Genomic DNA, 44,321 nt, shown 5'->3' with positions numbered 1-44,321 from the left:
ACTCAGGCTTATGCTACTTTCAGCAATCCAAGTTTGCTCTTATCAAATTTGTGCATTGCATAGTCGAGTGTAAGATGAAATTGTTTTTCATCGCTGCCCGGCAGATCAAACATAGCATCAGTTAAAATACTTTCGCAGATACTGCGTAAACCTCTTGCACCAAGTTTGTATTCCATTGCTTTGCTCACCATGAAATCGTACACATCATTATCAATGATGAGTTCAATACCTTCCAGTTCAAATAATTTGTGGTATTGTTTGATGAGCGCATTCTTTGGTGTAACAAGTATCTCACGAAGTGTTTCCACATCCAATGGATTGAGATATGTAACAATTGGTAAACGTCCGAGTAGTTCAGGGATCAAACCAAAACTTTTCAGATCCTGTGCATTTACATACTGCAGCAGGTTCTTCTTCATGCTTTCCTGTTCTTCTTTGTTGACGTTAAAACCAATGGCATTGGTGTTTACCCTGCGGGCAATCACTTTATCAATACCATCAAATGCACCGCCGCAAATGAAGAGAATATTTTGTGTATTGATCTTAATGAGTTTTTGTTCAGGATGTTTGCGGCCGCCTTGTGGAGGAACCAATACTTCAGTTCCTTCCAGCAGCTTCAACATACCTTGCTGTACACCTTCACCGCTTACATCACGTGTTATAGATGGGTTGTCACCTTTACGTGCAATCTTATCGATCTCATCAATATACACAATACCTTTTTCAGCAGCAGCTACATCGTAGTTACAAACCTGTAACAAACGGGTGAGAATACTTTCCACATCTTCACCTACATAACCGGCTTCAGTAAATACGGTAGCATCTACAATAGCAAACGGAACATTCAGCAAACGTGCAATGGTTTTGGCAAGCAGGGTTTTACCGGTACCGGTTTCACCCACCATTACAATATTGCTCTTTTCAATTTCAATTTCGCTTTCTGCTTTTTGTTTTAAACGTTTGTAGTGATTGTAAACAGCAACAGCCAATACTTTTTTGGCTTCATCCTGCCCAATAATGTATTCATCTAAAAACCGTTTGATCTCAACCGGTTTTTTTACGTTCAGTTTAAAGTTGGAGGTAGTTGCTTCATTGCGTAGTAATAATTCCTGGGCAATGATTTCCTGGGCGTGTTCTACACAGTTTTCGCAAATATGTCCTTCCTGTCCTGCTATTAAGATCTTTACTTCGTCTCTGCTTCTGCCACAAAACGAACAGTGCAACATGTTGTTTTTCGCCATTTGAAATGGATTTTTCAGGTTGGTTTGATTATACAAACCAACTCAAAGATAATAATGCTTTTTAATTACGCTAGTATATTGATAAAAAAGGGATGGAATACTACAGATTCCATCCCTTTATATGCTGTAAATGAGCGATCAGAGCTTGTCGAGAATACCATCCACAATACCATATTGTACCGCTTCTTTGGCATCCATCCAGTAATCACGGTCAAAATCTTTCAATACCTGTTCAATGGTTTTGCCGCAGTTTTCTGCCAGGATTTTAGCACCCATCTCCTTTGTCTTCGCAATTTGGTTGGCAATGATCTCAAGATCTGCACTTGTGCCCTGTGCACCTCCAATACTTGGCTGGTGGATCATTACTTCACCACTCGGGAAAATGTAACGTTTACCTTTTGTGCCACCGCTTAACAGGATGGAACCCATTGATGCAGCCATACCCATACAAATTGTACTTACAGGTGAGCTGATCAATTTCATGGTATCATAAATAACCATGCCGCTTGTAACTACGCCACCGGGACTGTTGATATATAGTTTAATTTCTTCGCCGGGTTTAACTGCATCGAGATACAATAATTTGTTGACGATCTCTTTTGCAGAATTATCGTGCACAACGCCCCAGAAAAATATCTTGCGTTGCTCTAAGAATTTTTTGTTGTAAGGACCAAACGCCGCAGCAGTAAAATTTTCTAACGGATTTTCTTTTGGTTCATCTTCTTCTTCGTCTTCGAAACGAACGGGAAATTTTAAATTATGCTGATACATAGTTTACTTGATTTTTGAGGTTTAGCTTTCTTTTGATTTACGGGGATTCATCACTAATACTTCATCCACCAATCCATAGTCTTTTGCTTCGCTGGCTTTCATCCAGAAATCACGGTCGCTGTCTTCTTTTACTTTTTCAATTGTTTGACCGCTGTGATAAGCAATAATCTCATAGAGTTCTTCTTTGAGTTTCTTTACTTCATTCACCATGATCTGGATATCGGTAGCCTGGCCACCTGCACCACCATACGGTTGGTGTAACATGATCCGTGAATGTTTTAATGCAGTACGTTTTCCTTTTGTACCTGCACACATTAATACTGCACCCATACTGGCAGCAATACCAATGGTTATGGTACTTACATCAGGTGTGATATATTGCATGGTATCATAAATACCAAGACCTGCATAGATACTGCCGCCGGGGCTGTTGATGTACATCTGTATATCACGTGTGCGATCTGTACTTTCCAAAAACAACATCTGTGCAGTTACAATGTTGGCAACATAATCATTGATCGGCTCACCCAGGAAAATGATACGATCCATCATGAGGCGTGAGAACACATCCATGCTGGCTACGTTCAACGGACGCTCTTCAATAATGTAAGGCGTAAGATTAGTCGGGTTATTTAATGCTGATTGATAATTATGCAGTGTGGCGCCGGAGATACCACGATGTTTCACGGCGTATTTTTCAAATTCTTTATTCAAATCCATAATCGTTTTTTTTCCGGTTTGAAGTTAAGGGAAATCGTTTGGAATAATCTATTTTCAAATACCATGCGAGGCAGAAAATCAGGACATTAAGGCAGAAGACAAGGTTTGAGGTTTAATGTTTGAGGTTTAAGGTTGTTGAAGTTCGGCTATAATGACGGGGTTGGGTTGATTTTAGATTTCAGATTGACGATTGCAGATTGGCTGAAGGTTATTCAGTTCATTTTTTTAGCTGCAGATATAAAAAGAAACCCCGATGTATTGCTGCATCGGGGTTTTGTATAAATCTGAAATCTAAAATCGCAAATCAGAAATCTTAATGGTGGTGGTGCTGGTGCTCTTCATTCATCTTTGCAAACTCTTCAGCACTTACTTCTTTCTCTTCTTTTTGCACCTGGCCTTCAGCCCAGATAAACACTTTTTCAGTTACCAGTCTGCGGTATGTTTGATCAACCTGTTGTTCGTCTTTCAATAAACCATCAACGTATTGATCTAACCACTCAAGGTTGCCATCGCCCAGGTTCATGCTGCCAAAGTAACCTAATACCTGCTGGCGCATGCTTTCTTTTAATTCTTCCTGTGTAACTTCTAATTTATTTTCAGTAATCACTTTATCGGTGATCAACGTCCAACGCAATTGATTGTTGAATGTTGGATATTCTTCTTCAACCTGCTCAGGTGATTTTGGCTTTTCACCGGAAGTAGCCAACCATTTTTTCAGGAAGCTTTCAGGTAATTCCATTTTTGTGTCATCCAATAACACATGGTAGAGATGGTGCTGGAGCTGGTTACTGCTTTGACGATCCCAATAGGTTTGGATATCGGCTTCAATAGCAGCACGGAAATCAGCTTCAGTTGCAATGTCTTTACCGGGCAAAGCTTCTTTAAAGAATTCTTCGTTCAGCTCACGTTTTTCAATAAAGCCAACTTTTGTAATGGTGAGTTTGAAATTTTTTCCTTCTGCTTCGGCAGCATCTTTCAAACCGAGATCGCTGATCACCCAGTTGCGTTCTTTTTCTTCAAACGCATCCTGCAATGTGATTACGATGGTATCATCTTTCTTCTTGCCCTGCAACTGTGTGCGGTAAGCAGGAGTGAAATATTTAACCAATAATGAATTATCTTTTTTAATGCCGCCTTCAACTACATTACCGGCTGCATCGCTTTCTTCGAATGTAAGATTGAGGACATTGTCATCGCTGTTTACAGTTTCAGGCTCGGTCATTTTGCCGAAACGTGTTTGCAGACGCTCAATTTCTTCATTCACCATTTCAGGTGTTGCCTTCACTCTGTAGTAAGGAGCTTTTACGCTGCCGAGGTTGAGCTCAAATGGAGGTTTCAAACCAATTTCGAAATCAAAGCTGTAATCAGCCGGTTGTTCCATATTTGGTTTGAAATCGAGATTGCTGAGCGGAAGAGGCTGAGCAAAAATGTCCAGCTTCTCATTTACCAGGTAATCATTCAATCCTTTTTCGATATTACGGATCACTTCTTCAGTAAAAATGCCGGGACCGTACATCTTCTTCACCATTCCTGCAGGCACCATGCCTTTACGGAAACCGGGAATATTTGCCTGCTTGCTGTACGTTTTCAATGTTTTTTCAAACGCAGGGAAATATTCTTCCTTGGTGATCTTAACAGTCAGTTTGTCGGTTAACAAACCAATGTTTTCTCTTGTTACTGTTGCCATGTTTGTAGCTTTTTGCTATCGGCTGATAGCGTTGTTTTAAGTCCGGATGGAGGGACTCGAACCCCCACACCTTACGGCATCAGATCCTAAGTCTGACGTGTCTACCAATTTCACCACATCCGGAAGAGCGAAAACCCAATGTTCAAAATCCAAAGTCCAAGTTGCTCAGAAACCTATTGGCATTTGGGTTTTGGTTATTGGAATTTTTTTTTAATGGGTTGCAAAGGTAGGGGGTTTCAGTTATTCATTCGCTTTCGCAAACGCCTTTTTCGTAAATTCGCATTTACTGGAAACAATTACCACTATACCGGCCTATACCCTTACCCCCGATCAGGAGAAAAAGGAAATCCTTCGTCATTACCGCAGTTTGTTGCGTTCGCTCAAGACAAAACTCAAAAAAGGCGATAAGGAATTGGTGCGTACTGCCTTTGAAATGGCGGCTGATGCGCATAAAACCATGCGCAGGAAAAGCGGGGAGCCTTATATATTACATCCGTTGGCGGTAGCCCAGATTTGTGTGGAAGAGATCGGACTTGGGGTGCGATCAACGATTTGTGCTTTGTTGCATGATACCGTGGAAGATACCGATGTAACACTGGAAGACGTGGCCCGTGAATTTGGAAATGAGATTGCACGCATCATTGACGGGCTCACCAAGATATCAACCGTAGTTGATGCCAACTCAACACAGCAGGCAGAGAATTTCAAGAAAATATTACTTACGCTGACGGATGATCCGAGAGTGATCCTGATTAAACTTGCCGATCGCTTGCACAATATGCGTACGCTGGATAGTATGAAGCGTGAGAAGCAATTAAAGATCTCCAGCGAAACGGTTTATGTGTATGCACCACTTGCACATCGTCTCGGTTTGTACAATATTAAAACGGAGATGGAAGATCTTTCCATGAAATACCTGGAGCCGGATGTGTACAAAGAAATTGCCCGCAAATTATCAGAAACAAAACGGGAACGCAGCAGGTATATCAACGAGTTTGTAAAACCCATCAAGGAAAAACTAGAGCGTGCCGGGTTTACAAATTATGAATTATATGGCCGGCCCAAATCCATCCACTCCATTTCCAACAAGATCAAAAAGAAGGGAGTGAGTTTTGAAGAAGTGTATGATTTGTTTGCTATTCGTATCATCATCGATTCACCAAGTGAACGGGAGAAAGAAGATTGCTGGAAAGCTTATTCCATTGTTACAGATATGTACACACCATCACCTGAACGTTTGCGTGACTGGTTGAGTAATCCAAAGAGCAATGGTTATGAGGCCTTGCATACAACAGTAATGGGGCCACAAGGTAAATGGGTGGAAGTACAGATACGTACCAAGCGTATGAATGAAATTGCAGAGAAAGGTTTGGCCGCTCACTGGAAATATAAAGAGGGCAGTGGTGACGAAGACAGGTTTGATAAATGGTTCCATAATATTCGTGAAGCATTAAGTAACCAGGATAGCAGTTCACTTGATTTTCTGCAGGATTTTAAAAGTTCTTTCCTGGCAGAAGAAATTTATGTGTACACACCAAAGGGTGATGTAAAAATGCTTCCTGTTGGTGCAACGGCCTTAGACTTTGCATTTAGTGTGCATAGTGATGTGGGCAGCAGATGTATTGGTGCAAAAGTGAATCATAAACTGGTACCTATTGCGCATAAGTTGCGTAGTGGCGACCAGATCGAGATCATCACCAGCAGCAAACAAAAACCAAGTGAAGACTGGTTGAATTTTGTTGTAACGGCAAAAGCAAAAAGCAAGATCAAAGATGCCCTGAAAGAAGAAAAACGTAAAGTGGCCGATGAAGGTAAGTATGTGCTGCAACGCAAACTGGAACAAATGGGCGCCAGCTTTGATGTGAATAATGTAGAAACGCTCACACTTTTTTATAAACTGCCTTCGCAGTTAGAACTCTTTTACAAAATTGCCACCAAGGCCATTGATCTCAAGGAAATAAAAGAGCTGCATATTCATGGCGATAAACTGGAACTCCCGAAACCGGTGAAGCCGGTCATGGAACCTAAGCCAGAGTATGATCCTAACCGCACCGGATCACACAAAGATTCTGAACTCATCATTTTTGGGGAGAGCAGCGACAGGATCGTCTATACATTAGCCAATTGTTGCAAACCCATTCCCGGTGATGATGTGTTCGGGTTTGTATCAACCGGCAAGGGGTTGATTATTCATCGCACTACTTGTCCTAATGCTTCAAGATTGCTTGCAAATTTTGGTCACCGTGTGGTGAAAACAAAATGGGCCAAGAACAAAGAGATCTCTTTCCTCACCGGTATCAAGATCATTGGGGTTGATGATGTGGGCGTGGTGAGTAAGATCACCAATCTCATCAGTGGTGAAATGCGGCTTAACATCAGCGCCATCACCATTGAAGCGAAAGAAGGTGTGTTTGAGGGCAACATCAAAATATTTGTACACGATAAAGACGAACTGGACGAACTGGTTTCACGCCTGTATAAACTAACGGGCATTCAGAATGTTGAACGTTACGATACCGAACAATAATTTTCTTTCCCCAACTGCATTTTTATTTCTTCTTCCCCTTTCGATTCACTTATTTTTGCGGCTTCAAATTATCCACTCAAATTATTTTATGGTTGATGTAATTCTGGGCCTCCAATGGGGCGACGAAGGAAAAGGAAAGATCGTTGATTTTTTTGCACCTAATTATGATGTGATTGCCCGTTTCCAGGGTGGTCCCAACGCAGGACACACACTGTATGTGAATGGTGAAAAAGTAGTGCTCCATCAAATCCCCAGCGGTATTTTTCATAAAGGCATCGTTAACCTCATTGGTAACGGTGTGGTGCTCGACCCTGTTACCTTAAAAAGAGAGTGTGAAAAAGTAGCCTCCATGGGTGTTAATGTAAAAGAGAATCTTTTCATTGCACAACGCACCAACATTATCATCCCAACACACAGAGCTTTAGATAAAGCTGCTGAGTTGGCAAAAGGCGATGAGAAGATCGGATCAACCTTAAAGGGTATCGGTCCGGCTTATATGGATAAAACAGGACGTAATGCTTTGCGTGTTGGCGATCTGCTCGATCCTGAATTTAATAAACTGTACAACAAGCTGAAGGCAAAACATCAGCAGTTACTCGATAATTACAATTTCACAGAAGATATCAGTGCATGGGAAGCCGAATTCTTTGAAGCGGTTGAATTCCTGAAAACATTAAACATTGTAAATGGTGAATATTTCATCAATGCAAAAATCGCCGAAGGCAAAAAAGTATTGGCTGAGGGTGCACAGGGCAGCATGCTCGATGTTGATTTCGGAACTTTTCCGTTTGTAACTTCTTCAAACACTATTTCGGCTGGTGTAAGCACAGGACTTGGTGTGGCACCAAATAAGATCAGGGAAGTGATCGGTATCACCAAAGCCTATTGCACCAGAGTAGGTAGCGGACCTTTCCCAACTGAGTTGTTTGATGCTACAGGCGATGAGTTACGTAAGATCGGTAATGAGTTTGGTGCAACAACCGGACGCCCCCGCCGTTGCGGCTGGATCGACTTAGTAGCGCTGAAATTTGCCTGTATGATCAATGGCATTACACAAATTGTAATGACCAAATCAGACGTGCTTGATAGTTTTGCGGAACTCCAGGTGTGCACATCTTACAATGTAAATGGAAAAGAAACACAGGAAATTCCTTTTGAGATCAGTAAGGTAAAAATTGATCCGGTTTACAAAGCATTCAAAGGCTGGAGTAAACCCGCAGCTGACTGCAGAGTTGCAGCTGATTTTCCTGAACAAATGAATACTTATCTTGCATTTATTAATGAGTACCTTGGTGTGGAAGTGAAGTACGTTTCCAACGGACCGGGCAGAGATCAGATCGTAACCTTATAAGACAAACGCCTTACAAAAATAATTTTAAAAAAAAGTTTGGCTAATTCAAAAACCCGTTGAAATTTTACAGCATAATCGTTGTTACAAATGGCAAAGTCAATAAAGAAAACAGGAGACTCATCTACTCCAAAACCGGAGAATACTAAGAAGGCTGATACCAAGCCAAAAAAGAATCATGAAGATGATGAAGACGAAGAGGATGATCTGGAATTTGAGGATGATGAACCCGTTGTGAAAAAGGGTGCAAAAGCATCTGCATCAAAATCGAAAGGTAAAGATGATGATGACGATGAAGACGAAGTGGATGAAGAAGATGATGATTGGAACAAAGGCGAAGAAGATGATGATTACGATCCCGACTTTGAAGAGTTTGATATTCCAAAATCAAAAGGCAAAGCTGCAGGCAAGAAGAAAGGCGCTGAAGAAGAGGATGACTTTAAAGTTGATGACGACTTTAAAGAGTTTGATATGATGGGTGGCGGCGCAGATGATTTTGATGACGACGATGATGATTTTTAACTCAATTTGTGAAGCATAACTTCCGGTCTTTTTTAATAACAGATTTTTCTGTAACCAAACGTCAAATGTTGAGCTGGTGTAACCGGTTCAACATTTGTTCTTTTTTGGATAACCATCATTACCGTTTACCCGGCCATAGTTATGAATGTTTAATTGGCTGTGGTGTTGCATCTTCGGTAACTGCCAATGCAGGCACTGCATTAACGCAATTGCAGCAATGGCTCCATCTTCAACAAGGCAACTGGTGCTTTGGTCATTTAGCGTATAATCTTAAAGAAGAAACGGAACAACTTCCTACAACACATAGTGATAAGATTGGCTTTGCTGATCTTTTGTTCTTTGTTCCGCAATATGTTTTTCAACTCAATGAACAGGAGTTGCGGATAGGGTCATTAACAGATGATCACGAAACTGTATGGAGTGAAATCGGTGCTGTAGAAACAAATTCAACTGTTGCAGCAAATGAATTGCAGATCAGTGAGCGTGTTTCAAAAGAAAAGTACATTGAAGCAATTGAAACCATTCGAAAGCATATCCTTCGTGGTGATTGTTATGAATTGAATTACTGCATGGAATTTTTTGCTGAAGAAGCCATCATTGATCCATTGCAGAGTTATGCAGCACTTACAAGCATTTCACCCAATCCTTTCTCTGCTTTTTATAAAGCCGGCAACAGTTACTTACTATGTGCAAGTCCTGAACGTTTTTTAAGGAAGCAGGGATCAACACTTATTTCACAACCCATCAAAGGAACATTGAAGCGCAACACAACAGATGTTGTTACAGATGAAGAATTGAAAGAACAATTACGTAACAGCAAGAAAGACCAGAGTGAAAATGTAATGGTGGTTGATTTGGTGCGGAATGATCTGAGCCGTGTATGCAAAGAAGGAACGGTGAAGGTTGATGAACTGTTTGGTATTTATTCGTTCCCGCAATTATACCAGATGATCTCCACCATCAGCGGTGAAGTGAATGATGCATTAAACTTTACCGATATCCTCCGTGCAACTTTCCCGATGGGCAGTATGACGGGTGCACCCAAACGAAAAGTAATGCAGTTAACTGAACAGTACGAGCAATCAAGAAGAGGTTTGTTCTCCGGTGCGGTTGGCTATATAGCACCTAATGGTGATTTTGATTTTAATGTAGTGATCAGAAGTATTTTTTATAATGCTTCCACTAAATATCTTTCTTATATGGTGGGCAGTGGCATTACCTTTTACAGCGATGCAGAAAAAGAATATGAAGAATGTTTGCTGAAGGCGGATGCGATAAGGAAGGTGTTGGGGTAAAATACTAGGTGCAATTGTTGGCTGCCTGACCACAATGAATCTTAAGTATCAAATCATATTTATTGTGCTTTTTGAAAGCTATCTTTCGATGGTCATGAGACCAACAATGGCAAGAGTACATTAATTTATCAATGAACTTTTTGGTACGCAACACCCTCCGCCAACATTTGTAACAAACTTCAACAATTTGCATGGAGAGACATTACTAAGAAAAAAGGGCTTGAGAATAAGTCCGGTTGACACTAATTCATTAAATCTAAATCAAACGCAAAGTTTGCAATTACCACAAGTAAGGCAATTGTTCCTAAAATTGGCCCTGCAAAACACCAAATCGGTGTTTTGATTTTACTATTAAGCTCAGCTACCTTTTCTTGAAGTTCCGGAGTATTAGGAATCTCAAACTTTCCTCCTTTCTTTTGTCTTAAAACAACTTTTCTTTGTGTAGGGAACCAAGGTACTCCCAACATAAAATAATATTGGTCAACTTGAACATAATAATCTTCATTGTATTTTTCATCAAACCCAATTACAGTGGGAAGTACTTTATAGATGCTAGCGACCCTAATGCCAATTATCATAATGCGATTTAAGTTTAATGATTAGTAAATATAAATATAGTTAAATATGGGTTGTATTTTTTGCCTTTGTTGGTAGTTTTAAAAAACACATCAGTACAAAAAGTCAATTTAATCAATATTGTTTTTATTTTTCCTCAAATTCGTACTCTTCCAGCCAAACAACATGCGTGCCTCCGGAATTAGTTTGTATTACTTTTCTCTTTATAGGGTAACCGCTTGCGTTATAGATCAATTCTTCTTTCATATTTGACCATTCGCCATTAGTCGTGCCCGTAGTTCTCGACCATAATTCCTTATATTCTATTGCGTTATTTTCAAAAAAATCAAAAGCGTATTTGTGCCCATACACAAGGAAATAATGGCGTAATTCCTTACAATCGCCCAGCCAGCTTTTTTTATTATCAAATATGCTGTATATCGTTTTGGCCAATTCCGGCTGCCCCTGCGATTTTATATATGACTTAGTAGGGTTTTTACTAGCTCCATACTCATATCTGATGACGGTTTCATTTTGATGTTTTACAGTCAATAATCTTCCATCACTATCATAGGAATAAGAATTATCCCAATACCAGGTTTTCCGTCCCTGCACATCAAACGCAGTGTCTCCAATACAATAACCATTAGCATCGTAATAATATTTCCGAATTTCGCTTACGGTGCTTCCATTATTGGCATAAACCTTTGTTTCGCTTAACCTGTTTTGGCCATTGTAATAAAACTCAGTATTTAATATTCCGGGTTTGCCTACAGAATCCCAGAAATATTTTACAATCTTCCCGTTTGAATCATACTGAAAGAGGCTAAAATATTTTGTTGATGAATCGCCGTAAATTATTCGTTTGAGATATGTTTTTCTGCTGGTTTGTTGCGATCCATCATCCTTTCCTTTTTGACAAGCCCAACCAATACCGCAAAAGGCTATGAATAAAAGGCATCGGATTGTTTTCATTAGTGGTATTTTTTGGCAAACTTAATCATTATTTGTAAAAAGTGCAGTTTCCACTGCCTTGGTTCGTGTCCCACGAACCATACACTTTCCATCTAAGAATACTTATATTAGTTATTACATTTCAACTAAACTATGGACTACTTTAAGCAGCACCGAAAATCCTATATGGAAGTTGGCGAAATCTTCTTTTTTACTTCAACAATAAATAACTGGAAGCCGCTTTTGAAGAACGACAGTTATAAACAAATTATTATTGATTCGCTTGAATGGTTAGCAAATGCAGGCAAGCTGGATGTATTTGCATTTGTCATTATGCCAAACCATTTTCATGTGATCTGGAGAACAAATGACATCAATGGGAAAGAAACTGTGCAAGGTTCATTTCTTAAATACACGGCACATCAATTCAGAAGGAAATTGTTGAACGACAATCCTTCTTCACTAGCTGAATACGCTGTTCGGGCTTCAAATAAGGAATATGAATTCTGGCAAAGAGATCCTGTCGCAATATATCTGTATTCACCGCCTGTGGCTTGGCAAAAACTGGAATATATTCATCTGAACCCTTTAGGAGAGCATTGGAACCTTGTTACTGATCCTTGTGAGTACTATTATTCCAGTGCATCTTTTTACGAGAAGGATATTGTTCACTTTCCTTTTTTGAAAGATTTGAGAAATGAGTTTTAAATTGTAAGTAAATGGTTCGTGGGACACGAACCAAGACGGAAGCCTGAAAATATATTTAATTAACTAACCTTTTTGCTATGCGAAAAAAAATGCTTTACCTTTTTTTATCCTTTTTTTCTTGTACCTACAGCTATTCACAACAACATTTTAGTTTTACAGTTATTGATTCGGCTAATACTAATTCAACCTTAACAATTGGTGAGTCGTATTTTCAGCAAGAATTTGGAATGAAAGTGAACTCAAATTCTGTTGACTGTAAAAATAACAGGTATTACTTTGAGGGCACATTAGAGCACCCTACTGCAGTAAGGATATATTTTTCAGGTGCAAAAAGTTATATGAAGTTCAATCAGTTTTTCTTTATTGAACCGGGCAGTCAGGAAATAGTTATTAAGAACGGTGATAGCGGTCTGTATGTAGCCAAGAGACCAGCTACAAAAATTGAAAGCGAGTTTCAGTCATTTTTACATTTTGTCAATTCGGAAAATATTGACAGCATTCTGGAACCTGGAATACTTGTCAGCTATATTAAAAAAAATCCCTCTTCTTTTATTGGGCTATTTAAATTAATCGACCAGTCTTTCATGAATGATTTTTCATACGAGTTTAATGCTGTTCAATCACTTTTTGATAGTAGCATCACTAATACAAAGGAATATAAATACTTTGAAAACAGATATTTGAAGCAGCTGAATCTGCCCTCTATCGAAGTAACAAATGACAAAAAAAAGAAAATCAGAATAGATTTAAGTAACAGTGGAAAGTATACATTACTTGTAATTTGGTTTAATGATTGTTTGCCATGTATTCGTGAAATGAAACAACTTGTGCAATTAAACAAGGATCCGGAGTTTAGCAGTAGAATCAAAATAGTGCATGTAAGTACTGACTCTTTGAAATTTATTAATGAAAATAAGGCAACGTTAAAGAAACATGGAGTTACATGGGAAAATTATTGGGACGTGCAGGGGCAACAGTTAAAAAAACATATTATTTTAGACCGATATCCCAGTTCATTACTGATTGATGACCGGGCAAATGTAATTGCTAAAAATATTGAGGTTGACAAAATTCTTAATTACATCATGTCTAAGTAAAATCTATTTACTTGCTTACAATAGTAGTATCGAAAATAACACGCCGTGGTTGTGTCTCCCGACCAACCACATTCATGTATTCCCGCCTGCTTTCCTCTATTTCAACAACTTAAACAAGTATTTACAATGTATAAATCGACAGTTACATTAAAAAAATGCTTCTGTACACAGACTTAATTGCATGTTACAACGTCTTAATAACAGCGTGCAGTAGCTTAATGAGCAGGTACAGATACTTAATTGAAGTGTACAGTAAAAAAATTGGGAGTTACACTGTCTTAACTGCATATTGCAGTGTCTTAATTTCAGTGTGCAGCAGCTTAATTGAAGTGTACAGTAAAATAATCAGAAACGTCTTACCCTTTTTTCTTCGGCACCGGTTTCTTCTTCACCTCCGGCAGATCAGATACTTTGGGATACATATCTTTCATGCCATCTTCACCATAAAAACGCATCAGCAACTGTACGCTTTCATTAAGAATAGCATAGCGGTTGGCGTTAAACGCCTGCATTTTATCTTTCGGCAAACGAAGATTGAAAATGGTATTGCCTGCAAGCACTGCATCAAAATTTGGATTGAGTTGATTGAATTGTATAAGATCAATCATAAGATTTTTCGCCATTACCACCGAACTGAATTTACCAACGATCGGCTGCACTTCAATATTAGGATCTGTTTTCTCCGGCGCAAATTCAGGAGCTGAAGGTTGTTTACCATCATTCACCATCGTTGTGATGCCACCTTTGCCTTCCATGATATAATGCGTGGCAATAAATTTCTTTACATGCATCCTGCTTTCTGCAGGAAGATAATATTGCAGCTTCCAGAAATCACGACTGCCGCTTTTTTTAATTGCACTATAAACACGTCCCGGTCCACCGTTATATGCTGCAATCACTAATAACCAATCATCGAGATCGTTATAAAGCGAGGTAAGATATTTTGCTGCAGCATGTGTACTGCGGAAATAATCGGTACGTTCATCGATCCAGCCATTTACATTCAATCCATATTCTTTGGCAGTGTAAGGCATAAACTGCCAGGGCCCACGTGCACCAACCCAACTCGTAGCATTGGTGTTCAATCCGCTTTCGATTACTGCTAAATATTTTAATTCATGTGGCAGACCGTATTGTGTAAGCACATTATCGATCAATGTGAAATAGGGCATGCCCCAACCTTTCATTTTCTGCAGGTTCTTGCCATAGCGATCAAGGTAATCCTGGATAAATCCCCATGCCTGCGGATGAATCTGTGCATCGTAAGAAGTAGAGGAGTTGAATTCTTTATTTACAAAAAGTGCCTGGAATCCATATTTCGATACATCACCTTGTTTGTTCTCTACCATTGTATCAGTAGCAATGCCATTAACAGCAGAATCTTTCTGCGCAAATGAAAACACAGAGCAAGAAATGAATATGATGGAAAGAATAATTTTATGCATCGGCAAAACCCTTACGATGCCTTGTAGTTTTTTAACAGCACATCAGCAAGGCCGAGCAAAGATACTTCATCGAAATGCTTTGTCATCAATTGAAGTCCGAACGGTAAACCATTACTGTGTTGAAACAAAGGAATCGAAACACCGGGAATACCCACGAGATTGGCAAATACGGTATAGATATCAGCTAAATACATCTCGATGGGGTTACTGCTTTTTTCTCCGATCTTAAATGCGGTAGAAGGAGATACAGGCATGAGCAATACGTCTATATCGCTGAAAACCAGTTTCGTTTGTTCGTATAATTTACGACGAACCTGTTGTGCTTTGGTATAATAGGCATCGTAATAGCCGGCGCTCAACACGAAGGTGCCAAGCATAATGCGGCGCTGCACTTCTTTACCAAAACCCTCCGAACGATTGGCCGAGTAAAATTCTGTTAATTCTTCTTTTACAGGTGTGGCCTGGTAACCATAACGAACCCCATCAAAACGGGAAAGGTTACTGCTGGCTTCAGCTGTGGTAAGAACATAATAAGTTGGAACGATATAATCGATCAGATCGAAATCCAATTCTTTCACTTCATAACCATCTGCTTTCAGTTGATCGATCAGCTTTGCATGCGTTGTTCTGATCTCTTCATCCAGGCCTGCATGTTGAAGCGTTTGTTTGAAATAACCGAGTACAGGTTTGGTTGATTTTTTTTCAGCAATGGCTGACGTATAATCAGGAACAGGAATTGTAGAAACAGTACTGTCGAAATCATCAGCTCCTGCAATTACCGAAAGCACAAGCGAAGCATCTTCAACAGAATGAGAAAGTACTCCGATTTGATCGAAGCTGGAACCGTAAGCAATCAATCCATGCCGGCTTACACGTCCATAGGTTGGCTTTACACCAACAATGCCACAGAAATCTGCAGGCTGACGAACGGAGCCGCCTGTATCGCTACCTAAGCTCACCATGCAAAGGTTGGCTTGTACAGCCACTGCTGAACCACCTGATGATCCGCCGGGAACCCGTGTTTCATCCAACATATTTTTTACGGGACCGAAGGCAGAATTTTCATTGCTGCTGCCCATGGCAAATTCATCACAGTTATTTATGCCGATGATGATTGCATCTTCTGCCAACAGCTTTTGAACGGCTGTTGAATGATAAATGGAATGAAAGTTCTTAAGAATGTTTGAAGAAGCAGATAAAGGATGCTGCTCCCAGGCAATTACATCTTTAACAGTAATGACAACACCATGAAGTTTGCCCGGTGTTTTACCTGCAGCACGTTGCTCATCTAATTCAGTTGCCCTTTGCAATGCTTCTTCGGGAAAAGTGTGCAGCAATGCATTAAGATGTTCAAACTTGTTTGTTTGTGCTAAATAGAATTCAACCGCCTGTTTACAGGAGGTTGTTCCATCAAACAAACGTTGCTGGTATGCTTTTATGGTTGCAAAAGGATACAATGAAGAATCTCTTCAGAAAATTGAAGTGAGAACGAAAATGAGCGTTAAAGAAATTACTGTTTGTTCTGATTTGCATCAGTAGGAGTAGAGCTCTCCTCGATTTCTTTACGAACAGTGTTCTTGGCATCGTTGAATTCACGGATACCTTTACCCAAACCTTTCATCAGCTCAGGGATCTTACGACCACCGAACAACAATAAAATGATAATGGCAATAATGATAATTTCCTGGGTACCGAGAACGCCGAGAAGTATGGGTTGAAAATTCATGATATAAATTTTAAAGGAACACAAAGTTACAGTTATTTGTAACGCCGCCTTGAAAAGAAAAATAAAAAACCTTCCGGTAAGGGAAGGTTTCAATGCGTTTAATTTCAGTAGAGATTAACGGATAAAATTTCTGCCGCATTTACCTGCTTTGCCATTTGCAGCCTGGTATGGAGATATACCACGGTTACATGACATTAAGAACATTGTAATTACAGCGAGGGCAACTAATACCTTTTTCATGATCGGAACGACTTATTTAGTTAATAAATAGAGTAACGATTACTTCAAAAGGTATGGGATTAGGAGAATCTGTACGATTCGGGGTTTAAATATAAGAATGAAATCCGGTTATTTAAAGCATAAAGGGGGAAAGTTTTCTTTCCCCCTTTGTTAAATATGTTCAAAACGCCGATTATCTCATGCGCTTTTCCTTAATACGGGCACTTTTACCGCTTCTTTCACGGAGGTAGAAGAGTTTTGCACGGCTTACTTTACCTACTTTGTTGAGTTCAATTGAATCAACGTTAGGTGAGTTAACCGGGAAAGTACGTTCAACACCAACACCATCAGAGATCTTACGCACTGTAAATGTTGCAGTTGCGCCTTGTCCCTGGCGTTTGATCACATCTCCACGGAAACCCTGGATACGCTCTTTACCACCCTCAACGATCTTATAATTCACAGTAACGTTATCACCTGCTTTGAACTTTGGTTGTTCTTTCTTAGCAGTCAATTGCTCATGTACAAATGCAACAGCGGCGTTCATAACTCTTAATTTTTAGGACGGCAAAGGTAGGGGGTTTTTGGAGGAATTGGCAATTTGTTGGCAGGAATTTGGAAAAAAAGTTGATTCACTCTTTCCCAGTCCCTAATTCCCAATTACTCTCTAACTATCTGGCTACGTTTACAGCTCTTTTTTCACGAATAACAGTCACTTTGATCTGACCCGGATAAACCATTTCTGTTTGTATTTTCTGTGCCATTTCAAAGCTCAATTTGTCTGATTCAGCATCGGTCACTTTTTCTGCTTCCACAATTACCCTCAACTCACGACCAGCCTGGATAGCGTATGCTTTCTCAACACCGGGATAACCCATTGCCAGGTTCTCAAGATCCTTGATACGCTGGAGGTATTGTTGCATGATCTCACGACGGGCACCGGGCCTTGCACCACTGATGGCATCACAAGCCTGTACAATCGGAGAAATCACATACTGCATTTCCATTTCATCGTGGTGGGCACCAATGGCATTTACTACCGCCGGGTTCTCACCATATTTTTCAGCAAGCTTGGCACCAAGCAATGCATGGCTCAATTCAGTTTCTTCATCCGGCACTTTACCGATATCGTGCAGGAGACCGGCACGTTTTGCCAATTTAGGATTCATTCCTAATTCAGCAGCCATGATAGAACAAAGATTGGCTGTTTCACGGCTGTGCATCAAGAGGTTTTGACCATAAGATGAACGGAAACGCATACGTCCCACCATCCTGATCAATTCTTTGTGCATACCGTGGATACCTAATTCAATTACGGTGCGCTCACCAATTTCCATCACCTGCTCTTCAAGCTGCTTACGGGTTTTTTCAACCACTTCTTCAACACGGGCAGGGTGAATACGACCATCGGCCACTAAACGCTGCAAACTCAAACGGGCCACTTCACGACGAAGCGGATCGAAAGAGGAGAGAAGAATGGCTTCAGGTGTATCATCAACGATCAGGTCAACACCCGTTGCTGCTTCAATCGCACGGATGTTTCTACCTTCACGACCAATGATCTGACCTTTTATTTCATCGCTTTCAAGGTTGAAAACGGTTACAGTATTTTCAATTGTTTGTTCAGCAGCAGTACGCTGTATAGACTGGATCACGATCTTGCGTGCTTCCTTATTTGCTTTCAATTTGGCATCTTCAATAATTTCCTGTTGAAGTACCAAGGCACGGGTTTGTGCTTCCTGTTTCAGGCTTTCGATCAATTGATTCTTGGCTTCTTCAGCGCTTAATCCCGCAATTTTCTCCAATCTGCGGATATGCTCTTCCTGGTGTTTCTCCAGCTCAGTGCGTTTCAGATTTACCACTTCGATCTGGCGGTTGAGGTTTTCCTTGATCGCCTCGTTCTCCTTTATCTGTTTGTCGAGATTGGCTTCTTTCTGATTGATCGATTGTTCTTTCTGACGGGCACGGTTCTCACTTTCATTGATCTTACGGTTGCGTTCAGTTACTTCACGATCATAATCCGATTTGAGCTGTACGAATTTTTCTTTTGCTTCAAGTTCCTTTTCCTTGCGGATGGTTTCTGCTCGCAGCCCTGCTTCTTTTATAATTGATTGTGCCTGTAAATCTGCTTCCTCTAACTGTTTACGGGTGTTTTTTGCGAAGATGATCTTGCCCAAAATCACACCTGCTATTAGTGCGACCACACCTATTATGACATATAAAATTGCTGGTTCCATTGTTGTTGACTGGTTTGTTATTTGTTTTCTGCAAATCGTTCCTTTCTATGGCGTTGTACAAGTTCATAGCGGGACAATAGTGGCGAAAATACAGAAAAAAGAGGTAGGAAACCTTGAACGTAATAACAGAATCAAGGCTTTAACATGTGTGTATTGGCTACATGTCCGCCATTCTATAAAGAACCGGCTGATTTTTTTGAGAGATAGTTATCCCTGCTTTAATAATTGATCGATCTGAAGCTCCAGCTTTTTTAATGCCTCAGCAGCAACCGATTCGTCGGCAGTACCGGAGCCTCTCGTATCTGTTGAAGTAACATCGGTTGCATACCAGATCAGTACCATAGAAATATAATCCTGCATATCCTTCCCGGCAAAACTGGTACGATATTCGAGCACTTTTTCATTGATGATCTTTACAGTTTTGCGTACATGCTCCTCGTGTTCGGGGCTTACTTTGATCCTGTAGCTGCGATCGCCAATAACAATATTTATCGGAATTAATGATTCCATCAAACTAAAATATAAAAAGGTTGTTATATATTACACGTTCGTAAAAAAAAGCTTCCTTATTCATCCGTTGCCGGCTGCGAAAATACCTCCCGTTTTATTATCTCTAAACCAACCTCGAAACATGTTCGCAAAAGTGAAACCACAAGTGTTCATTGATACACTTACGCTGGAACTTTCTTCGCCGGATAAGAATGCCGTTAGGGCAGTATTAAAAGATGAGAGTGGATTTGTATGCCGTCGTTTAGAATCGGAAGTATCTGCTCACCGCTCACTTATCTGGAGCGGATTAAATGACTTGCCTTACGGCGTTTACAGCATTGAAATAAAGCAAGGCGATGATGAAATGAAAATGCGGATCATCAAACGTGTGTGATCCTATTCCGTAAGTAAAGCAATACAACGATCGATCTCTTTAATAAAAAGATTGAGCTTCTTTTCAAGTTCCTTCTTCTCCTTGTCATCTAACTGCTGTTGCGATGCTTTGAGAATTGCGTTCTGCATTTCCAACACCTCAACTTCCTGTTTCTTATCGAACTGCTTATCTTTTAAACCATTCAATTCATCTTTCAGCTTTTTATTCTCCTTTTCCAGTTGCTGATGCTTTTTTACAAGCAACTGCATTTTTTGCTGGAGTGATTGAATATGTTGATCAATAGCTGACACAATGAATTGTTTGCTGAAAGGTATTATTTTCTGATCTCTGCAGACAATTGTTTTTCCAATGCCTGGATAAGTGTATCCATCATCTTCTCAGTTTCTTTATCCACCAAGGTCTTCTCATCGTCCTGGAAGATGAAATTGAGAGCCATCGATTTTTTATCGGCACCTATCTTTTCACTTTCAAATACATCAAATAACGAAACTCCTTTCAAGCGGGCCACTTTTGCATTGTTGATCGTTTTTTCCACTTCAGCATAGCTTGTGCTTTTTGGAATAACGATTGCCAAGTCACGTTCAACTGCCGGGAAACGTGGTATTTCTTTGTACTCCAGTTTTGCTTTAGCAGCAAGCTGAGTTAAGATGTTCCAGTTAATATCAGCAAAGTAAACCGGTTGTTTAATGTCGAACTGTTTTAATTGTGCAGCATCAACAATGCCAATTTTTGCAATTACTTGTTTCTTTACTTTGTAATTGATCAAACCACTGAAACCTTTTTCAGCTTCTGCAATTTCTGTTTCAGCCGATAAACCTGCCTGCAGCAAAATGCTGTTCACCACCGATTTCAGAAAATACACATCAGTTGCTGAAGCTTTTTGCTTCCAGGAGGCTTCTGTACTTCCTGTTGTGTAAATAGCTAAATGATCTGTTTCGAAATATTTACCTACATCTGAAGTGGTATAAGTTTTTCCAAATTCAAACAGGCGAAGATTGTTATTCCTGCGGTTGAGATTAAATGAAACGCATTGCAAACCTGTTTCCAGCATTGATGGACGCATCACATTCAATTCAGCACTCAGGTTGTTCAGCATCTTTACTGTTGTGCTCAATACTTCTTCACTATACCATGCACTGTTGGCAATGGAGTTGGTGAAGATTTCATTGAAACCCTGGCCTGCAAGAATATTGCTGATCTTTTCTTTGTAAGCAAAACTTGTTTGATCAGCTTCTGTTGATGGGGAGATAGTGATGCTCGTTGGTATCTCCACATTATCTAATCCATCAATACGCATTACTTCTTCAGCAAGATCTGCCGGCAGTTCCATATCAGGTTTGCTGAACGGAGCAGCCACCCAAATTTCATCAATCGATTCTTTGATCAATTCAAAATTGAGTGATTCAAATATTTTCTTTACAGTATCCGGGTGATAATTCTTACCGCTGATCTTTTTCAAATAATGAAACTTGAGAGCGATCTGCGTTTTTTGTTTTGGTGTTGGATAAACATCCACCACATCACTTGCAATTTCGCCGCCACCCAATTCTTTGATCAATAATGCGGCACGTTTTAATACATTCACTGCATTGCTGATGTCAACACCTTTTTCAAAACGTGTGGCAGCATCGGTACGCAGGTTATGACGGAACGATGTTTTTCGTGTTGTAATCGGGTTGAACCAGGCACTTTCCAAAAAGATATTCTTCGTGCTTTCTTTAACACCACTTTTGGTTCCACCGAACACACCGGCAATACACATGGGCTCTTCTGCATTGCAGATCATCAAGTCTTCAACACTCAGTTTGCGCTCTTTTTCATCGAGTGTAAGAAACGGAGTTCCTTCAGGAAGATTTTTTACGATCACTTCTTTACCTGTGATAGCATCTGCATTAAATGCATGCAACGGCTGACCGGTTTCATGCAGAATGTAATTCGTGATATCGACTATATTATTAATCGGACGAACACCGATTGCCTTCAAACGTTGCTTCAACCAGGTTGGACTTTCTTTCACCGTTACATTGCTTATGCTCACACCGGCATAACGCTGACAGGCATCTTTGTTCTCTACCTTTACAGTAATAGGCAGCGATTTATTATCAACCTTAAATCCGTTGCTGAACGGAGATTTAAGCGTGTATTGTTTTTTATCGTGAAAGTTGAGGTATGCAATCACATCTCTTGCCACACCCATATGACTCATCGCATCCATATGGTTGGGTGTTAAACCGATCTCAATGATCCAATCGGTGTATAATTGAAAATAATCAGCCGCAGCACTTCCCACTCTTGCATCATCTTTCAGGATCATGATACCTGCATGACTTGCACCTAAACCAATTTCATCTTCGGCACAGATCATTCCCTGGCTTTCAACGCCACGGATCTTTGCTTTTTTCATGGTCATTGGTTCGCCGGTCAACGGATAAATGGTTGTGCCAACTGTTGCCACCACCACTTTTTGACCAACGGCTACATTCGGTGCCCCACAAACGATTTGCAAAGGTTCAGCAGCACCAACATTCACTGTGGTAAGCGAAAGTTTATCAGCATCAGGATGTTTTTCGCAAGTGAGCACTTCACCAATCACGAGGCCTTTCAGCCCACCTTTTACTTCTTCATATGCCTCCATACTCTCCACTTCTAAACCAATGGAAGTAAGGATACGGCTCAAACGCTCGGGTTCTACTGCTACCGGTAAATATTCATGGAGCCATTTATAACTGATCGTCATACTATAATCAACTTTTATTCAGAAAGCTGCAAAGATAATTGATTGAAGGCTTGAGGAGTAAACGAGTTTTAGTCGAAATCAAGCATTCTAAAATCGTATCCAGACCAATCTTTCAGCAATGAAGAATCACACAATTCAATAAAAAATGAAGGTAACAGTTATGCTCAAGTGCAGTCAGGATTTGCAATCGGTTTTAAGTGATATGAAATCGGACAGAAAGCAAGCCGGTAAAGGTTTTCAGGTAACGAAAAGGCAGAAAAAACAGTAAAAATCCATATTGTAATCCGCATCAGTCTGCCAAAAAAAAGTCATAAAATCTTTCTGCACAGCGGGTGTGCAAATACATTAGGTTTGGGCGAAAAAATAATTTAAATTGAGGATAACAGGCCTGATTTATGTGAATGAAGGAGCAAAACCGGTGGATAACCTTAAATTTAATGTGAACAGGGGTTGAAGAAATTAAGAGTGGGATTTGTTTTTGCTTGTATCATTTTCTCATTTACATTCGTCGCCCTTGTTCCGGTAACAATTGCTTAACATGAAAATTGGGTAAACGATTGTGAAAGAAAAGGAACCCGAATTCAACCATTGTATTCCCTGTTTTAAACTATGGATCTTACTAATCTCAATAAAGACCGCAAAACAAAGCGGAAGGCACCGCTTGACCTCACTACCATGGTATATGGCAAAGTTCCGCCCCAGGCTAAGGAACTTGAAGAAGCCGTACTTGGTGCCGTAATGCTCGAAAAAAGTGCTTTCGATGCCATCAGCGAAATTTTACGTCCGGAATGTTTTTATGTAGATGCTCACCAGCGCATCTTCCGTGCTATGCAGGGACTTACAGCTAAAAGTTCGCCTATCGATCTGCTTACGGTAGTGGAAGAATTGAAAATGCGTGAAGAACTGGAAATGGTTGGCGGTGCTTACTATGTAACTCGACTCACCAACACGGTTGTATCAACTGCAAACATTGAAGCGCATGCACGTATCATTCTGCAGAAATTTTTACAACGTGAGTTGATCCGCATCAGCGGTGAAACCATTGGTGATGCGTATGAAGAAAGTACCGATGTATTCGATCTGCTCGATGATGCAGAAAGCAAACTGTTTGAAATAACCAATAACTATCTCCGTAAAAACTTTGATTCGTTTGATAATGTGTTGATCAAAACCATTCAGCGTATTGAAGACATGCGGAATAAGCAGGAAGATATTACAGGTGTACCAACCGGTTTTGCAACCATGGATAAAGTGATCTACGGTTGGCAACCTTCTGACCTGGTGATTCTGGCTGCACGACCTGCCGTGGGTAAAACTGCATTTGCATTGAACCTGTTGCGCAACGCAGCATTGAGTGCAAGTAAACCAACACCAGTTGCCTTCTTCTCACTTGAGATGGGTGCTGCACAGTTGGTACAACGTATTCTTTCGGCAGAGAGTGAGATCATGCTGGAGAAGATCTCCCGTGGTAAACTGGAAGATCATGAGGTACAGCAGTTGTACAAAAAAGGAATTGAACGTTTAGCAAAAGCACCCATCTTTATTGATGACAGTGCTGCTTTGAATATTTTTGAACTACGTGCAAAAGCCCGCCGCCTGGTAAATAAGCACGGAGTAGGGTTGATCATTATCGATTACCTGCAATTGATGAGCGGAAGTGCCGGTAACAAAAATACCAACCGTGAACAGGAGATCAGTACAATTTCAAGGGGCTTGAAACAACTTGCAAAAGAATTGAACATTCCCATCATTGCACTTTCGCAGTTGAGTCGTGAGGTAGAGAAACGTAAAGATGGAAACAAGATGCCGCAGTTGAGTGATCTCCGTGAATCGGGTGCCATTGAACAGGATGCGGATATGGTAATGTTCCTGTACCGTCCCGAATACTATGATATTACTTCGAATGAATTTGGCGAAAGCAATCGTGGTGAAACACATATACGTATTGCAAAGCACAGGAATGGTTCGCTGGAAACAATTAAGCTGAGAGCATTATTACATATTCAGAAGTTTGTGGAGGATGATTTTGGTGATAATATGGGTGGTGGTGGATTTGGTGGTTCACAAGGACCATTACCCGGCGGACCAGGTATGATGCCGGGTGGCGGAAACTGGAAACCGGTGCCAAGCGATGATGGCCCTAAAGTATTTGTACAGAAAGGCAGTAAGATGAATGATATGAACTTCGATGAGGAAACGCCGTTTTAGATTTCTGATTTCGGATGTATGATTTTAGATTTGTCCCGCTTGCGTAAGGCGGGACAAATTTTTTATGGCATTACCATTTTTTTATATTGAATCTTTTGATGCATCTCAGCAACTCATTACGTTAAATGAAGAAACATCCAAACACGTAGTGCAGGTGTTGCGTATGCAGGTGGGAGAACAATTGAATTTAACGGATGGTAAAGGAAGTTTGCTCACTGCTGCTATCAGTGATGCACATAAAAAACATTGTGTGGTGCAGGTAAAGACTGTAAGCTACAAGCCACAAGCTGCTCGTAAAACAACCATTGCAGTTTCATTAGTGAAGAACGCAAGCAGATTCGAATGGTTTTTAGAAAAGGCAACCGAGATCGGTGTAACAGAAATTATCCCTTTGCTCTGTGAACGAACCGAACGTCAGCATTTCCGTTTCGATCGTATGAAAGGGATTTTAGTAAGTGCAATGTTGCAAAGCCAGCAAACATGGTTGCCTGTTTTACACGAGCCTACAAAATTTGAAAATTTGAAAATGATGCAATTTGAAAATGCACTTAAGCTTATTGCGCATTGTGATGAAACGGAGAGAACTCCATTTTCAAATTTTCAAATTAACCAATTTCAAAATTCTATCATCCTTATTGGTCCGGAAGGAGATTTCACCACGACAGAGATCAACACAGCTATTGCAGAAGGATATAAACCTGTGATGCTTGGTGAAACAAGATTGCGTACAGAAACAGCTGCTGTTGTAGCTGCTACATTACTATGCATTACCTAAGTAGAAATTGCAAAAATCTGTTGTTGTAATTATAATTTAATAGCACGAACTTTCTATTCAATTCTCTATCTCTGCCGCAAAATTTTTCTTTCATTTCTAAAACATGAGAATATGAAACGGGATATTTTATCTGTTGGCGGTATTGTGTTTATTTCACTTTCACTTTTATTCTTGGCGTATCTGTTTGTTACTTCACTTACAAAACAATTCTTTAATGAGGTTCCCGATTATGCTGACACATGGATGACGACACCAGCTGCTTTGAACAGATAGGTATTACCAAAAGTCTTTGGTATGAGACTGAACAAGTTAAGCTGAATGAGGTAATTTACCGCTGAGGTTGGAGAGACGAAGAACCTAACCGTGGTTCACACAGTTGAAACAGGGGGCTGTGCAAAAGATCAGTTCACAATTTTATTGGCACAGCTGCTGCTGGCGAAGGCTTCAGGTTTGGCTTTAAAGGCAAAGCCCATACCAAGGATATAACCCATTGCTTCACGCAATGCTTCATTACTTTTGAAGTGCGGGTTGGTGTTGATGTCGGCATGTACTTCCATATCAACATCATACTCTGTAAACAGATCGCAAAGTTCATAAGCAATCTCAATACTCTTTGCTACTTCAACAAGCATACGTTCTTTAATGGAATACTTCTGTCTTGTTTTTTCGTTGTGGATGAACATGAATCCACCATGACCTTCACGCAAAAAAACAATCACAGTTGCAAATTCAGTTTCCATTCCTTTTACCTGGCTGTCGGTTCCAATACAAACCTTTAGTCGAAAGCCTTTACTGGTTTCTCTAATGATGGCGGCACGTACCTCTTCCTTGATCGGAATGCGGATATGCTCGCCATTGAATTTTCTCCATTTCATAAAAAGGGTTTTCCTAATTTACGAAATTCTTTCCGGCTGCTGCAAATTTGTTGAGTTATGTGTTTATTAACAGGTGGGGATAAGCGAAGAAGACGATAGACGGTAGTCGACAGGCCACGGAACAATCCGTTAGCTTTAAACCTCTTGCAAAAACGTTAATCAGAGAATCAATATTGACCAGTGCTTAACATCACCAACGTACAGGCTTCCATTGGCTGAATATTGTTTTGAAGTGCAAGTTGTTTCAGCTCTTCATTTTCAGCACCGGGGTTAAAGATGATGCGTTTCGGTTTGAGCGAAAGAATATAATCGTAATATTCTTTTTGATGAAGAGGGTTTAAGTAGAGCGTAACCGTATCAAGATCTTCAACCGGTTGTTTTGTTGTTTCAATTGTTACGTCTTCAACAGTACCAGCATGCTTACCAATACCAACTACCTCATGTCCTTTACTGCGAAGACGTTGTATGGCCAGATAGCTGTAGCGTGAACTGTTATCAGATGCGCCGAGTACAAGTGTTTTCTTACTCATATTGTAAAGTTACAACTTGAATAATAACTGCAGTATCGTCAATGCTGCAATAAGAAATTGATGTTACTTACAAACAACCAGATAAATACCACTGCAAACGTGATGAACAACGTATTCATCAACACTTCTCCAATTTTGAAAATGAGTTTATTGGGAATTTCATACATAGGGTAATAGGCAAATTGTGTAATAACCTTCCCTGTCCAGTAGGCAGCAATTAAACCGGTTATTGCAACAGCTAGTGGGCTGCCGTTCTTTAACTCATCAGCAAGTAAGAATGAGATCAAGCCAAAGGAAAAGTTTAACCCTTGAATGTAGCGGCCATATGTTTTAGCGATTTCCTGGTTAAGAGGTTTCAGTTTTTTGATATCGTTATACCAATCAAAAACTTTGTGACGTACATATGGATAAACCATGGCAGTAAAAATTTGACCCGCAGCACCAATGTAAATAAGCCAGTTGGGAATTGTGTAGTTCATAACAATTTATTTAATGATGAGTTATTTCAAATGCACAAACTCTTTCAATTGCAAAGCCCTTAATTCTCTCCAACAGATCCATGTGTAAGCAATGGCCATAAAAGGAGCAGCATATAATAATATCCATAAACCAATACCAAGTGGAGTAAGCAACAACAGGATAACAACCAACCAGTGATAATACAAACGAAGACTGTTGGTATTTGTAAACCAATGCGCCAAAGCATGTGTGATCATACCAACAATATGTAACGCTCCAACAACGAAGTAAGCAGTGAAGAGCAGTCCGCCATCTCGTATGATAATCCAGCTGATAAAGAACGCTGCGATCAGTAATACACTACTGTAAAATTCAAATTGTTTAAACAGCTTCATGTTTCATGTATTTTATAATTTCAGAAAAAAATGAAAATATTGTGTTTTAAAAAAGCCGAACGAATCGGCTGTATTGATCTTTGATCAATTATTTAAAGAGTTTCAATGCTGTACTGATGAACCAATTCTCATCACTCTTCACCACCACATCGAGCATACTATCAGCATGGGCACCAAATTTTTTGATCCCACTAATTGTGTCGAGAAAGGTTTTTACTTCCTTATCTTTTTTATCGCCATCCACTTTGCTTAACTGATCCATCAGTTTCATCATCGGATCAAGTTCACGCTTCTTCCGTTCTTTAATAATCTGCCGGGCTACTTTCCAGATATCTTTTTCGGCGGTGAAATATTCTTTGCGTTCGCCTTGTATCAGTACACGGTCAACCAATCCCCAATCGATCAGGTCACGGATGTTCATGTTCACATTACCCCGGCTGATATTCAACTGGGCCATCACATCGTCCTGTGTAAGCGGGTCAGGACTGATCATCAGCAAAGCATGGACCTGTGCCATTGTGCGGTTAATGCCCCAATGTGTACCCATGGCACCCCAGGTGCTGATGAACTGTTGTTTGGCTTCGGATAATTTCATGGCCCTAAGTTAGCAAACAATTCCGAATTTTCAGTAATTACTGAAAATTAATTTTTAGTAAGACTGGCCGTGTGTGAGGCGTATCAATGGCTTGGCCAGGAAGGGTAGTGTTTTGACTGAATTGATGAAAAGATTCGTGACGCTTGACTTGCCAAACAGGCCTTGAATCAGTCGGCCGGTTTTTAATCGTTTGGCAAACTGTTGTTGCCAATTGCGACTGTAGCATTCTTCCATTTGCGCTCGTGTGATTTCATGTTGCAGAAACGCATGCACTTGTTCAAACGCAAGTTTGCTTCCATGCATAGCCATGCTCATGCCGTTGCCGCAAAGAGGCGCAATCATACCCCCTGCATCACCGATCATCAACACATGATGCTCCACCAGTTGCTTTTGCTCAAAGCTGATTTGCGAAATGGTAACGGGCGAATCGTACAGAAATTCAGCTTCGTCAAATATTTTTTTTAGCTGTGGATTTTTACACAGAATAGTTTTCTCCATCTGCTCAATACTGTTATTGCTTTTTTGCAGATTAACAGCCGTGGTTAAATAACAAAGACAAAATTTTCCATCTTCAATTTGTGAAATGCCACAGTATCCGTTTTCGAAATTGTGCAAGGCAATTACGTCAGCAGGGCGATCGATCTTGATATGATATTTAACACCGATGTAGTTGTTGAGCTTATTGGGCTTTTGCTGTACAAAATTTCGATTCCATTTTACATCCAGGTTACTTCGTTTGCCAAAACAACCTGCGGCAACTGTAGCGGTAAACTCACCTGCAGTTGAATGAATACTAAATGCTTTGTTCTGAAAAATCACATCATTCACTTTTGTTTCTTCCAGTAATAACACATTGTGTTGCCGGGCAATGTTTGCCAACATTTCATCAAGTTTATAGCGACTGATACCAAAGCCTCCAAGTGGCAGTTCGTGTTTAAAAATATTTCCATTCGGTGACGATACTTCCAGTTGTTTGATAACAGGCAAGTTCAGTTTCGATAAAGGAATGCCTAACGATTCGAGAAAGTTCCAGCTTTCCAAACTGATGTATTCGCCACAAACTTTATGGTAAGGATATTTTTCTTTTTCAAATAACACAACAGCGTAGCCTTGTTTAGCTGATTGAATTGCTAATGCCAATCCTGCAAGTCCGCCGCCAATGATTGCAATATCGTAATGCCTGTCAGTCATGTTTAAAAATAAGCAACCAGCGAAATGCCCACATCCACTTTAATTGATAATGGATGATGGATGATTGTTGTAGTATTTCGATCAGCTCATCTTTTTTAAAACCACGTGCAACACTTAATGGTGCGTCGTTTTTTACAAGGTATGATTTTGAAAAGAGAGTCGTTAATAATTTGATGGAATGATACGCAAGCGGGTGACGGTGCAGATCGTTCACAAAAAAGCCAAGCGTAGAATTATTTTTCATCCATATGAATTGCCGTTGCAATTCATCTTCTGTAAAATGATGACAGAACAAGGAAGAAAAAATAATGTCGGGCTTTTGTGTAAACATTGCTTTTGAATAATCGGAACAGATAAATTCAATTCCTTCATTCTCTTTTCTTGATCTGGCATAAGCAATGCAATGCGGGTTGATATCAATACCAATCAGTTTTAAATAAATACGTTTCTTTTCGCAGTATTGTTGAATTGCTCTCAGATTATCGCCACCGCCGCAACCAATTTCACAGACGATCAGTGCTTGGGGGTGAGCCACCCCAAATGCAGGCGTGTGACTAACCCTGTTCATTATTTGTTGTAATCCTTTTATTGTGATCTGATGTCCGCCCAACCATGTATTGATCACATCCAGTTCCTGCATATTCTGTTTGATGTCTTCAAACGGAATATCATCGCCATCGAGTAGTTCTTTTTGATATGATCGTTGTGTGAGATCAGGCATGTGTTGAAGCTACAAAAGTTTCCATTGTTAAACCGGGGCCAAAGGCGGCACCAAAAATGGATTCATCCGTACTGCTGCGTTGCATCAGTTCTTTCAGCACAAATAAAATAGTGGGAGAGGACATGTTGCCATAATCACGCAACACATCATAACAAGCCTGCAGCTTCCCTTCCGGCAATTGCAGCGCTTTATGAATGGTATCTACAATACGTCTGCCGCCGGGATGAATACACCAGTTGCTGATCTCTTGCTGCTGCAAACCTGCATGATGCAATGCACGTTCAACCAGCGGCGCAAAATCTTCTTTAATGAGATCGGGGATATATCCACTCAGCGTCATTAAGAAACCTGTGGATGAAAGCTCCCATGCCATATCCCGTTTTCCTTTCGGAACAACTTCGCTGTAAAAACTTTTCAGGTGTAATCCTTTTGGAGTCGAATCATCGTGCATCACCAATGCCGCTGCACTGCCATCGCCAAACAAAAGTGTGGAAGCAATACTATCAGGACTCGCATCTTTTTGAAAATGTAATGTGCACAGCTCAGTACAAACGATCATCACTTTAGCAGCACGATCGGTTTTGCAAATCATATCTGCCATTTTTAAACCGTGAATAGCTGCGTAACAACCCATGAAGTTGATGGAAGTACGAAAGATATTTTTTGGAAGATCCATTAACTCCATTACCATCAGGTCAAGACCCGGTGCACTCATGCCTGTGCAACTGACGGTGATGAGATGTGTGATCTCTTGACTGTTGATCTTTCCCGCAATGCATTGCCTGATGGCATCAACAGATAACGGTGCCGCATAACGGTTATACCAACGCATGCGATGTTCAAGATCGGGAAAGGGTTCAAGATTTTCGCTGTGCGGATAAAATTTCCATTCAGGTAATTGATGACTGTAATCGGGAATGGCTGAATAACGTGTATCAATACCGCTTTGGCTATAGAGAAATCTCAACTTTCTGTTTTCAACTGTATCCAGTGCATACACTTCCTGCATGAACTGCAGAATATCTTTCTGCGCATGTTTAAATGCCGGAACGGCTGTGCCAATGGAAATAAGTTTACTCAAATTGATTCATGATTAAGATCGTAATAAATGCTGCGTTGGTGCATATACTTGCCAAAACGTTCATTTGCATCGTATGTTTAAAATCTGCAAAACTTTCTGACTTCCACACTTTCACTGCCCACCATAAGAAATAAACGAGGATTGGAAGAAAAAAGATGCTGAGGATAAAAAATTCTTTGATCATGAGTGATGAAAAGAAGGTATATCCTACAAATAACATGGCAACGGAGTAAACAACAGCACAGAATACAAATGTTTTGCGGTAGCCCAGCAAGGAACTGATGGTTGTAACGCCATCTTCTTTATCCTGCTTGTGCTGATAAATTTGAGTGAGCGGATAAAATCCACCGATCAATAAACTAGCTGCAATCATACCTGCAATTGGCATGCCTGTTTTCAACAGCACCGAACTTCCGTGGTACACCATCCAGAAAACCAAACCACCTTGTAACGTAATTACGGTGAGATAGCCAAGAATGGGATATTGTTTAAGACGTATGCCCCGATAGCTATATAATCTTGAACCAATGATATAAATGAAACTGCCCAATGCAAACCAGTTACTGATCAGGAAAGACAATGCAACAGCAACAAGATCCATGATGATCGATACATAAAACAGTTGCTTTGTGGGTTGTAAAGGATTTTTTACACCACCGATGGGTGACGTATCTCTGTCCATATAACTGTTATAACCATTACTGGAGGGATAGATGAGTACATGCAGAATGATAAATATCAGCACAGCATTTGTGGGGTTGATGTTCACCAACTGTGTTAATGCAAACCAGTAAACGGGCATTAAGAAAATCGAAAAATGAAATCGCAAAAGCTGTATCGTACTTTTCCTGATCATGCGTTGATTGTGCTTGTTGTAAATGTAAGCTTTGTTTAACGGGTAAACTATCGCCTGGCTGTCATTTGCCGGCTGAAGCTAACACAACAAGCCTTCTGCCAAAATGTTTTTGACAATGCGGAGCAGGCGTTGAAAAAGTAAATTGCTGTTTGCCGCTTCTTGTGGCTAGATACGGAAAGGTTTATCCTGATTAAATCACTTATCTCAAATACCATTGGCTGCTGTAAGAATAACCGGCTTGCCATCTGTGATCATGATAGTATGTTCGTGCTGTACTACATAGCCGCCTTTGTTGCCAACAAAAGTCCAGCCATCTTCCAACTCCACTGCTTGTGTGGAATGCGTGGCAATGAATGTTTCAATGGCAACCACTGAATTTTTGCGAAAACGTTTTGTATTAAATCTGTCGTAGTAGTTGGGAATTTCAAGCGGATCTTCGTGCAAACTTTTACCAACACCATGACCCGTTAAATTCTGTATCACTTTACAGTTTGCTTTCTTCGCTTGTGTTTCGATCAGCTTCCCGATCTCTGCTATACGCACACCACCTTTGATCTGGTCAAGTGCGTTATATAAAATACGTTTCGATAGATCAACCAATGGTTGATGTTGATGCAGATCTTCACCCACAACAAAGGAACCACCATTGTCCGACCAATAACCATCTAACTCAGCCGACACATCAATATTCACCAGATCGCCCTCCTGCAAAATAATATTGGTAGAGGGAATGCCGTGTGCAAATGATTTGTTTACACTAATGCAGGTGAAGCCGGGAAAATTATACGTAAGAAAAGGTGCCGATTTAGCACCCATGTCCTCCAACATCTTTCCACCAAACTCATCCAGTTCTTTTGTGCTGATGCCGGGCTTTGCATATTCACGCATGGCTTTGAGCGTTACAGCAACTGCGTTACTGATCTTTTGCATGCCTTCAAGTTCTGCATTGTTGGTGATGGACATAGTTGTTCTGTTTAGTTAATAAAGATAAATCAGAGTTGTCTGCTTCTTCAACCATTTAACAATAAAAAAATCCCGTTGCAGCAATGCAACGGGATCGTATAAAATAGATTGGAGATACTTATACCAACATTGTAACAGGATTCTCGATATACTTCTTCAGTGTTTGCAGGAACGATGAACCAACAGCACCATCCACACTGCGGTGATCGCAACTCAAAGTTACTTTCATAACGTTGGTTGTACCAAAGCTGCCGTCAGCTTTCTTGATAACGATCTCTTTAATTCGGCCAACAGCAAGAATACAACTGTCGGGAGGATTGATGATGGCAGTGAAATCTTCGATATCCATCATTCCTAAATTCGAGATCGTGAATGTGTTACCGGTGAATTCCTGCGGTTGCAGTTTACCTGTTCTTGCTTTATCGTACAAGCCATTTGCTTCAGAAGCGATCTGGCTCAAACTTTTCTGATCTGCAAATTTGAATACTGGAACAATCAATCCCTGGTCAACTGCAACAGCACTACCAATATGAATATGATTGTATGTGCGGATGAATTCGCCCATCCATGAAGAGTTCACTGCAGGATGTTTGCGGAGAGCCATTGCACATGCTTTGATCATCATATCCTGGAAGCTGATCTTCACCGGACTGATGGCATTCATTTGTGCACGGGCTGCCATGGCGTTATCCATGTTCAACTCCATTTTCAAATAGAAGTGAGGAGCAGTGAACATGCTTTCGCCCAACCGACGGGCAATGGTCTTGCGCATGTTGCTGTTTGGCGTATCAACAAATCCTTCGCCTGCACCCGGAGTAAACGCAATAACAGGGGCAGAAGGAGTTGCAGCTTTTGCTGCAGGAGCACTTGCAGCAGCGGCTGCCGGTTTATAATTATCAATATCTGCTTTAATGATACGGCCACCATCGCCACTGCCTTGTACAGCATGGAGATCGATGCCTTTTTCAGCAGCAATTTTCTTTGCCAACGGAGATGCTTTTAAACGACCATTTTCTGTGCTTGAAGCTGTTGTTGAAGCAACAGCAGCAGGAGCACTTACGGCAGCAGTTGTTGTTGTTGCAGCGGGCGCACTTGCGGGAGCTGCAGCAGCACCCGGATTTTTAAATGCACTAACCAAAGCAGAGATATCTGTACCGGCTTTACCGATCACAGCAATTACTTCATTTACCTTGGCAGCATTGCCGGCTTCAACACCGGTATATAAAATTGTACCGTCTACATAAGGAATCACTTCCATGGTTGCCTTATCGGTTTCCACATCTGCAAGACTTTCATCAGCCTTTACAGCATCACCCACTTTCTTGTTCCAGGCAATGATCTTTCCCTCTGTCATAGTATCGCTCAGAAGCGGCATACGGATAACAGTAACACCGAGCTGTTGAGCTAATGCATCAGCATCAACACCTGAAGCGGCAGGAGCTGAAGGAGCTGGAGCAGCAGCCGTTTCTGTTGCAGCAGCGGGAGCCGGAGCCGGAGCCGGAGCAGCCGATCCGCCATCTAACAGGCTTTTATAATCTTCACCTTCTTTACCAACGATTGCAATAATTTCATTGATCTGTGCAGCTTTGCCTTCCGGAACGCCGATATAGAGTAAGGTGCCATCGGCATAACCCACAACTTCCATCGTAGCTTTATCGGTTTCAACATCTGCAAGCACATCATCGCCTTTAACTTTATCGCCCACCTGTTTGTTCCATTTCAGAATTTTTCCCTCGGTCATGGTATCACTTAACAGGGGCATACGAATCACTTCAGCCATAAGATCAGTTTTTTGTCGTAATGAGGGCGTGAAATTAAGGCAATTTGGGGAAATATAAGTCGGTAGTCTTTAGTTGATAGTCAGTAGTCTTTTGCCAATAATCGTTAGTCTGTGTTTGGCGGAAAAGAATCACATTAAAATGCTTCAAAAGAAGTGACGAAAACCAGGTTTATGGCCTAATAACTTCCGGCTACCGGCTTTGTATCAACTAGTAATCCAGTTCCAAACCCAACCTGTCTTTCAGATCTTTTACCAGCGGATATTTCTCCGCCATACGCATGAATTGTTCTTTCGTGGAAAGCGGACGCTCCACCGGCGTAAGATCTTCCGGTTCTTCAACCAGCTGAACAAGAATATTGATGTTGGGATTTTTAAAAAAGCCCTGCACATGTTGAAGCAGCGCCGTTTTTTCCTGTTTCAGAAAACCAAGCTGAATATTGCCGTACACCTGCACTTCAAAATCGAGCGGAGTTTTCATGCGGCATTCCATCATCTCAAACGTTGATACCACCGAATGTTTAGTAGCAGCTTTCAGTTTAAGAATATATTCCTGCCAGGCTATTTTCAAACCTTCCGGATCAATTTCTTTTTGCTGATTGTTGGGATTGTTATTTTCTGCAGCAATCTTTTCACGAAGTTTTGATAAACCACCTTTAATGCCTGCTGAAGCAGTTTTTGGAACGGCAGTTTGTGTAGTTGGAATTTGGATATTGGATTTTGGCTCTTGAATCTTGTTCCTTGTTCCTTGTATCTTTTCAATGGGTTCTTCAACAATCAATTTGGCTCCACTTGTTTCCTGTGCCTTGTTCCTTGTGCCTTCAGCCTGTTCTTTTACTTCAATTGGCTTTAATGCACGAAACTGAACCGCCTTTGTTTTTTCAACTACTTTTTTTTTATCAGTAAGATCGAGCGCCTGCTGCAGGTAGGTGAGTTTAATCAGCGCCAATTCTACATGCAGACGTTTATTGCGGGCCTGTTTGTAAGTGATCTCCGCATCATTCAACAGATTCAATGCACTGATGATATAAGAAGCAGATGTTTTTTTAGCAGCCGAAATATATTTGTCTTTAAAGCTTTCTACCACTTCAAGCAAGTTGGCAACCTTCTCATCTTTACACACCAATAGGTTGCGGAAGAATTCAGCCATGGCGTTCAATACCATGTCGCCTTCAAAACCCTTGCGGTTAATATCATCAAACAACAACATGCTTGTTGCCAGATCCTGCTGTTGCATAGCCTCCAGCAACTTGAAAAAATAATCGGCATCTAAAATATTCAGATGCTCTAATGTGTTCTGATATGTTAATTCGCCATTGGTAAAACTCACGATCTTATCCATAATGCTGAGGGCATCACGCATACAACCTTCGCTCTTTTGAGCAATTACCTGCAAGGCGGGTTTCTCTGCTTTGATCTCCTCTTTGTCAACGATCTCCTGCAAATGATCAACGGTATCGTTGGTGGTGATGCGTTTGAAATCGAAGATCTGGCAACGGCTTAAAATGGTTGGAAGAATTTTATGTTTCTCCGTAGTTGCTAAAATAAAAATGGCATAGGAGGGAGGCTCTTCCAATGTTTTCAAAAATGCATTGAAGGCGCTGGAACTGAGCATGTGTACCTCATCAATAATGTACACTTTGTATTTACCCATTTGCGGTGCAAAGCGAACCTGTTCAATCAATGAACGGATATCATCCACCGAGTTGTTACTGGCCGCATCGAGCTCATGAATGTTAAGCGATGTGCCTTCATTGAAGGTTCTGCAGCTTACACAAGTGTCACAAGCTTCACCGTTAGGTTGAATATTTTCGCAGTTGATGGTCTTAGCCAAAATACGGGCACAGGTGGTTTTACCCACACCTCTCGGACCGCAAAACAAAAAGGCATGCGCCAGCTGGTTGTGGCTGATGGCATTTTTGAGCGTTGTTGTGATATGCGTTTGCCCCACAACTGTATCAAAAGTCTGGGGTCTGTACTTGCGTGCTGAAACAATGAATTTATCCATAACTGCGGGTGCAATTTACTACTTCGTCTAATATCACAACTAGAAGAATACCCACATAAGACTGATGGGTAATTATTGACGTGGAAATGAATTTAACACAGTTATGAGCTGTTTTCTTTCAGATATAAGGTCAGTTGTTTTTTCAACCCCTGTAAATTTTGTGGTTTAACAGGCTCATATTATTTTCAACAATCAAAGAAAAAACATGTCTCAATTATCCTCATTGTACCCTGTAAATCCTGTTAATGTTGACGAATCCGTAACTGAACCTTCTGCGTCGTTTAAGGCCGAAGTGAAAAAAGTGATGGGATCAATCTCCTTGTTCTTTATTGTCTATATCATTCTGATGGTAGCGGCAGTGGCACTGGCTGTTGGATGTGTGTTGCTGGGCTGGGCCGTTATTCTTAATGCAGGGCACTTGCTCGTGATCATTGGCGGTGCCGGAATTATGAGTATTGGAATAATGGTAGTGATCTTTTTAGTGAAGTTTATTTTTTCTGTAAAGAAAGTGGACGAATCAGGAATGGTAGAGGTAACAGAAAAAGACCAGCCGGAATTGTTTGCGTTCATCCGTCAGCTAACAATTGATACACAAACACAGTTTCCTAAAAAGATTGTTCTTTCGCCAGAAGTCAATGCATCTGTATTTTATAATGATAGTTTCTGGAGCATGTTTTTCCCCGTGAAAAAGAATTTAATGATAGGACTGGGTTTGGTGAACACAATTACCCTCAGTGAATTTAAAGCAGTGATGGCTCATGAGTTTGGGCATTTTTCCCAACGCAGTATGAAACTCGGGAGTTTTGTATACAATGTAAATAAAGCTATTTACAACATGCTGTATGAGAACAATGACTTTGGAAAGTTTCTGCATACCTGGGGTAATCTTCATTGGGCAATCGGCATTTTTGTCTGGATCACTGTTCAAATAATAAAAGGCATTCAATCCATTTTGCAGGGGATGTATAGTTTCATCAATAAAAACTACATGAGCCTGTCCCGTGAAATGGAATTTCATGCTGATGCTGTTGCTGCAAGTGTTAGTGGCGGCAATAACCTGGCAACTGCATTAAAGAAACTGGAGATCAGTGATGCGTGTTATAATTCAGTTCTGCAAAAAGCAGATGCGTGGTTAAAGAATAAAGAAGTATTTGCAAATGTATACAGCAATCATCGAGTAGTAATGCATCAATATGCAGTTGACTACGATTTGCCTGTGCAAAACGGAGTTCCTTTGGTGAGTGATGAGTTTTTAAAGCGCTTTCAATTAACCAAGCTCAATATCAAAAATCAATGGGCTTCGCATCCGGCAAATGAAGACCGTGAAGCAAGATTGAATGAATTAAAGATTGATGGTGTAACAGATGAGCGTTCGGCATGGGTTTTATTTGCACATCCTGAAAAGCTTCAGCAACAATTATCCCAGGTCATTTATGTATCGGTGCCTGAAGAAATGAAACAGAAGATGATCGATGAAAATGCATTCAGAGAAAAATATATTAATGAAATACAATCGTTTCGATTGCCTGAAGAGTACAACGGTTATTATGATGATAAACGTATTAATAATGTTGATCTGGAAGCATTAGTCAACAAGCCTTACGGACAAGAAATAAGTAAGGAAAATTTTAAGACATTGTTTAGTGATGAAAAAGTAGGGTTAGGTAAACAGATGCTTGCAAATGAATCGGATGCCGCTTTGCTACAGGCAATTGTTGATGGCGGTATAGAAACGAAAACATTTGATTACGACGGCGTAAAGCATGAGCGGGAAGAAGCCGAAGCAATTCTTGAAAAGCTAAAACAAGAAATTGAACAGCAGAAAAAGCAGTTGCAACTTGATGAAGAAGAAAATATGGCTTTCTTTTTCAAAGCTGCCAAACAAAACGGGGAGCAGGCAGCTGGCAAGCTAAAACAAATGTATAATGAGCATTTTGAAAATAGGAAACGGGCAGATAAGCATTTTGAAACTGCTCAGCAAGTGGTCAACACTCTTTCTCCTTTGTTGCAGGGCCAGCAGGTAAGTATTGAAGCTGCTGAACAAATGGCATCAGAACTAAGGCAGGCAAGTGCTGATTTGAGATTGTTATTAGGCTATTGGTTGGAGAATGGTGTTTTTGATGCCAATACAGAATTAAAAGCAAAAGCCGCTCATTTTGTAAATGCAAACTATCAATATTTTGGAGGTGATAGTTTTATTGACTACGAGCTTACAACTATTCATAAACTGGTAAATGAAGTAGTGGAAGAATTGGCATTGATACAATTCAAAAGTTTCAAAAACATACTCGAATACCAGTATGATCTGTATTTGAAAGCTGTTGCTTGATAATAAATAATTACAATAACGGATGCCGCTTAAATTCTTTCTGTCTGTCAAACAAAAAGCGATAGGTAATTAAACGTCTGCTGATGTGCGTACCCAGGCTGGCAGCCACATTCATCATGCGTGGATTAAAATCGCCGATCCATTGCATTTCATAATCATCGTACAGCATGGGCACCTGTATCACTTTTGCCGCTTCAATGATCATAAATGCATCCACACCTTTGTGCTGATGTTCGGGCACAATGCCAAAGATGATGCCGGTGAATTTTTTATTTCGCTTGGTTGCTTTTACCCAAAGGAATTTCAGTTTGCTCCAGCTATCAAATCGTCCGTTCAATTCCATGAACCATTGATTGAGATCGGGTAAGTTCAGCCAAACAGCAACCGGATCATTATTATAATAGGTAAACCAACAGATGCGTTCATCCATCACTGGTTTCATCGCATTGAACATGGCCATCGCTGTTTTTTCTTCCATTTGTTTTAACCCGGCATGACCAGCCCATGCTTTGTTATACACCGTGCAAAAGTCTCTTGCAAATTTTTCGAGTTGATTCACTTTAATGTGAACGGCTTTGTAGTGGGGATCTTTCGCTAAACGATCATGACGCTCATAAAATTTATCACTCAGCTTATCTTTTACTTTCAGCGAATAGCAATATTGATTAAAGAATAATTGAAAGCCATACTGTTCATACAACTGTTGATAGTAAGGAAGATTATAGTTCATGCAATACAATGGTTGCTGAAATCCCTCCACCTGCAAACCCCACCAGCGGTCACGCTCACCAAAATTGATAGGCCCATCCATGGCTTCCATGCCTTTGCTTTGTAACCAGTTTTTAGCTGTATCGAATAACAGGTTGGCTGCGATTTGATTGTTGACACATTCAAAAAAACCAATACCACCAACGGGCACATCATCACCTTTCGATTTGTATTTCTTGTTTACGAATGCTGCAATACGCCCGATTAATTTTCCATCGTCATTCTTTAATATCCAGCGGATCACTTCACCATGACGAAAGGCTTTATTCTTCTTCTCATCAAACACCTGCTCAATATCCTTATCCAACGGACGGATCCAGTTGGCATCATGTTTATATAATTCCACAGCTACCTGTAAAAATTCTTTTGCTGAGTGCCTGTCTGTAACTTCAATTGTTTGCATAATAGAGTATCAAATTTAGCTGAACTTTCTTAACAGGTTCTTTTGTTTTATTTATGATTTAATTAATGGCAAAAGAAATGTGTACGTCTATATTTGAGTTACTAAACCGAACTACTTATGAAGCGACTTATACTCCTCATTAATTTTTTCTTGTTCATACTACCCACCATTTCAAACGCCCAGGACAGCAGTTTTCAGCTAAAAAATTATAAATACCGTACACCCGGATTTAAAGCATTACTGCTAAACCTCAACGCATCCGGAAGTTTATATGATGCGAAAGGGGGTACTCGAACGGATGTTAAGGGAAACCAATTTAACTCTAATTCCGGCATCAATTATTACCGCATAATCAGTACCGATAAACGTCAACACATTTCCACAATCAGTTTTAACCCGGTATTCAATTTTGTTAGAAACGAAAATGGAGGCGTGGTGGCAGAACGTAACCGACAAATAATACTTGATGCAGATTGGAGCAGGATGGATCGTTTTTTTAACAGCAGAAATTTCTTTATTGAGGTGGGGAACGAGCTGGGGGCTGTTAGTAATACTCGAAAGAATCGATCGCAATTTCTGGATAGTAAAACAACTGGTAACAGTGTTTCCAATATGCTAGTACTTGGTGTTGGAAAAGGACGTTTGGAAAATGTGCAGGATGCTCAAATGGCAAAGTTCATTATAAACGACCTGCAGAAAATGGGGCTGCTTGATCGTGTGCCGGATGCTGCAACGGAATATGAACTGGCTGTGCTGATCACTGATATTAACAACCGACGTGTGTTTGATGATCGCAAAAGACTAATCTATGAATTGACACGTGTCGATTCATTTTTACAAAGCAAACAGTTGATACAAGCTCCGTCGATTGCCTACTTTACAGCAGTAAATGATAACTGGTTGCTTGCATTCAATCCCGGACGGCTTAGCGGCACAAGAATATATGCACAACTAAAGCCCGGATTTAGTTTTAACGTTGAGGGATTTAAACAGACAGACACAACTTCATTTCCTTATACGAATGATACGAAGCAGATCGAATATTTTTATGAACCGGAAATAGGAATTGAGCACCACAAGCCGGTAACACTTCATTGGCAACGTATTGCCAGAGCGGCGATTCGATTCAGACAAACATTTAATAGAGAGAAAATAAAAAGTGAATCCGTTTCAGGTTCAACTGAATCTGAATGGTTTCGAACATACCCGGAGTTATTGTTCAATTCAGTTTATGGTTTTGGTTATTACCCAACAAATCGAACTGTTGTAGATGGAGGTTTGAGTTTTGATGCTGTTTATGGGCAACAAAATATGGGAATAAGCCGAACTACTTACTTTTCGCTTGTGCCAGGTTTGCAATTCTCTGCTAACTATTTTATTAATTTTCGTACCAGAGTATTCCTTGAGGCAGATATTAAATACTATTACACTGAGTTGAGAGATGATGTTCCGGTAATGACTGCTTATAACAAAAATGTTGTAGCAGGCAATTTCAATTTCGGTTTCTCCCATGTTATTTTCTAATGTTTGTCGCAACAGGTTTTTGTGTAACTTGTTTTCATGACGAAATACATTCTTGCCTTAGACCAGGGAACAACCAGCAGCCGTGCCATTGTGTTCGGTCATGATGGAAGCATTATCTCTGTCGCACAAAAAGAATTTAAACAAATATTTCCGCAGCCCGGTTGGGTGGAGCATGATCCCGAAGAAATTTGGAGCACACAACTTGGTGTAGCTGCAGAAGCAATTACCAAGGCTGGATTAAGTACAGAAAATATTCATGCTATTGGTATCACCAACCAACGTGAAACAACGGTGGTGTGGGATCGCAACACCGGCAAGCCCATCTACAATGCCATTGTTTGGCAGGATAGACGAACGGCAGATTTCTGTGATGAACTCAAACGAAAAAATCTCCACATACTGATTCAGCAACGAACAGGTTTGGTGGTTGATGCATACTTCAGTGCATCAAAAGTGAAATGGATCTTAGATAATGTAGAAGGTGCAAGAGCAAGAGCAGAAAAAGGTGAACTCTGTTTTGGTACCATTGATACCTGGTTATTGTGGAAGCTTACAAAAGGACAGGTACATGCAACAGATGTAACGAATGCAAGCCGCACCATGCTCATGAATTTACAAACACTGCAATGGGATGGTGAGTTGGAAAAGATATTTAATGTGCCGGGTAATATGTTGCCACAAATACGGAGCAGCAGTGAAGTGTTCGGTACTACACAAAATATACTAACGGCTACCAATATCCCTATTGCAGGCATTGCAGGCGATCAGCAGAGTGCATTGTTTGGTCAGTTGTGTACACACCCCGGCATGGTAAAAAATACCTACGGCACCGGTTGTTTTATGCTCATGAATACCGGGGAGAAAGCCGTTATTTCCAAAAACAATCTGCTAACCACTGTTGCATGGAAGATCAACGGTAAAACAGAATATGCATTGGAAGGAAGTGTGTTTATTGCCGGTGCAGTGGTGCAATGGCTGCGTGATGGACTCGGTATTATCCGTTCTTCAACCGATATTGAAAAGCTCGCAGCAAAAGTTTCTGATAGCGACGGTGTATACATGGTGCCGGCGTTTACGGGTTTGGGTGCACCTTACTGGAATCAACATGCAAGAGGAACCATTGTTGGTATTACGAGAGGCGCAACAGCGGCACATTTTGCAAAAGCAGCATTGGATAGTATCGCTTACCAAACAGTTGATGTGCTGAAAGCAATGGAAGCCGATTCGGGTATTGAGATCAAAGAATTACGGGTGGATGGTGGCGCAACTGTAAACAATTTGTTGATGCAGTTTCAAAGTGATCTGTTGAATACGGCGGTTGTGCGTCCCCGTATTACGGAGACAACCGCATTGGGCGCTGCTTATCTTGCCGGACTCGCAACAGGTTACTGGAACAGTATTGATGAAATACAGGAGCAATGGCAGGTCGATCGCAAATTTGAGAGCGCAATGGATGAAGAAAAACGGGTAGGTCTGATGAATGGCTGGAAGAAAGCGGTGAAAGCGGCGCAGAGCTATTAAGTTTGAAGTTTGTAGTTTACAGTTCTTCAAACTTCAGGTTGTTTGAGTAATATTGCGGATGCTCAGTAATGAACTATTAACTATCAACCATTAACTATTCTTGAATCGTTCACAACAAATACAACAATTAAAAACCACCAACCATTGGGACATCATCATAATTGGTGGTGGCGCAACCGGATTAGGTGCAGCAGTAGATGCAGCAGCACGTGGTTATAAAACACTTTTACTGGAGCAACACGATTTTGGAAAAGGAACATCAAGCCGTTCTACCAAACTCATACACGGCGGAGTACGTTACCTGCAACAGGGAAATTTCCGTTTGGTGCGTGATGCACTTCGTGAACGTGGCTTATTGCTGAAAAATGCGCCGCATATTGCTCATCGTTTGAAATTGGTATTACCTGCGTATCGTTGGTGGGAGAAATTATATTACGGGCTTGGTTTAAAAGTATATAATTTTCTTTCAGCGAAATTAAGTCTTGGCCCGAGTGAAATTTTATCGATCAAGAAAACACAGGAATACATTAAAGGCCTTGATGGAAAGAAATTAAGCGGTGGTGTAGCGTATTACGATGGACAGTTTGATGATGCACGTTTATGTGTGTCATTGGCGTTAACAGCTGCCGATGTAAGTGCAACTGTTTTGAATTATTGCAAGGTTACCAAT

Annotated in this window: 42 protein-coding genes and 1 tRNA gene (1 of these 43 only partly in view); 14 read left to right on the top strand and 29 right to left on the bottom strand. The window is 40.6% G+C overall.

Annotated elements, in window-relative coordinates:
* Nucleotides 1-8: 8 nt before the first annotated feature.
* The 5 genes from clpX to VK159_RS20200 all read right to left on the bottom strand — a co-directional run bounded on the left by clpX (nt 9) and on the right by VK159_RS20200 (nt 4,542).
* Nucleotides 9-1,241: an ATP-dependent Clp protease ATP-binding subunit ClpX gene (gene clpX / locus VK159_RS20220; RefSeq protein ID WP_324231984.1), complete on the bottom strand. Its 1,233-nt coding sequence runs from the start codon at nt 1,239-1,241 to the stop codon at nt 9-11.
* Nucleotides 1,242-1,379: 138 nt separating this feature from the next.
* Nucleotides 1,380-2,012, bottom strand: a complete 633-nt coding sequence (locus VK159_RS20215; protein WP_324231983.1) for an ATP-dependent Clp protease proteolytic subunit — start codon at nt 2,010-2,012, stop codon at nt 1,380-1,382.
* A 21-nt stretch (nt 2,013-2,033) separates the two neighbouring features.
* Entirely contained in the window at nt 2,034-2,732 is a 699-nt protein-coding gene (locus VK159_RS20210) for an ATP-dependent Clp protease proteolytic subunit (protein WP_324231982.1), read from the bottom strand.
* 313 nt (nt 2,733-3,045) lie between these two features.
* A complete protein-coding gene (gene tig, locus VK159_RS20205) occupies nt 3,046-4,419 on the bottom strand; it encodes a trigger factor (protein WP_324231981.1) in 1,374 nt (457 codons plus the stop codon).
* A gap of 41 nt (nt 4,420-4,460) precedes the next feature.
* Nucleotides 4,461-4,542, bottom strand: a tRNA-Leu gene (locus VK159_RS20200).
* Between the two features lie 244 nt (nt 4,543-4,786).
* Between VK159_RS20200 and VK159_RS20195 the strand changes: the two genes are divergently transcribed.
* The 4 genes from VK159_RS20195 (at nt 4,787) to VK159_RS20180 (ending at nt 10,111) form a co-directional block, all read left to right on the top strand.
* Nucleotides 4,787-6,946 carry a bifunctional (p)ppGpp synthetase/guanosine-3',5'-bis(diphosphate) 3'-pyrophosphohydrolase gene (locus tag VK159_RS20195; RefSeq protein ID WP_324231980.1) on the top strand — a complete coding sequence of 720 codons (2,160 nt, stop codon included), beginning with the start codon at nt 4,787-4,789 and terminating at the stop codon, nt 6,944-6,946.
* Between the two features lie 88 nt (nt 6,947-7,034).
* Entirely contained in the window at nt 7,035-8,297 is a 1,263-nt protein-coding gene (locus VK159_RS20190) for an adenylosuccinate synthase (protein ID WP_324231979.1), read from the top strand.
* A gap of 87 nt (nt 8,298-8,384) precedes the next feature.
* Nucleotides 8,385-8,816, top strand: coding sequence for a hypothetical protein (locus VK159_RS20185; RefSeq protein ID WP_324231978.1), 432 nt, complete (start codon nt 8,385-8,387; stop codon nt 8,814-8,816).
* A gap of 104 nt (nt 8,817-8,920) precedes the next feature.
* Complete coding sequence (locus VK159_RS20180) at nt 8,921-10,111, top strand: anthranilate synthase component I family protein (protein ID WP_324231977.1); 1,191 nt, start codon at nt 8,921-8,923, stop codon at nt 10,109-10,111.
* 242 nt (nt 10,112-10,353) lie between these two features.
* Here the strand turns inward: VK159_RS20180 and VK159_RS20175 are convergent, their stop codons facing one another.
* Both VK159_RS20175 and VK159_RS20170 read right to left on the bottom strand, forming a co-directional pair.
* Entirely contained in the window at nt 10,354-10,689 is a 336-nt protein-coding gene (locus VK159_RS20175) for a hypothetical protein (RefSeq protein ID WP_324231976.1), read from the bottom strand.
* 124 nt (nt 10,690-10,813) lie between these two features.
* Nucleotides 10,814-11,641: a hypothetical protein gene (locus VK159_RS20170; RefSeq protein WP_324231975.1), complete on the bottom strand. Its 828-nt coding sequence runs from the start codon at nt 11,639-11,641 to the stop codon at nt 10,814-10,816.
* 132 nt (nt 11,642-11,773) lie between these two features.
* On the opposite strand from VK159_RS20170, the gene VK159_RS20165 reads away from it, so the two are divergent.
* Both VK159_RS20165 and VK159_RS20160 read left to right on the top strand, forming a co-directional pair.
* Nucleotides 11,774-12,328 (top strand): transposase, encoded by a 555-nt coding sequence (locus VK159_RS20165; RefSeq protein ID WP_324231974.1) that lies wholly within the window; start codon nt 11,774-11,776, stop codon nt 12,326-12,328.
* A gap of 77 nt (nt 12,329-12,405) precedes the next feature.
* Nucleotides 12,406-13,425, top strand: a complete 1,020-nt coding sequence (locus tag VK159_RS20160) for a redoxin domain-containing protein (RefSeq protein WP_324231973.1) — start codon at nt 12,406-12,408, stop codon at nt 13,423-13,425.
* A gap of 356 nt (nt 13,426-13,781) precedes the next feature.
* Here the strand turns inward: VK159_RS20160 and VK159_RS20155 are convergent, their stop codons facing one another.
* The 7 genes from VK159_RS20155 to VK159_RS20125 form a co-directional block, all read right to left on the bottom strand.
* Nucleotides 13,782-14,870, bottom strand: a complete 1,089-nt coding sequence (locus VK159_RS20155; RefSeq protein WP_324231972.1) for a lytic transglycosylase domain-containing protein — start codon at nt 14,868-14,870, stop codon at nt 13,782-13,784.
* A gap of 11 nt (nt 14,871-14,881) precedes the next feature.
* Nucleotides 14,882-16,327, bottom strand: coding sequence for an Asp-tRNA(Asn)/Glu-tRNA(Gln) amidotransferase subunit GatA (gene gatA, locus VK159_RS20150; RefSeq protein ID WP_324231971.1), 1,446 nt, complete (start codon nt 16,325-16,327; stop codon nt 14,882-14,884).
* A 53-nt stretch (nt 16,328-16,380) separates the two neighbouring features.
* Nucleotides 16,381-16,596 carry a twin-arginine translocase TatA/TatE family subunit gene (locus tag VK159_RS20145; RefSeq protein WP_324231970.1) on the bottom strand — a complete coding sequence of 72 codons (216 nt, stop codon included), beginning with the start codon at nt 16,594-16,596 and terminating at the stop codon, nt 16,381-16,383.
* A gap of 114 nt (nt 16,597-16,710) precedes the next feature.
* A complete protein-coding gene (locus VK159_RS20140) occupies nt 16,711-16,836 on the bottom strand; it encodes a hypothetical protein (RefSeq protein ID WP_294907157.1) in 126 nt (41 codons plus the stop codon).
* A 172-nt stretch (nt 16,837-17,008) separates the two neighbouring features.
* Nucleotides 17,009-17,362, bottom strand: coding sequence for a 50S ribosomal protein L19 (gene rplS, locus VK159_RS20135; protein ID WP_182802058.1), 354 nt, complete (start codon nt 17,360-17,362; stop codon nt 17,009-17,011).
* 124 nt (nt 17,363-17,486) lie between these two features.
* On the bottom strand, nt 17,487-19,052 hold the full coding sequence (gene rny, locus VK159_RS20130; RefSeq protein WP_182802057.1) for a ribonuclease Y: 1,566 nt from the start codon (nt 19,050-19,052) through the stop codon (nt 17,487-17,489).
* 207 nt (nt 19,053-19,259) lie between these two features.
* Nucleotides 19,260-19,562, bottom strand: coding sequence for a cell division protein ZapA (locus VK159_RS20125; protein ID WP_324231969.1), 303 nt, complete (start codon nt 19,560-19,562; stop codon nt 19,260-19,262).
* A gap of 121 nt (nt 19,563-19,683) precedes the next feature.
* Here VK159_RS20125 and VK159_RS20120 point away from each other — a divergent pair, with 121 nt between their 5' ends.
* Complete coding sequence (locus VK159_RS20120; protein ID WP_324231968.1) at nt 19,684-19,935, top strand: hypothetical protein; 252 nt, start codon at nt 19,684-19,686, stop codon at nt 19,933-19,935.
* A gap of 2 nt (nt 19,936-19,937) precedes the next feature.
* Here the strand turns inward: VK159_RS20120 and VK159_RS20115 are convergent, their stop codons facing one another.
* Together VK159_RS20115 and pheT are read right to left on the bottom strand one after the other, a co-directional pair.
* Nucleotides 19,938-20,225 (bottom strand): hypothetical protein, encoded by a 288-nt coding sequence (locus VK159_RS20115; protein ID WP_324231967.1) that lies wholly within the window; start codon nt 20,223-20,225, stop codon nt 19,938-19,940.
* A gap of 23 nt (nt 20,226-20,248) precedes the next feature.
* A complete protein-coding gene (gene pheT / locus VK159_RS20110) occupies nt 20,249-22,672 on the bottom strand; it encodes a phenylalanine--tRNA ligase subunit beta (RefSeq protein WP_324231966.1) in 2,424 nt (807 codons plus the stop codon).
* 609 nt (nt 22,673-23,281) lie between these two features.
* On the opposite strand from pheT, the gene dnaB reads away from it, so the two are divergent.
* The 3 genes from dnaB (at nt 23,282) to VK159_RS20095 (ending at nt 25,928) form a co-directional block, all read left to right on the top strand.
* Entirely contained in the window at nt 23,282-24,880 is a 1,599-nt protein-coding gene (dnaB, locus tag VK159_RS20105) for a replicative DNA helicase (RefSeq protein ID WP_182802052.1), read from the top strand.
* A 64-nt stretch (nt 24,881-24,944) separates the two neighbouring features.
* On the top strand, nt 24,945-25,655 hold the full coding sequence (locus tag VK159_RS20100; protein WP_324231965.1) for an RsmE family RNA methyltransferase: 711 nt from the start codon (nt 24,945-24,947) through the stop codon (nt 25,653-25,655).
* 111 nt (nt 25,656-25,766) lie between these two features.
* Nucleotides 25,767-25,928 carry a hypothetical protein gene (locus VK159_RS20095; RefSeq protein WP_324231964.1) on the top strand — a complete coding sequence of 54 codons (162 nt, stop codon included), beginning with the start codon at nt 25,767-25,769 and terminating at the stop codon, nt 25,926-25,928.
* A gap of 128 nt (nt 25,929-26,056) precedes the next feature.
* On the opposite strand, the gene VK159_RS20090 is transcribed toward VK159_RS20095, so the two are convergent.
* The 12 genes from VK159_RS20090 to VK159_RS20035 all read right to left on the bottom strand — a co-directional run bounded on the left by VK159_RS20090 (nt 26,057) and on the right by VK159_RS20035 (nt 37,106).
* Nucleotides 26,057-26,530 carry a ribonuclease H-like YkuK family protein gene (locus VK159_RS20090; RefSeq protein WP_324231963.1) on the bottom strand — a complete coding sequence of 158 codons (474 nt, stop codon included), beginning with the start codon at nt 26,528-26,530 and terminating at the stop codon, nt 26,057-26,059.
* Between the two features lie 167 nt (nt 26,531-26,697).
* On the bottom strand, nt 26,698-27,060 hold the full coding sequence (locus tag VK159_RS20085) for a CoA-binding protein (protein WP_324231962.1): 363 nt from the start codon (nt 27,058-27,060) through the stop codon (nt 26,698-26,700).
* A gap of 38 nt (nt 27,061-27,098) precedes the next feature.
* Nucleotides 27,099-27,539, bottom strand: a complete 441-nt coding sequence (locus VK159_RS20080; RefSeq protein ID WP_324231961.1) for a hypothetical protein — start codon at nt 27,537-27,539, stop codon at nt 27,099-27,101.
* Nucleotides 27,540-27,560: 21 nt separating this feature from the next.
* On the bottom strand, nt 27,561-27,914 hold the full coding sequence (locus VK159_RS20075) for a hypothetical protein (RefSeq protein ID WP_324231960.1): 354 nt from the start codon (nt 27,912-27,914) through the stop codon (nt 27,561-27,563).
* A gap of 88 nt (nt 27,915-28,002) precedes the next feature.
* Nucleotides 28,003-28,509 carry a GbsR/MarR family transcriptional regulator gene (locus VK159_RS20070; RefSeq protein WP_182802044.1) on the bottom strand — a complete coding sequence of 169 codons (507 nt, stop codon included), beginning with the start codon at nt 28,507-28,509 and terminating at the stop codon, nt 28,003-28,005.
* Nucleotides 28,510-28,563: 54 nt separating this feature from the next.
* A complete protein-coding gene (locus VK159_RS20065; RefSeq protein ID WP_324231959.1) occupies nt 28,564-29,700 on the bottom strand; it encodes an NAD(P)/FAD-dependent oxidoreductase in 1,137 nt (378 codons plus the stop codon).
* Entirely contained in the window at nt 29,693-30,421 is a 729-nt protein-coding gene (locus tag VK159_RS20060; RefSeq protein ID WP_324231958.1) for a methyltransferase domain-containing protein, read from the bottom strand. The genes VK159_RS20065 and VK159_RS20060 overlap by 8 nt, the downstream gene beginning before the upstream one ends.
* Nucleotides 30,414-31,502 (bottom strand): type III polyketide synthase, encoded by a 1,089-nt coding sequence (locus VK159_RS20055; protein ID WP_324231957.1) that lies wholly within the window; start codon nt 31,500-31,502, stop codon nt 30,414-30,416. The genes VK159_RS20060 and VK159_RS20055 overlap by 8 nt, the downstream gene beginning before the upstream one ends.
* On the bottom strand, nt 31,495-32,358 hold the full coding sequence (locus VK159_RS20050; RefSeq protein ID WP_324231956.1) for a UbiA family prenyltransferase: 864 nt from the start codon (nt 32,356-32,358) through the stop codon (nt 31,495-31,497). The genes VK159_RS20055 and VK159_RS20050 overlap by 8 nt, the downstream gene beginning before the upstream one ends.
* A gap of 204 nt (nt 32,359-32,562) precedes the next feature.
* Complete coding sequence (gene map / locus VK159_RS20045) at nt 32,563-33,321, bottom strand: type I methionyl aminopeptidase (RefSeq protein ID WP_324231955.1); 759 nt, start codon at nt 33,319-33,321, stop codon at nt 32,563-32,565.
* Between the two features lie 118 nt (nt 33,322-33,439).
* On the bottom strand, nt 33,440-35,101 hold the full coding sequence (locus VK159_RS20040; protein WP_324231954.1) for a 2-oxo acid dehydrogenase subunit E2: 1,662 nt from the start codon (nt 35,099-35,101) through the stop codon (nt 33,440-33,442).
* Nucleotides 35,102-35,309: 208 nt separating this feature from the next.
* On the bottom strand, nt 35,310-37,106 hold the full coding sequence (locus tag VK159_RS20035) for a DNA polymerase III subunit gamma/tau (RefSeq protein ID WP_324231953.1): 1,797 nt from the start codon (nt 37,104-37,106) through the stop codon (nt 35,310-35,312).
* Between the two features lie 205 nt (nt 37,107-37,311).
* Here VK159_RS20035 and VK159_RS20030 point away from each other — a divergent pair, with 205 nt between their 5' ends.
* Nucleotides 37,312-39,435, top strand: a complete 2,124-nt coding sequence (locus tag VK159_RS20030) for a M48 family metalloprotease (protein WP_324231952.1) — start codon at nt 37,312-37,314, stop codon at nt 39,433-39,435.
* Between the two features lie 10 nt (nt 39,436-39,445).
* Here VK159_RS20030 and VK159_RS20025 read toward each other — a convergent pair whose 3' ends face one another.
* Nucleotides 39,446-40,606: a hypothetical protein gene (locus tag VK159_RS20025; protein ID WP_324231951.1), complete on the bottom strand. Its 1,161-nt coding sequence runs from the start codon at nt 40,604-40,606 to the stop codon at nt 39,446-39,448.
* A gap of 117 nt (nt 40,607-40,723) precedes the next feature.
* Here VK159_RS20025 and VK159_RS20020 point away from each other — a divergent pair, with 117 nt between their 5' ends.
* From VK159_RS20020 to VK159_RS20010, 3 genes are all read left to right on the top strand, one after another.
* Entirely contained in the window at nt 40,724-42,130 is a 1,407-nt protein-coding gene (locus VK159_RS20020) for a hypothetical protein (RefSeq protein ID WP_324231950.1), read from the top strand.
* A gap of 36 nt (nt 42,131-42,166) precedes the next feature.
* Complete coding sequence (glpK, locus tag VK159_RS20015; RefSeq protein WP_324231949.1) at nt 42,167-43,651, top strand: glycerol kinase GlpK; 1,485 nt, start codon at nt 42,167-42,169, stop codon at nt 43,649-43,651.
* A 100-nt stretch (nt 43,652-43,751) separates the two neighbouring features.
* Nucleotides 43,752-44,321, top strand: the start of a protein-coding gene (locus VK159_RS20010) for a glycerol-3-phosphate dehydrogenase/oxidase (protein WP_324231948.1). The gene runs 981 nt beyond the window's last position; the window shows 570 of its 1,551 coding nt (coding positions 1-570); its start codon is at nt 43,752-43,754; its stop codon lies off the right edge, out of view.

Origin of the sequence: Lacibacter sp. (genome assembly GCF_035299325.1) — a bacterium.
GTDB lineage: Bacteria > Bacteroidota > Bacteroidia > Chitinophagales > Chitinophagaceae > Lacibacter.
This window is presented reverse-complemented; position numbering and strand designations above follow the sequence as displayed.

Excerpts from the sequence above, each read along its gene's own strand:
- pheT (WP_324231966.1), bottom strand. The coding sequence starts at position 22,672 with ATGACGATCAGTTATAAATGGCTCCATGAATATTTACCGGTAGCAGTA.
- VK159_RS20125 (WP_324231969.1), bottom strand. The coding sequence starts at position 19,562 with ATGGAATCATTAATTCCGATAAATATTGTTATTGGCGATCGCAGCTAC.
- VK159_RS20030 (WP_324231952.1), top strand. The coding sequence starts at position 37,312 with ATGTCTCAATTATCCTCATTGTACCCTGTAAATCCTGTTAATGTTGAC.
- VK159_RS20050 (WP_324231956.1), bottom strand. The coding sequence starts at position 32,358 with ATGATCAGGAAAAGTACGATACAGCTTTTGCGATTTCATTTTTCGATT.
- rny (WP_182802057.1), bottom strand. The coding sequence starts at position 19,052 with ATGGAACCAGCAATTTTATATGTCATAATAGGTGTGGTCGCACTAATA.
- glpK (WP_324231949.1), top strand. The coding sequence starts at position 42,167 with ATGACGAAATACATTCTTGCCTTAGACCAGGGAACAACCAGCAGCCGT.
- VK159_RS20065 (WP_324231959.1), bottom strand. The coding sequence starts at position 29,700 with ATGACTGACAGGCATTACGATATTGCAATCATTGGCGGCGGACTTGCA.
- VK159_RS20160 (WP_324231973.1), top strand. The coding sequence starts at position 12,406 with ATGCGAAAAAAAATGCTTTACCTTTTTTTATCCTTTTTTTCTTGTACC.
- clpX (WP_324231984.1), bottom strand. The coding sequence starts at position 1,241 with ATGGCGAAAAACAACATGTTGCACTGTTCGTTTTGTGGCAGAAGCAGA.
- VK159_RS20020 (WP_324231950.1), top strand. The coding sequence starts at position 40,724 with ATGAAGCGACTTATACTCCTCATTAATTTTTTCTTGTTCATACTACCC.
- VK159_RS20040 (WP_324231954.1), bottom strand. The coding sequence starts at position 35,101 with ATGGCTGAAGTGATTCGTATGCCCCTGTTAAGTGATACCATGACCGAG.
- dnaB (WP_182802052.1), top strand. The coding sequence starts at position 23,282 with ATGGATCTTACTAATCTCAATAAAGACCGCAAAACAAAGCGGAAGGCA.
- VK159_RS20185 (WP_324231978.1), top strand. The coding sequence starts at position 8,385 with ATGGCAAAGTCAATAAAGAAAACAGGAGACTCATCTACTCCAAAACCG.
- map (WP_324231955.1), bottom strand. The coding sequence starts at position 33,321 with ATGTCCATCACCAACAATGCAGAACTTGAAGGCATGCAAAAGATCAGT.
- VK159_RS20090 (WP_324231963.1), bottom strand. The coding sequence starts at position 26,530 with ATGAAATGGAGAAAATTCAATGGCGAGCATATCCGCATTCCGATCAAG.
- VK159_RS20165 (WP_324231974.1), top strand. The coding sequence starts at position 11,774 with ATGGACTACTTTAAGCAGCACCGAAAATCCTATATGGAAGTTGGCGAA.
- VK159_RS20120 (WP_324231968.1), top strand. The coding sequence starts at position 19,684 with ATGTTCGCAAAAGTGAAACCACAAGTGTTCATTGATACACTTACGCTG.
- VK159_RS20070 (WP_182802044.1), bottom strand. The coding sequence starts at position 28,509 with ATGAAATTATCCGAAGCCAAACAACAGTTCATCAGCACCTGGGGTGCC.
- VK159_RS20025 (WP_324231951.1), bottom strand. The coding sequence starts at position 40,606 with ATGCAAACAATTGAAGTTACAGACAGGCACTCAGCAAAAGAATTTTTA.
- VK159_RS20035 (WP_324231953.1), bottom strand. The coding sequence starts at position 37,106 with ATGGATAAATTCATTGTTTCAGCACGCAAGTACAGACCCCAGACTTTT.
- tig (WP_324231981.1), bottom strand. The coding sequence starts at position 4,419 with ATGGCAACAGTAACAAGAGAAAACATTGGTTTGTTAACCGACAAACTG.
- VK159_RS20100 (WP_324231965.1), top strand. The coding sequence starts at position 24,945 with ATGGCATTACCATTTTTTTATATTGAATCTTTTGATGCATCTCAGCAA.
- VK159_RS20190 (WP_324231979.1), top strand. The coding sequence starts at position 7,035 with ATGGTTGATGTAATTCTGGGCCTCCAATGGGGCGACGAAGGAAAAGGA.
- VK159_RS20145 (WP_324231970.1), bottom strand. The coding sequence starts at position 16,596 with ATGAATTTTCAACCCATACTTCTCGGCGTTCTCGGTACCCAGGAAATT.
- VK159_RS20155 (WP_324231972.1), bottom strand. The coding sequence starts at position 14,870 with ATGCATAAAATTATTCTTTCCATCATATTCATTTCTTGCTCTGTGTTT.
- VK159_RS20175 (WP_324231976.1), bottom strand. The coding sequence starts at position 10,689 with ATGATAATTGGCATTAGGGTCGCTAGCATCTATAAAGTACTTCCCACT.
- VK159_RS20080 (WP_324231961.1), bottom strand. The coding sequence starts at position 27,539 with ATGAACTACACAATTCCCAACTGGCTTATTTACATTGGTGCTGCGGGT.
- VK159_RS20095 (WP_324231964.1), top strand. The coding sequence starts at position 25,767 with ATGAAACGGGATATTTTATCTGTTGGCGGTATTGTGTTTATTTCACTT.
- VK159_RS20215 (WP_324231983.1), bottom strand. The coding sequence starts at position 2,012 with ATGTATCAGCATAATTTAAAATTTCCCGTTCGTTTCGAAGACGAAGAA.
- VK159_RS20170 (WP_324231975.1), bottom strand. The coding sequence starts at position 11,641 with ATGAAAACAATCCGATGCCTTTTATTCATAGCCTTTTGCGGTATTGGT.
- rplS (WP_182802058.1), bottom strand. The coding sequence starts at position 17,362 with ATGAACGCCGCTGTTGCATTTGTACATGAGCAATTGACTGCTAAGAAA.
- VK159_RS20085 (WP_324231962.1), bottom strand. The coding sequence starts at position 27,060 with ATGAGTAAGAAAACACTTGTACTCGGCGCATCTGATAACAGTTCACGC.
- VK159_RS20075 (WP_324231960.1), bottom strand. The coding sequence starts at position 27,914 with ATGAAGCTGTTTAAACAATTTGAATTTTACAGTAGTGTATTACTGATC.
- VK159_RS20060 (WP_324231958.1), bottom strand. The coding sequence starts at position 30,421 with ATGCCTGATCTCACACAACGATCATATCAAAAAGAACTACTCGATGGC.
- VK159_RS20210 (WP_324231982.1), bottom strand. The coding sequence starts at position 2,732 with ATGGATTTGAATAAAGAATTTGAAAAATACGCCGTGAAACATCGTGGT.
- VK159_RS20140 (WP_294907157.1), bottom strand. The coding sequence starts at position 16,836 with ATGAAAAAGGTATTAGTTGCCCTCGCTGTAATTACAATGTTCTTAATG.